Origin of the sequence: Sediminibacterium sp., assembly GCF_019264485.1 — a bacterium.
In the GTDB taxonomy this organism is placed as follows: Bacteria; Bacteroidota; Bacteroidia; order Chitinophagales; family Chitinophagaceae; genus Sediminibacterium.
In genome coordinates, this window is record NZ_JAHVAA010000002.1 from 1 (window position 1) to 57,671 (window position 57,671).

The 57,671-nt window shown below is 40.7% G+C and carries 41 protein-coding genes (1 of these 41 running past the window's edge); 16 read left to right on the forward strand and 25 right to left on the reverse strand.

Annotated features, from left to right (window positions below; translation table 11 throughout):
* The 6 genes from KXJ59_RS00310 to rpsL all read right to left on the reverse strand — a co-directional run.
* On the reverse strand, positions 1-3,566 hold a 3,566-nt coding region (locus KXJ59_RS00310), incomplete at its 3' end, for an S-layer family protein (protein WP_295199884.1).
* Between the two features lie 9 nt (positions 3,567-3,575).
* Positions 3,576-4,418 (reverse strand): hypothetical protein, encoded by an 843-nt coding sequence (locus KXJ59_RS00315; protein ID WP_295199886.1) that lies wholly within the window; start codon positions 4,416-4,418, stop codon positions 3,576-3,578.
* A gap of 213 nt (positions 4,419-4,631) precedes the next feature.
* Complete coding sequence (locus KXJ59_RS00320) at positions 4,632-5,114, reverse strand: T9SS type A sorting domain-containing protein (protein ID WP_295199887.1); 483 nt, start codon at positions 5,112-5,114, stop codon at positions 4,632-4,634.
* Positions 5,115-5,136: 22 nt separating this feature from the next.
* Positions 5,137-5,604, reverse strand: a complete 468-nt coding sequence (locus KXJ59_RS00325) for a hypothetical protein (protein WP_295199888.1) — start codon at positions 5,602-5,604, stop codon at positions 5,137-5,139.
* Positions 5,605-6,131: 527 nt separating this feature from the next.
* On the reverse strand, positions 6,132-6,599 hold the full coding sequence (gene rpsG, locus KXJ59_RS00330) for a 30S ribosomal protein S7 (protein ID WP_295199890.1): 468 nt from the start codon (positions 6,597-6,599) through the stop codon (positions 6,132-6,134).
* 36 nt (positions 6,600-6,635) lie between these two features.
* The gene (gene rpsL, locus KXJ59_RS00335; protein WP_026767866.1) at positions 6,636-7,016 is read right to left on the reverse strand and encodes a 30S ribosomal protein S12; all 381 of its coding nucleotides are present in this window, start codon (positions 7,014-7,016) and stop codon (positions 6,636-6,638) included.
* A 269-nt stretch (positions 7,017-7,285) separates the two neighbouring features.
* Here rpsL and KXJ59_RS00340 point away from each other — a divergent pair, with 269 nt between their 5' ends.
* The gene (locus tag KXJ59_RS00340) at positions 7,286-12,355 is read left to right on the forward strand and encodes a T9SS type A sorting domain-containing protein (protein WP_295199892.1); all 5,070 of its coding nucleotides are present in this window, start codon (positions 7,286-7,288) and stop codon (positions 12,353-12,355) included.
* 50 nt (positions 12,356-12,405) lie between these two features.
* Here KXJ59_RS00340 and KXJ59_RS00345 read toward each other — a convergent pair whose 3' ends face one another.
* Complete coding sequence (locus tag KXJ59_RS00345) at positions 12,406-13,470, reverse strand: branched-chain amino acid aminotransferase (RefSeq protein WP_295199893.1); 1,065 nt, start codon at positions 13,468-13,470, stop codon at positions 12,406-12,408.
* A gap of 66 nt (positions 13,471-13,536) precedes the next feature.
* On the opposite strand from KXJ59_RS00345, the gene KXJ59_RS00350 reads away from it, so the two are divergent.
* From KXJ59_RS00350 to KXJ59_RS00365, 4 genes are read left to right on the forward strand one after another with little or no spacing between them, the layout of a single operon-like run.
* On the forward strand, positions 13,537-14,067 hold the full coding sequence (locus KXJ59_RS00350; protein WP_295199895.1) for a hypothetical protein: 531 nt from the start codon (positions 13,537-13,539) through the stop codon (positions 14,065-14,067).
* Positions 14,064-14,663, forward strand: a complete 600-nt coding sequence (gene rdgB / locus KXJ59_RS00355) for an RdgB/HAM1 family non-canonical purine NTP pyrophosphatase (protein ID WP_295199897.1) — start codon at positions 14,064-14,066, stop codon at positions 14,661-14,663. Before KXJ59_RS00350 ends, rdgB begins: the two co-directional genes overlap by 4 nt.
* On the forward strand, positions 14,650-15,084 hold the full coding sequence (locus KXJ59_RS00360; RefSeq protein WP_295199899.1) for a thioesterase family protein: 435 nt from the start codon (positions 14,650-14,652) through the stop codon (positions 15,082-15,084). The genes rdgB and KXJ59_RS00360 overlap by 14 nt, the downstream gene beginning before the upstream one ends.
* A gap of 11 nt (positions 15,085-15,095) precedes the next feature.
* Positions 15,096-17,780: a glycoside hydrolase family 3 protein gene (locus KXJ59_RS00365; protein WP_295199901.1), complete on the forward strand. Its 2,685-nt coding sequence runs from the start codon at positions 15,096-15,098 to the stop codon at positions 17,778-17,780.
* 44 nt (positions 17,781-17,824) lie between these two features.
* Here KXJ59_RS00365 and aroE read toward each other — a convergent pair whose 3' ends face one another.
* The 3 genes from aroE to KXJ59_RS00380 form a co-directional block, all read right to left on the reverse strand.
* Positions 17,825-18,562 (reverse strand): shikimate dehydrogenase, encoded by a 738-nt coding sequence (gene aroE / locus KXJ59_RS00370; RefSeq protein WP_295199903.1) that lies wholly within the window; start codon positions 18,560-18,562, stop codon positions 17,825-17,827.
* 1 nt (position 18,563) lies between these two features.
* Complete coding sequence (locus tag KXJ59_RS00375) at positions 18,564-19,328, reverse strand: phosphosulfolactate synthase (protein ID WP_295199905.1); 765 nt, start codon at positions 19,326-19,328, stop codon at positions 18,564-18,566.
* Positions 19,329-19,415: 87 nt separating this feature from the next.
* Complete coding sequence (locus KXJ59_RS00380; RefSeq protein ID WP_295199907.1) at positions 19,416-20,837, reverse strand: tetratricopeptide repeat protein; 1,422 nt, start codon at positions 20,835-20,837, stop codon at positions 19,416-19,418.
* 134 nt (positions 20,838-20,971) lie between these two features.
* On the opposite strand from KXJ59_RS00380, the gene KXJ59_RS00385 reads away from it, so the two are divergent.
* The gene (locus KXJ59_RS00385; protein ID WP_295199909.1) at positions 20,972-21,328 is read left to right on the forward strand and encodes a hypothetical protein; all 357 of its coding nucleotides are present in this window, start codon (positions 20,972-20,974) and stop codon (positions 21,326-21,328) included.
* Between the two features lie 50 nt (positions 21,329-21,378).
* On the opposite strand, the gene KXJ59_RS00390 is transcribed toward KXJ59_RS00385, so the two are convergent.
* Both KXJ59_RS00390 and yidC read right to left on the reverse strand, forming a co-directional pair.
* On the reverse strand, positions 21,379-22,011 hold the full coding sequence (locus KXJ59_RS00390; protein WP_295199911.1) for a hypothetical protein: 633 nt from the start codon (positions 22,009-22,011) through the stop codon (positions 21,379-21,381).
* Positions 22,012-22,112: 101 nt separating this feature from the next.
* Complete coding sequence (gene yidC / locus KXJ59_RS00395) at positions 22,113-23,960, reverse strand: membrane protein insertase YidC (RefSeq protein ID WP_295199912.1); 1,848 nt, start codon at positions 23,958-23,960, stop codon at positions 22,113-22,115.
* Between the two features lie 196 nt (positions 23,961-24,156).
* On the opposite strand from yidC, the gene KXJ59_RS00400 reads away from it, so the two are divergent.
* Positions 24,157-25,356, forward strand: a complete 1,200-nt coding sequence (locus KXJ59_RS00400) for a DUF4407 domain-containing protein (protein WP_295199914.1) — start codon at positions 24,157-24,159, stop codon at positions 25,354-25,356.
* Positions 25,357-25,449: 93 nt separating this feature from the next.
* On the opposite strand, the gene KXJ59_RS00405 is transcribed toward KXJ59_RS00400, so the two are convergent.
* Positions 25,450-27,642 (reverse strand): DPP IV N-terminal domain-containing protein, encoded by a 2,193-nt coding sequence (locus KXJ59_RS00405; protein ID WP_295199916.1) that lies wholly within the window; start codon positions 27,640-27,642, stop codon positions 25,450-25,452.
* A gap of 106 nt (positions 27,643-27,748) precedes the next feature.
* Positions 27,749-29,395: a CTP synthase gene (locus KXJ59_RS00410; protein ID WP_295199918.1), complete on the reverse strand. Its 1,647-nt coding sequence runs from the start codon at positions 29,393-29,395 to the stop codon at positions 27,749-27,751.
* A 298-nt stretch (positions 29,396-29,693) separates the two neighbouring features.
* Between KXJ59_RS00410 and KXJ59_RS00415 the strand changes: the two genes are divergently transcribed.
* Positions 29,694-30,575 carry a dienelactone hydrolase family protein gene (locus KXJ59_RS00415; protein WP_295199919.1) on the forward strand — a complete coding sequence of 294 codons (882 nt, stop codon included), beginning with the start codon at positions 29,694-29,696 and terminating at the stop codon, positions 30,573-30,575.
* A 101-nt stretch (positions 30,576-30,676) separates the two neighbouring features.
* Here the strand turns inward: KXJ59_RS00415 and proC are convergent, their stop codons facing one another.
* The 5 genes from proC to KXJ59_RS00440 form a co-directional block, all read right to left on the reverse strand.
* Positions 30,677-31,477 carry a pyrroline-5-carboxylate reductase gene (proC, locus tag KXJ59_RS00420; protein ID WP_295199920.1) on the reverse strand — a complete coding sequence of 267 codons (801 nt, stop codon included), beginning with the start codon at positions 31,475-31,477 and terminating at the stop codon, positions 30,677-30,679.
* A 106-nt stretch (positions 31,478-31,583) separates the two neighbouring features.
* Complete coding sequence (gene rfaD / locus KXJ59_RS00425; RefSeq protein ID WP_295199921.1) at positions 31,584-32,603, reverse strand: ADP-glyceromanno-heptose 6-epimerase; 1,020 nt, start codon at positions 32,601-32,603, stop codon at positions 31,584-31,586.
* 4 nt (positions 32,604-32,607) lie between these two features.
* Positions 32,608-34,812, reverse strand: coding sequence for a phosphoribosylformylglycinamidine synthase subunit PurL (gene purL, locus KXJ59_RS00430; RefSeq protein WP_295199923.1), 2,205 nt, complete (start codon positions 34,810-34,812; stop codon positions 32,608-32,610).
* A 152-nt stretch (positions 34,813-34,964) separates the two neighbouring features.
* Positions 34,965-35,687 carry a head GIN domain-containing protein gene (locus tag KXJ59_RS00435; protein ID WP_295199924.1) on the reverse strand — a complete coding sequence of 241 codons (723 nt, stop codon included), beginning with the start codon at positions 35,685-35,687 and terminating at the stop codon, positions 34,965-34,967.
* A 94-nt stretch (positions 35,688-35,781) separates the two neighbouring features.
* A complete protein-coding gene (locus tag KXJ59_RS00440) occupies positions 35,782-36,303 on the reverse strand; it encodes a hypothetical protein (protein WP_295199925.1) in 522 nt (173 codons plus the stop codon).
* Positions 36,304-36,555: 252 nt separating this feature from the next.
* On the opposite strand from KXJ59_RS00440, the gene KXJ59_RS00445 reads away from it, so the two are divergent.
* Together KXJ59_RS00445 and KXJ59_RS00450 are read left to right on the forward strand one after the other, a co-directional pair.
* Complete coding sequence (locus tag KXJ59_RS00445; protein WP_295199927.1) at positions 36,556-38,739, forward strand: glutamine synthetase III; 2,184 nt, start codon at positions 36,556-36,558, stop codon at positions 38,737-38,739.
* 207 nt (positions 38,740-38,946) lie between these two features.
* Positions 38,947-39,339 (forward strand): hypothetical protein, encoded by a 393-nt coding sequence (locus KXJ59_RS00450; RefSeq protein WP_295199929.1) that lies wholly within the window; start codon positions 38,947-38,949, stop codon positions 39,337-39,339.
* Between the two features lie 143 nt (positions 39,340-39,482).
* Here KXJ59_RS00450 and KXJ59_RS00455 read toward each other — a convergent pair whose 3' ends face one another.
* The 5 genes from KXJ59_RS00455 to efp all read right to left on the reverse strand — a co-directional run bounded on the left by KXJ59_RS00455 (position 39,483) and on the right by efp (position 44,052).
* Positions 39,483-40,157 (reverse strand): hypothetical protein, encoded by a 675-nt coding sequence (locus KXJ59_RS00455; RefSeq protein ID WP_295199931.1) that lies wholly within the window; start codon positions 40,155-40,157, stop codon positions 39,483-39,485.
* A gap of 82 nt (positions 40,158-40,239) precedes the next feature.
* On the reverse strand, positions 40,240-41,193 hold the full coding sequence (locus KXJ59_RS00460; protein WP_295199933.1) for a hypothetical protein: 954 nt from the start codon (positions 41,191-41,193) through the stop codon (positions 40,240-40,242).
* Positions 41,194-41,323: 130 nt separating this feature from the next.
* On the reverse strand, positions 41,324-42,661 hold the full coding sequence (accC, locus tag KXJ59_RS00465) for an acetyl-CoA carboxylase biotin carboxylase subunit (RefSeq protein ID WP_295199935.1): 1,338 nt from the start codon (positions 42,659-42,661) through the stop codon (positions 41,324-41,326).
* A gap of 119 nt (positions 42,662-42,780) precedes the next feature.
* Complete coding sequence (gene accB / locus KXJ59_RS00470; protein ID WP_295199937.1) at positions 42,781-43,257, reverse strand: acetyl-CoA carboxylase biotin carboxyl carrier protein; 477 nt, start codon at positions 43,255-43,257, stop codon at positions 42,781-42,783.
* Positions 43,258-43,485: 228 nt separating this feature from the next.
* Positions 43,486-44,052: an elongation factor P gene (efp, locus tag KXJ59_RS00475; protein ID WP_295199939.1), complete on the reverse strand. Its 567-nt coding sequence runs from the start codon at positions 44,050-44,052 to the stop codon at positions 43,486-43,488.
* 316 nt (positions 44,053-44,368) lie between these two features.
* Here efp and KXJ59_RS00480 point away from each other — a divergent pair, with 316 nt between their 5' ends.
* The 6 genes from KXJ59_RS00480 (at position 44,369) to KXJ59_RS00505 (ending at position 56,928) form a co-directional block, all read left to right on the forward strand.
* A complete protein-coding gene (locus KXJ59_RS00480) occupies positions 44,369-46,618 on the forward strand; it encodes a PKD domain-containing protein (RefSeq protein WP_295199940.1) in 2,250 nt (749 codons plus the stop codon).
* Positions 46,619-46,747: 129 nt separating this feature from the next.
* The gene (locus KXJ59_RS00485) at positions 46,748-47,587 is read left to right on the forward strand and encodes a DUF4198 domain-containing protein (protein WP_295199942.1); all 840 of its coding nucleotides are present in this window, start codon (positions 46,748-46,750) and stop codon (positions 47,585-47,587) included.
* A 98-nt stretch (positions 47,588-47,685) separates the two neighbouring features.
* Positions 47,686-48,558, forward strand: a complete 873-nt coding sequence (gene sucD, locus KXJ59_RS00490) for a succinate--CoA ligase subunit alpha (RefSeq protein ID WP_295199944.1) — start codon at positions 47,686-47,688, stop codon at positions 48,556-48,558.
* Between the two features lie 364 nt (positions 48,559-48,922).
* Positions 48,923-55,303: an alpha-2-macroglobulin family protein gene (locus tag KXJ59_RS00495; RefSeq protein WP_295199946.1), complete on the forward strand. Its 6,381-nt coding sequence runs from the start codon at positions 48,923-48,925 to the stop codon at positions 55,301-55,303.
* A gap of 114 nt (positions 55,304-55,417) precedes the next feature.
* Positions 55,418-56,473: an FAD-dependent oxidoreductase gene (locus tag KXJ59_RS00500; RefSeq protein WP_295199947.1), complete on the forward strand. Its 1,056-nt coding sequence runs from the start codon at positions 55,418-55,420 to the stop codon at positions 56,471-56,473.
* A gap of 50 nt (positions 56,474-56,523) precedes the next feature.
* The gene (locus KXJ59_RS00505) at positions 56,524-56,928 is read left to right on the forward strand and encodes a hypothetical protein (RefSeq protein ID WP_295199949.1); all 405 of its coding nucleotides are present in this window, start codon (positions 56,524-56,526) and stop codon (positions 56,926-56,928) included.
* A gap of 648 nt (positions 56,929-57,576) precedes the next feature.
* Here KXJ59_RS00505 and KXJ59_RS00510 read toward each other — a convergent pair.
* Positions 57,577-57,671, reverse strand: partial view of a hypothetical protein gene (locus KXJ59_RS00510; RefSeq protein WP_295199952.1) — the end only. It continues 352 nt past the right edge of the window; only the last 95 of its 447 coding nucleotides appear in the window; its start codon lies beyond the right edge, outside the window; its stop codon occupies positions 57,577-57,579.

Sequence of the window (57,671 nt, forward strand, 5' to 3'; positions counted from 1 at the left end):
GCTGTAGTAATCGTGCCACTTGATGTGATGTTCTGGATATTAGCCAGATTCGTAATCGTGCCTTGTGTACCCGCATTCAGTGTTGCACTGATCGTACCGCCAATAATATTACCCGTCACCGTGATATTATCAAAGGTACCAGAGCCACTGTTTACACTTGTGGCGCTTACTGTGCCGATCTGTGCTGTACCAGTTACACTTAAGTTTGTCAGACCTGTTAAGTTCGTAATCGTTGCATTCGTTGCACTCACCGTTCCTGCCTGCACCGTTCCTGTCAGACTTAAATTAGTAAGACCTGTAAGGTTCGTAATATTTGCATTCGTCGCACTTAAGCTCGCTGTAGTAATCGTGCCACTCGATGTGATGTTCTGGATATTTGCCAGGTTCGTAATCGTGCCTTGTGTGCCGGCGTTCAGTGTTGCGCTGATCGTGCCGCCAATAATATTACCCGTTACAGTGATATTATCAAAAGTACCAGAACCACTGTTTACACTTGTGGCGCTTACAGTTCCGATCTGAGCTATGCCAGTTACACTTAAATTAGTTAAGCCCGTAAGGTTTGTAATATTCGCATTCGTCGCACTTAAGCTCGCTGTACTAATCGTACCACTCGATGTGATGTTCTGGATATTAGCCAGATTCGTAATTGTGCCTTGTGTGCCGGCGTTCAGTGTTGCGCTGATCGTACCGCCAATAATATTACCCGTCACCGTGATATTATCAAAGGTACCAGAACCACTGTTTACACTTGTGGCGCTTACAGTTCCGATCTGAGCTGTGCCAGTTACACTTAAATTAGTCAGGCCTGTAAGATTCGTAATCGTTGCATTAGTAGAACTTAAAGTACCGGCCTGTATAGTTCCTGTTGCACTTAAATTATTTAATCCCGTCAGGTTCGTAATATTCGCATTCGTCGCACTTAAGCTCGCTGTAGTAATCGTACCACTTGATGTGATGTTCTGGATATTTGCCAGGTTCGTGATCGTGCCTTGTGTGCCCGCATTCAGTGTTGCACTGATCGTACCACCAATAATATTACCCGTCACCGTGATATTATCAAAAGTACCAGAGCCACTGTTTACACTTGTCGCACTTACCGTTCCTATCTGAGCCGTGCCCGTTACACTTAAATTAGTCAGACCTGTCAGGTTCGTAATCGTTGCATTCGTTGCACTTAAAGTACCAGCCTGGATAGTTCCTGTTGCACTTAAATTATTTAATCCCGTCAGGTTCGTAATATTCGCATTCGTCGCACTTAAGCTCGCTGTAGTAATCGTACCACTTGATGTGATGTTCTGGATATTCGCCAGATTCGTAATCGTCCCTTGTGTGCCCGCATTCAGTGTTGCACTGATCGTGCCACCAATAATATTACCCGTCACAGTGATATTATCAAAGGTACCTGAGCCACTGTTTACACTTGTGGCACTTACCGTTCCTATCTGAGCCGTGCCCGTTACACTTAAATTAGTCAGACCTGTCAGGTTCGTAATCGTTGCATTAGTAGAACTTAAAGTACCGGCCTGAATAGTTCCTGTTGCACTTAAATTATTTAAGCCCGTAAGGTTCGTAATATTCGCATTCGTCGCACTTAAGCTCGCTGTACTAATCGTACCACTCGATGTGATGTTCTGGATATTAGCCAGATTCGTGATCGTGCCTTGTGTGCCGGCGTTGAGTGTTGCACTGATCGTGCCGCCAATAATATTACCCGTCACAGTGATATTATCAAAGGTACCAGAGCCACTGTTTACACTTGTGGCACTTACCGTTCCTATCTGAGCCGTGCCCGTTACACTTAAATTAGTCAGACCTGTTAAGTTCGTAATCGTTGCATTAGTAGAACTTAAAGTACCGGCCTGTATAGTTCCCGTTGCACTTAAATTATTTAATCCCGTAAGGTTCGTAATATTCGCATTCGTCGCACTTAAGCTCGCTGTAGTAATCGTACCACTTGATGTGATGTTCTGGATATTCGCCAGATTCGTAATCGTCCCTTGTGTGCCCGCATTCAGTGTTGCACTGATCGTGCCACCAATGATATTGCCCGTCACAGTGATATTATCAAATGTACCAGAGCCACTGTTTACACTTGTGGCACTTACGGTTCCAATCTGTGCTGTACCAGTTACACTTAAATTACTTAAGCCACTTAGGTTACTGATATTGGCATTGGTAGCACTTACTGTTCCTGCCTGAATAGTGTTGGTTACACTAAAATTATTTACACCAGTAAGATTTGAAATATTAGCTGTAGTAGCACTGATTACATTTGCTGCAATCGTTCCACTTGCTGTGATATTCTGTATGTTGGCAAGATTTGTAATCGTATTCTGGGTACCAGGGTTTAACGTCGCACTGATCGTACCACCGATGATATTACCCGTTACAGTGATATTATCAAATACACCACTTCCTCCCGTAATATTTGTTGCATTTACATTTCCAGCCTGCAAGGAACCTGTTACGCTTAAATTGGTCAGGCCTGTAAGATTCGTGATCGTTGCATTCGTCGAACTTAAAGTACCAGCTTGGATAGTACCCGTTGCACTAAGATTGGTAAGCCCTGTAAGGTTAGTGATATTGGCATTGGCAATTCTTGCATTGGTTGCAGTAATTGAATTAATATTCGCCAGATTGGTGATACTTGACTGTGCAGATGATGATAATGTTCCACTAAAAGTTCCACCTGTAATGGTTCCTGTTACAACAAGATTAGGCAATGTATCTACATTCACCTTTAATTGTGCCATACTGGCTCTAATGGCTGCAAGAGAATCTAAAAATCTATTCTCCCTTATATAACCGCTTAATAGAGCAGCCGTATCCTCTAAAAATAGTATACTCGATGATGGTATCTTTCGAAGCACACCTCCAAATGTGGTAACAATCGAATCAGTTTTTAATCCATTGAATGTTGGTGCGGTAAGTGTACCTACTGATCTTGGTTCCCAGGTATTAATACTTGAATTAAATACATAGACCTGACCATTGGAAGGCAACGTATTTGATATCAGTCTTGACATCAGCCTGTTGGCATTCCACAAAGGCGACAAATATTTGGCACCTACAACCCAGTCGTTCCCATTCACAGTAGTTACTGTAACACTGGTATCGCCTTTCATGTTAATAGCTCCTACATAATCGTTGAAACTTGCAACCCCTGAAGTACCACTTACACTACCAAAACTGGTCCATACACCTCTTTGGCGTACATAGAATTTTTCATCTGCCACACTGTACACCAACATACCATTAACTGCACTGTCCTGAGGAATGGCCAGAGTATCGGATATGCGTGGTAATAGCAATGCCTTATCCACTCCATCAATCTGCAAGGCAATATGTCTGTTGAAAATAACAGATGTACCAATGGCTAAACCTCTTGCGTTAAGAATAAGGTTATTACCCATACGCAAAGTATCCGTTGCAATATGGTTACCCAGGTTATCACCAAATGTCTGCGCATTAGTCTTCACTACCAGTGATAATAATATCACCGACAGGATAAGTAATCCTTTTGGAATTGATGCTATTCTCCTCACTATGCGCTGACTAATACTCACTAATACAAATTATTTTACAATTACTATTTTATACTGACTTCCTTTTACATTCACAGCCTTAGCCGTAAAGTTGCCGAACCGGATATTTACTATTCCATCTACTTTGCACCATGCACTATACACAGTCCAATCTATATAATCATCTAATGCTGTGATTAAAATAGGATCTCCGGCCTTTGCATTTGGAACAGCAAGTGTAATGACAGTACTGGTATTGGGTCTAATTTCAGCATCTGCACCAAGAGCAGATGCCAGGCTACTAGTTACATTGGTTACCTGTGTTACATTAACCTGTGCGGCCTGCGGTTGGGTCCAGTTTACATTACCCAAACTATCTGTTGTTAAAAAAGTATTAGGCGGGCCCGGATTAATACTTGTATTTACATTCGTTACACTCGCATTACCGGCATACAAGGCATACGGCACACTCATGATTTGAGATGTTCCTATATCAACAAAATTATTAGCCGCTATCCACCAGGGTGCTGGTATGGAAGGAGCTATGGCAATTTTTGTATTCACAAAATAAGGTCCATTGCCCCAGTCAATCTGATTCAAACTATCTTTTAAAGCAGGGTTGGTAGAACGGATCCCTCTGCCCATTATATAACCAAAAACACCATCATTATCTGATTGAACCTGTTGCGCTTCCTCATAAACAAGAACCCCTCCAACTGGTCTGGCCTGATAAATAGCAATACGCAGGTGGATGGTACGGTTACGCGCAGGGTTACCCTGGTTGTCTTTTGCAACACTTTGTAAAAACCAAAATGGCGGCGGCTGGGCAACCAGACTTTCTGTCAGAAAAACTAACAGCAACAGGATTCCCAGTTTGATCGTTGTGTTTTTCATACACGGTTAATTATATACGGTTAACAATTAAGTTCAGACTTAAAAGTTTTCCATAGGATACGGCTTTAAAAACCTTTTAGTTGTTCAGAGGACAAGACTTTTAAAAAATGGTCTTTCATAGGATAGGTCAATGTCGCTCTTTTATTTTTAAGGTATTGATTAAGTTATACTTATAACCCAACAAAAATACCTGATTTCCTCCCCTCAAGCCGATTATAATTTACTTAATTGTAAGCTATAACGCTTGTTCATAAACTCCACAATTACCACATAAACACCCGCTGCCCAGGCGTTTCCATTGATCATGTAACCCGCTTTTATCTTACTCATGGCTACATTCTGCCCCAATATCACTTTTCCATCCAGCGCCACCACTTTTACCTGACAAAACAGGTTCTGGTCAAAATCACCGGCTGCTTTCAGCATGGTTGAACCACGTGTTGGGTTTGGATACACATTTAACGACAAAGAAAAGCGTGTAGTATCTGCTACCGGTGGCTTTTCCTGGCAGGCGGCCTGAAACAGACCAGTACCGTTGTTTGCAATAGTCAAAGAGGTAGCTGAACCACCAATTGACAGACATTTAGCTGAACCACTGATATTTACAGAAGGGGTTGAAACAATACCACTGTTCGAACTCAGGAAACTAATACTCATCTGGGCCTTACCTGATGTACAGGCAAGCACCAAAACCATTATGATGAAATATGTTAGTTTCTTAATTGGCATAATACACTTCTCTCACAATCTGCGAAGGATACCCCGGAGGATTGGTAATCTCCATGTCCAGGGATTTTTCTTTTAATTCACGAATCACATAATCTCTTGTAAGAGCACCCAGCGGGCCATTGTTAACCACCTCTTTTATCTGGATAACACTTAGCAGGTAAGCATTTCCCCTGTTACCATCATCGTCCAAAAAAGTAGCGGTAAAAGCACTCTGGGTTCTGGTGTAGGTCTTGTAATACTTCTTCTGTGCGTCGGTCAGCGGTTGCAATACCCCATTTACATAAATGGCTTTAATGAACCATTTTTTGTTCCCCAATTCACTGGTCAGGTAATCGAAAAGCACTTCCTGCTCAGATTTTGGAACAATAGGATCTTTACTGCAACCGGTAAAAAAGAAAGCACCTGACGCCAATAAGGCTGTCAAAACAAATGCTTGCATTTTTTGAATCAGTTTCATCTTTTGTTTATTTCCGGATTAGTTTGCTTGGTTTATTTCAGAAATATTGCTTTCTGAAAAAGCAGTCTTACAGAGGATAACGGCTGTTTGTCTTCTGTGCGGGGCAGTTCATTGGAATGAACAGGCAAGACCGGACAGATCAAAAAGTCGTGGATGGATTGGACTGGTTTGGTTTCAAAGGATTGGACCTATTGCAAGTGCAAGACTTACATGATTCGGCGTTTTTAACAAACGCTGTCTTCAGAGAATAGGATTTAATATTTTGCGACTAATTGATTATCAATCGTTCGCATAGAAATAATCACAGCTTTTCAGGGACTGGATTAGGGATAGGGTTATGAGCGGATTAAACTCATAGTTGACATCAAGGGCGCGGATTAAAAGCTTGGTGCTTAGTAGGATTGGATATTGTGATGCAAATATAACACTATAAACGTGTAGTAATTTAACTACGAGCCTATTTTAAGCGAATTATAATACCCATAAAAAAAGCCCCGAAAGGGGCTTTTATATAAAAAATATATCAATTATACTTTGAAGTGAGAGAAGGCTTTATTTGCTTCTGCCATTCTGTGCGTATCTTCTTTCTTTTTGAAAGCGGCACCTTCACCTTTGCTCGCAGCAACAATCTCATTTGCCAGCTTGTCGGCCATGGTACGACCATTACGCTCACGGCTATAACGAATCAGCCATTTCATGCTCAGGGAAATCTTACGATCTGCACGTACTTCAGAAGGAATCTGGAAAGTAGCACCACCAATACGACGGCTCCTTACCTCAACAGCCGGAGTTACGTTGGCAATCGCCCTTTTCCAGGTCTCATAACCATCTTCACCAGTCATCTTGGTTACTTTGTCTACTGCATCATAGAAAATATTGATCGCAGTGCTTTTTTTACCCTGCCACATCAGGTTATTGATGAAACGGGTTACCAGTTTATCATTGAAACGACCATCTGGTGCTAAGGGTAATTTTTTGGCTTGTGCTTTACGCATGACGTATAGTAATTAGCTGATTAACAGATTAATAGGTTATTTTTTTGCCTTTTCTTTCTTGGTTCCGTATTTAGAACGGCTTTTCTTACGGTCTTTCACACCGGCAGTATCAAGACTACCACGAACAATGTGGTAACGTACACCCGGAAGATCTTTCACACGACCACCACGGATCAGTACGATTGAGTGTTCCTGTAAATTATGACCTTCACCCGGAATATATGCGATAACTTCTACCTTATTGGTCAGACGCACTTTCGCTACCTTACGCAGAGCTGAGTTCGGTTTCTTTGGAGTGGTAGTGTACACCCTGGTACACACGCCGCGACGCTGCGGACAAGCATCCAAAGCCCTTGACTTACTTTTGGCCCTGATAATTTCGCGACCTTTTCTAACTAATTGCTGTATTGTAGGCATTCTTTACCGTTTAAAATTTCGGACGGCAAAGGTAATGGCTGCATCTGAAACTTCAAAAAGTTTTCAAAAATTTTACGTCAGCCTGTGGATAATCTTGCCCTTTGAGGCATTTATTAGCTTGATTTAATGCCTTTACCACGAGGTTCCATCATTGCAATTTCGCAAAAACAGGTATAAATACACCGGTATAAGATGAATTAATACGTGAATCGGCTTTATCAGGCGAATTCACCCTTTTCCGGGCTTAGGTTTAGCTATAAGCCCTTCTTATGTCAAAATATGTACTCCCATTTATTTTATCGCTGCTGGCTGTCCACTACCTGCCTGCTCAATTATCGCCTCTTCCCTACCAGCAGCCTGGCAACTCCCTTCAACAGTCTTTTAATGGTTTGCCTGTCAGCGGAACTTTTAGTTTGACCGGTAAGGGCCCCCACCCACTCTACCAATTACCGGTACCAACCACTGGTTTACAGGGTTGGTATATTTTACAAATTGATGGAAGTCAACCAAATACAAATTTTTCTGTTAGTACCGGATCTGCAACCGGAAGTGGGGTGTACAGCTATGGGGCAAGTGGCAATGCGAACCGCTCGCTTGGGTCGCTCGCTTCTGGTACAGGGGTGTATGGTTTTGGACTCATACTCAAAAATGAAACGGGTTTAATCCTCAACCGTATCCAAATTCGTTTTCTGGCTACCCAATGGCGAAAAGGAGGGTCAGGCAATAAAAATACCTGGCGCTTCGGATACCAGCAGGGAGATACTGTTAGACCCGCAACCGATACTTCGATAAAAGACAGCCGCTTCGATTTCGGCTCCATTCATTCAAGTACGGGTGCGACTACTTTAAACGGCCATCAACCCGCCAATCAAGTCTGGATTGAAGATAGTATCAATACTATTTTCTGGCTGCCGGGACAGGAACTTTTGTTGCAATGGACTGATTTCGACGAAACAGGCAGTGACGACGCCATGGCTATTGATGATTTTAGCTTTAAAGCTTTTCAACAAGCCGGTTTACCCGTCATCAGCGAGGTCAAAACAGACAGTATCAGCGCGCGTAAAGTTGCTGTAAGTGCTTTGGTTAATGATCAATTGTCAAATACATCTGTTGACGTAGAGATAGATACCTCGTTCAATTTATTGACGGCCTCAACTCTGCAAAATATTATTCCCGGTTTAATCGCAGCTGGCTCCAGAAATGTAAAAGTCGGCACGCAGATTAATCAGTTATTACCTGCAAAAAAATACTACTACCGTTTTATAGCTCGAAACCAACAAGGCATAAGCTATGGATCTGTTGAATATTTTATTACAAAAGCAGAATTACCCGTTATCTCAACAGATTCTCTGGTAAAATTAAGTGATAACAGTTGTGCTGTATTTGGATCGATCAGATCAAATGGCGGCGACTCCATTCTGGAAAGAGGAATTTGCTGGGCGTTAGATTCATTTCCCGCTATCAATCAAAACAGTTTGCTGATTGCCGGTACTGATACAAATTTTCATGGAAGTATTTTTCAGCTTCCATCAGGAACAAAAATATTTTTCAGGACTTATTGCAAAAACTCGGCGGGTATTGCTTATGGCAATGTTGTTTCATGGTTCACACCAACATCCATAGTAAGTTTTAAAAGAAACGGCTCGCATATTTCTAATAAGGATACAATCGTATACCAGATTCAATTCAAAGAAAAAGTAGAAGGCATTGGCCCGGAGCACTTCCAGATTCTTACAAACTCTTTTTCTGATGCCCGTATAATTGAGCTAAGAGAAATTAATTTATCCTGGCAACTTACCATACACACGGGGAATAAAGATGGAAGTATCACTCCTGTCTTTCTGCATCACAACTTATACGAGCCACAGGTTATCAATACACCTTTCAGTGCAAATACTACAATAATTGACAAAACAGGTCCTCAGATACATACTGTTCAATTACAAAACCGTCCTTACAAACCGGGCGATACTGTTGTGGTATTTATTGATATAAAGCCAGAAAAAAATCCAATCAGAATGGTGAGTGGAAACTTGCAGGGCTATCCTTTGCAACAATTACATAAACTAAATGACAGCAATTGGAAAGCATTTTGTGTTATTAAAAACAGCGGACAGGAAATCAGTGCAGAAGAAGATATCGAAGCAACTATTGTATTATCAGATGAAGCCGGCAACCAAAATAATATCGTTTCATTCATAATAAAACAGAACAATGATGCCATTGATTTAACTAGACCAGCTATTGAGCGAATTTTTATTCCATCAAAATCCTTGCTGAAATCGGGCGACAGTTTATTATTACAGGTTCAATTTACCGAAGCTGTAATATTGGATAGTTTGTATGGAAGCCCTCTTTTATCAGTTACTATCGGCACAAGAATCAGGAATCCATTTTTATACCAGATCAGCCCAAAAAACGTTTTTACATTCTGTTACATCATTCAACCTGATGAATTGGATATGGATGGCATTCGTATTGCCAGCAGCATTACGCTCAATAACGCTATCATTACAGATAGAGCGGGCAATCTGCTCAATAATAATATCCCCAATGCAGGCGTATTTAGCAATTTTAGAGTGGATGCGGTTGCACCTGTTATTACAACTGTAACAACACCCATTGCCAGAACATATGGCATTGGTGATTCTCTTTATTTTAATGTATTTGTTTCAGAGCCGCCAGTCATTCACACAACAACTCAGTTTCCGAAGCTTGAAATAACAGTTGGCAATACCCTGTATCATCCAATATATTTATCAGGCAGCAATAATCCACTCAGGTTTTACTGGGTTGTACAAAAAGGGATATCAGATAAAAATGGACTCAGTATTTCAAATCTGCTGATAAACAGCGAAGGCATTACAGACAGCAGTGGAAACAAGATAGAACCTGTGTTAAAAAACATTGGCAGCTTAAGCAATGTTTTCATAGACGGCATCTTGCCTGTTTTTAAAGACAGTATTGCAATAGTCCAGGTTTGTATAAATGGCGAAACCTCCCTGAGTGATGCATTAAAAATTGACTCCGCCGAAGCAGGCGAAACATTAAGCTGGACAATACTTTCAGCCCCTTTAAACGGAAGCATACAAGGTCTGCCATTTAGCACTAAGTGGGTTAACGGTAACCAATTAACTGCAGTTATTTCTTATACGCCAACCCTTATAACAAGCGGTTTTGATGAATGTATCATTCAGGTATCTGATGGTGTGAATACGAACAACCAAAAAATAAAAATTCAGGTAAATCCACCTATCAGCAATAATACTATTACAGCTGATCAAATGATTTGCGCAGGTTTTTCTGCGCAACCATTACAGGGTAAAACAATAAATGGAGGGAATGGTATTTATGAATTTATCTGGGAATCAGGCAGTGATAATTCAACCTTTCAAAAAGCACCGGGGGTCTATAATAAAGAAACATATCACCCATTGAATATGCACAGCAGCAAAACATTCAGACGTATTGTATCATCGGGCGCCTGCAGCGACACTTCAGACAATGTACTTATTGAAGTACGCTCAAGTGGTTTATGGTTGGGGCAACAATCGAATAGCTGGAATATTGGCGGTAATTGGTGCGGCGGAACTATGCCTGACAGGCAGACAGATGTTTTTATTACTGAAGCTGATAGTAGAAACTTTATTGAGGTCAATGACAGTGCATTTTGTAAATCCTTATTTATCCACCCTTCACAACTGCTTCGCATCACTGGTTCACTTTTATTTACCGGCTCATTATCCGGCTCAGCTAATATTGATGTAAGTAAGGGAGTTATAATTTCTGGAGGAAAAGAGAAACAGTTATTGCACACAAGTATTTTCACCAATAAATCAGTTGCAGGTTTGATTGCTGCTGGCACTGAACTGGAACTTAGTGATACTTTATTTATTCAGGATTATTTCTCCATTCAAAAAGGAATACTGAATAGTAACGACCTGCTCTTTCTAAGCAATAAAGCAACCAATCATCCAAATGCACCGGGTACCATTTTAAAGGGGCGAGTTTCCACAACACGGAATATTGCCGGAAGGCAAAGAGAATTATTCATACACCATCCATTTAAAAATAATCTGTCTGTTCACCTCTCACCCGACAGTAATTTTTTACAGAACAAGGGTTTTGTATTTTTTACATCAGGCTTTTCAGCAAGTGACAGCATTTACATGATAAACAGCATACAACCCATAAACAAAAATGCTGTGTCATTTAAATGGCAATCCTTTGAAACAGGTAAAGATACTTTATGGCCAGCCGGCAGGGGAATTACATTATCAAATCCGGCTCAGCCATCCCTGAACAAAAATCCCATAACATTATTCTTTAATGGTACCGGTATAACGGGGGATACCGAAATTGAATTTCCGAATGGTGCAGACAGTAATTATTTGTTAACCGGCAATCCATACCTATCTCCCATCAATTCAAAATTTATTACAAAGAGTGATGGGATCGGAAATTATTACTGGGTATGGGATACAAGCCTTGCCACACATGGAGCCTATCGTACCAAAGCTTTTGCTGCGAATAATACGATTGTGAATTTTGAAGGTTTTATCATTAAAACAATATCAGACAGGCCATTATTTCTATCTTATTCAGAACAATCAAAACAAATTATACCCATACCCGATTCACTGGAAGACTGTATAGAAAATACTCATCAATTTGAAATAGAGTTGATAAAAGACAGCATACTTCATGATAAATTACTGATACTGGATGTTGATTCAGCCAGAACGAGATATGATGCAGCAGATGCAGAAAAAATCATGAACCCTGAATCGAATCTGTATACCTTAAGTGCAGACACTATTCCATTATCTGTTGATGCAAGATGGATGACCAACCGAACATATATTCCGTTAGGTATTCATACAAAAGTTGACGGACCATTTATATTCCGATTTTCACGGGTTTGGTTAAAGCCGGGTATTGAAATTGAACTATATGACTCCTATACAGGAAACAAAATAAAAATTGATACCAACAAAACTTATCATTTCACCATAACAAAAGACACTGAAAGTTTTGGCAGAAACAGATTCGTCATCCGCTCACCACAAAAGCCCGATCCACCGGAGGAAGTATTGGAGCTACAACTTTATCCGGTACCTGCCACACATATATTGAATATTACGTTACAAGCAAGAGAAAAAGCAAATACACGTATACTGATTAAAAATGTAACGGGGCAGCTAATCCTGAGTCAAAACATGGGAGAACAACAGACATTTACACAACAGATTCCTGTTAGCAGTTTATTAAAAGGTCATTATATAGCAGAAGTTCATTCAGGCAAATATGTAATAGCAAAAACATTTATCAAACTATAAAAAAAATGGCTCACAAAAAAGTGAGCCATTCATTATAAAATGATATCATGTTATACTTTAAACATCCAGCCGTGTGTATCAGCAGCCCTTCCTTCACGGATATCTGTAAGTCTGGTTTTTAATTCAGGCGCTATTTTCCATTGATCAGTATCGAAATGCATTACATAATCCTTGTAACGAAGTTCTTTGATCAGTGAAATTGTTGCAGCTGTTCCTGTTCCAAATACTTCATACAAAATTCCGGCACGGTGTGCATCCATCAGGTCTTCTATACTGATCTTTTTTTCAACTACCTCAAGGCCCATGTCTTTCAGCACTTCCATGGCGCTGTCTCTCGTAACACCTGCCAGAATAGTCCCTTCTTCGAGTGAAGGGGTTACAGCAGTATTTCCAATGATAAAGAACACATTCATGGTTCCAACTTCCTGCAGGTAGCGATGTTCAAATGCATCGGTCCAGAGAACCTGATCGTAACCAGCTTTCTTAGCCTCTGCTGTTGCCAACATACTTGCACCATAGTTACCTGCATTTTTAGAGAACCCTACTCCACCCGGAGCCGCACGTGTATACTTCTCTTCCACATAAATTTTCATGGGTGCAGTATAATATGGACCAGTGGGACTTAATATAATCATGAATTTATAAGTCTCAGAAGGTTTAACACCAATCACCGGATCTGATGAAAACATAAAAGGACGGATATACAACGAATGGTCTTTCATAGAAGGAACCCAGTTCTTATCTATCTCAATCAGCATACGCATACCTTCCATAAAAATTTCTTCCGGAACGGTTGGCATCTGCATACGTTCTGCAGAAATATTGAAACGTTTAAAATTATCCTGTGGGCGAAATATGGCCACATTGCCATCCTGATCCTTATATGCTTTAATGCCCTCAAAAATAGCCTGACCATAATGCAGTGCAGCAACAGAAGGTTCCATCAATAATGGCTGGTAAGGTTTGATTTCTACATTTTTCCACTCCCCATTTTCATAATCAGCCTCCAGCATATGATCTGTAAAATATTTTCCAAAAGGAATATTTTCCAATGTCATTTCGAGTAACTTACTGGTCTCAACTTTCGTGATGTTTATGTCTAGTGCTGCTGTCATAGTTCTATATTTGGCGCAAAGAAACGAAAAAAATAAAAACTAACAACTGTTAATATTTCACATTGTATGAACCCTCCCAACATTCAGCTGCCCGATTTTGTGCTCTCCGACCTTTACAAGTCGCAGTTGGTGGTAATTGGTGAATCAACAATTGAGAGCAATTTACCCAAAAAAAAGCAGTTGGAGACCCCTGTAAAACCAGAATTTCTGGGTGATAACAGGAAAAATATATGTATTCTGGTAAAAGAACCCGAGGCCGTGTATTTAAACGACAATTCTTTGCAATTTCTATCTGCAATACTTGCCGCCTGCAAGCTTAACCTGGGGGATGTGGCAATTGTTAATTTTTTAAATAACCCTTCTGATTTTTCCGCATTAAAGTCATGGCTACAGCCCAGGTTTATGATGGCATTTGATATTCCACCAGCTTCATTAGAGCTTCCGTTCGACTTACCCAATTACCAGGTACAGGCTTACGATCAATGCTCCTTCTTATTTGCACCATCACTTAACCTGATGACCGCTGATTCCAGAGAAGCCAAACTGGAGAAAAGCAAACTATGGCTTAGTCTTAAAAATATGTTCAATATATCATGAACAAACCAACCCTCATATTCGCAACCAATAACCAACATAAGGTTGATGAAATCAGCAGTGTTATCGGTAATCAGGTACAGGTGATTACTTTAAAGGATGCGGGTATTGATATTGATATACCAGAACCCCACCCGACACTGGAGGCCAATGCTTCTGAGAAATCTACTACCATTCATCGCCTTACCGGAAAAAATGTATTCAGTGAAGATACCGGGCTGGAAGTAATGGCATTGAATGGAGAGCCTGGCGTAAAAAGTGCGAGGTATGCAGGAGAACAAAAAGATTTTCAGGCCAATATCGATAAATTATTATCGCATTTACAAAATACACCTGACCGCTCAGCGCAATTCAGAACCGTTGTTTCGCTGATATGGAACGATAAAGAATACCAGTTTGAAGGCATTTGCAAAGGAACTATCACTACTACTGCATCTGGTAACAGTGGTTTTGGCTATGATCCGGTTTTTATACCTGATGGTGCTTCCATAAGCTTTGCAGCAATGACTATGGAAGAAAAAAACCAATACAGCCATCGCAAAAAAGCCATTGTACAACTGGTCGATTTTTTAAACCAACTGACAGATGAACCGAATTAAAATAAACCTTCCCGACAGTTTTCACTTTTCAACAGAACTGGTAATACGTATCACCGATCTGAACTATGGTGGCCATGTAGGCAATGACGTGTTTTTATCATTGATACACGAGGCACGTGAGCAATACCTGCTCTCTTTCGGATACAAAGAACTTTCTTTTGAAGGTGTGGGACTTATTATGGCTGATGTGGCGCTTGAATATAAAAAAGAACTATCCCACAGAGACCGGATACGTATTTCTGTAGCAGCCGCCGATCTTGATAAACTTGGCTTTGACCTTTTTTATAAAATAGAAATGGAAACAGCTGAAGGCTGGGTACTGGCCGCTAAAGCCAAAACGGGTATGATCTGTTTTGATTATACAAACCGAAAAAAAGTAAGTATCCCTGAAAAAGCAGCAGCAAAATTGACAAGTCAATAAGTAACCGGACCATGAAGCAACAAAACTGTTTTTCTTTTTTTCTTGTACTTGCAGCGTTCACCAGTTTTGGCATCAACAGTATTGCACAAGATTTACCTGCTTATAAAAATAAAAATCTCCCTATAGCAGAAAGGGTAAAAGATCTTTTATCGAGGATGACAGCGGAAGAAAAATTTTTTCAGTTGTTTATGATTCCCGGTGAGATTAAAAAAGGGGAAGAAGAAAAATACAGACATGGTTTATTTGGTTTTCAGGTAAGTGCCGGATCATTGAATGGTAATGCAGCACAACAAATACTGCAATACAATACCAGAGAAAATGCACTGAGTCTTGCCAGAAAGATTAATACCCTTCAACGGTATTTTGTAGAACAAACCAGACTGGGTATTCCAATCATACCTTTTGACGAAGCATTACATGGATTGGTTCGCGAAGGAGCCACCGTTTTCCCTCAGAGTATCGGACTGGCTGCTTCCTGGAACACGAATCTGATGGAACAGGTGTCGAATGCCATTGCGAAAGAAGCATCAGCGAGAGGTATCAGGCAGGTATTATCACCCGTTATCAATATTGCTTCAGATGTTCGTTGGGGGCGTACAGAAGAAACCTATGGAGAAGACCCCTTCCTCAGTGCTAAAATGGGTGTAGCATTCATCAAATCATTTGAACAGAAAAATATCATTACCACCCCCAAACATTTTATTGCCAATGTAGGCGATGGTGGCCGCGACAGTTACCCTGTATTTTTTAATGAAAGATTGTTCCAGGAAATTCACTACCCACCCTTTATTGAAGCCATTCAAAAAGCGGGTGCCAGATCAATCATGACTTCTTATAATGCAGTTGACGGAAGTCCGGCCACTGCTCATAAAAAACTGCTTACAGAAACACTGAAAAAACAATGGGGTTTTACAGGTTTTGTTATTTCTGATGCCAGTGCCGTAGGTGGCGCCAACGTTCTACATTATACTGCCAAAGATTATGCTGATGCGGGTAAACAATCTATCAGTAATGGTCTGGATGTAATTTTTCAGACACAGATTGATCATTATAAACTTTTTATTCCGCCATTTCTTGACGGCAGTATAGAACAGGAAAGAATAAATGATGCAGTTTCAAGGGTTTTAACTGCAAAATTTGAACTGGGTTTATTTGAACAGCCATATGTCGATGAAAAACTGGCTGCAGATAGGAGTTATAAAAATACCCACCAAGAACTGGCTAAACAGGCTGCATTGGAATCAATTGTATTATTACAAAATAGAAAGAATGCACTGCCTCTTTCAAAAAATATTCGTTCCATTACATTGGTAGGTGCAGATGCCAAAGAAGCAAGACTGGGTGGATACAGTGGCGCAGGCAATGAAAAAATAAATATTCTGGAAGGACTTCAATCATTACTACCTCAAACAAAAATCAGGTATACTGAGGGTGTTCCAAGACAAACAAAATCTTTTACCATAGTTCCGGAAAAAGTGTTTTCATATACGGAAGGCAATCAAAAAATTAATGGTTTGAAAGGATCGTACTATAAAAGTATTGACTTGTCTGGTACTCCGGTTTTACAACGCACCGATAAAACCATCGATTTTCACTGGACTTTATATGGTCCTGATGAAAAATTACCAAATGATTTCTACAGCATCCGATGGACAGGTATTCTGCATGCGCCGGAAAGTGGAAGCTTTAATATAGGATTAGAAGGGAATGATGGTTTTCGCTTTTATCTGAATGATCAGCTTATTATTGACCAGTGGGAAAAACAGAGTTATCATATAAGAACGGTCCCTGTTCAATTGCAAAAAGACAAAGACTATGCAATACGTATTGAGTTTAAAGAAACCAATGGCAATGCCCATGTTCAATTAATATGGGATCTGGGGGTAAAAGACGATCATAATGTCTCCATACAACAAGCTGTGGCAATGGCTAAAGAAACAGACGCCGTGATTGTTGTTGCTGGTATTGAAGAAGGCGAATTCAGAGACCGCGCCTCTTTACAGTTACCGGGCTTACAGGAACAACTCATACAGGAGTTGGCCAAAACCGGAAAGAAAATAATTGTTGTTTTAATTGGTGGTAGTGCAGTTACCATGACCAACTGGATTGATCAGGTTGATGCAATAATAGAAGCCTGGTACCCGGGAGAACAGGGTGGTCATGCTGTTGCCCGTGTATTAACGGGCGATTATAATCCATCGGGTAAATTACCCATCACCTTCCCGCTGTCTGAAGCACAGCTACCATTGGTTTATAACCACGCCCCTACAGGACGTGGGGATGATTATAATAACCTCACGGGTCTTCCCCTCTTTCCTTTTGGATTTGGGTTAAGCTATACCAGTTTTCAGTTCTCTGATCTTGTGATTGATAAGCCCGTTTTGAAAAAAGGAGACAGCACATTGATCAATCTTACTGTAACAAATACAGGTATAAGAGATGGGGATGAAGTAGTGCAGTTGTATATCAGGGATTTATTATCATCTGTTTCCCAACCCGTGATGCAGTTAAAAGGCTTTGAACGTATTCACCTGAAAGCAGGTGAAAGCAGGAAAATAAGTTTTAAAATATTACCTGAACATCTTTCTTTATTTGATACAGATATGAATAAAGTAATCGAACCGGGCGATTTCAGGTTGATGATTGGTTCATCATCAAGAGACATTAAACTCAAAGGAACCCTTATTATTCAATAATTAATATTCAACTTCGAAATTCAAAATTGGATATTCGATATTCATCATTCCCTTTCGTTCCAGATACGCCAGCTCTCTTCTGCCTGTATTACCAGCATTTCGGCCCCATTTTGTATGCTGGCACCAGTGGCTTTTGCTTTTTGCAGAAACAATGTTTCAGCTGGATTATAAATAAGGTCGAAACAGTGATGCTGCTCGTTGATCCATTGAAATGGAATAGGAGGATATTGATCAACTAAAGGCGACATACCCAATGGTGTGGTATTGATGACAAGTGTATGGTTTCTCATTAGGTCTTCATCGAGATCATCATAAGCTAATGATGTAGCCGACTTTGTTCTTGATACATACTGAAATGGAATTTCTCTTTGCCTGAATACATATGCCACTGCAGCAGCTGCTCCACCGGTTCCCAATACCAAGGCACGTTGATGATGTGCTTTCAGGTAAGGCAGCAAAGACTGTTCAAAGCCTACTACATCGGTATTATGCCCAACAAGTCTGCCATTTTCTATTTTCACACAATTACAGGCACCCATTTCCTCTACAACGGGAGAAGCTGATGACAAAAATGCCAATACCTCCTTTTTGTAAGGAATGGTTACATTGAAACCACATAGATCATGCTGTTGTTCGAGAATATTTTTTAACTGATCAATCTGCGCAATTGAATAATTCTCATATACCACACCCTCAATTGATTCTTTTGCAAATTTTTCTGTGAAATACCGTTGCGAAAAGGAATGACTGAGTGGATAACCGATGAGGCCGTAGCGTTTCATCTTATGGTTTATTAAGGTAAAGCTCAAAAGTATCACCACGCAAACCAATACGCATGGCTTCAAGAGCCAGTATCTCGTGCGGTGCAATATTTCCAAGGTTCACATTACAACCAATCAGTTCAAGGAAGTACAATTGTTGCGCTTTCTGCGGGGCTTCCCAGATAATTTTTTCTTCAGGTATCTGTGTCAGGATTTCCTGTACCAGTCCTTCGCGTACTTCACCACTTCCGCGATAGATACCCACATTACCTGCTTCACGGGCTTCGGCAATAACATAGGATGAACCTGCTTCCAGTTCAGCCCGCATCAGTTCAATCCATTTATAGGGAGGAATAATATGTGCAGCATCTTTACTACCCACTTCACTTAATACTGTACCATGCTTGGTCAGTTTCTCAATATATCCGCATTTTTCAGCATGGGGTATGCTGATTGAGCCATCACTCACTTCCATATAATTGATGCCATAGTCTTTACACACATTGATATAATCTTCGAACTGGTTACGAATGAGGAAGGCTTCAAATAAAGTTCCACCAAAATAAATAGGAACATTGTATGACTGGTATGCTTCAATTTTCTGACGCAGGTTAGGCGTAACAAATGAGGTACCAAAACCAAATTTTACAATATCTACATGGGGGCCACCCACACTCATGAAATTATGGACTTCATTAATGCTGAGTCCTTTGTCCATTATCATTGTTAATCCGGAAGTACGAGGCTGTTGAGTTCTGTCGGGAATCTGAGAAAGGTTAAAATTCATGTAGGTTGTTTTACGCACGCAAAAATAAGTTAATCAGCGCATTTTGCGGGCTGCCTTTTCATGAATATGGGTAAAGGATGGATTTGTTTATATTTTTTTCCCTTTTTTGTAACGAGCCACAATATCTACTACCTGGTTATTCTGGAGAATAGAAGGGTTGATTTCAATAAATTTTTTTACCAGTCTTGGTGCTTTTTCCATGGCTTCTTCCAGCTTCAGTAATGCCTCCTTTGATTTTCCCATTACAAAAAGCATGGCACTCTGGTAAAACAGAAATACAGGTTTGCCGTCTGTTGCTTTTAATGCTGCCAGACATTGTTCAACTGCTTCTTCATGAAATCCGGCTTTAATCAGGCAGCGTATTAAAGCCTCCCAGCCCGCCACGTTCCTGGTTTTATGCCGCACAACCGTTCCAAAATACTGAATAGCATCTTTATACTGGTGAAGGTTCATTTTGCATTCACCCATGGCCAGGTTATATTCCGGTATGGAACGATGAATGCGCATGGCATTGTCCAGTTGCTTTACCGCACTGGCCCACTGCTCTTCGAGCATATAGGTAACTGCTATCTTGTAATGAAGTTTACTGTCGTCGGGATTCAGGTGCACCGCTTTTTTATAATGAAAACGTGCCTGTGCATAATTACCCATGCGGTGATAGCAATGACCAATGGCTTCATAAATCACATCTTCGGGTCGGGTGAGTTCAAGTACTTTCTCCAGCACTTCAATGGCTTCTTTGTATTTACGCAACCGCAGGTAGGCATCACCCATATTGCGGTAAGCATAATCAAATTTTTCATCGATGGCTACAGCATACTGATAGGCATCAATGGCTTTTTCATAGAGTTTAAGCCCCTGATAAGCTGCTGCCAGGTTAAACCAGGCCAACTCGCTGAATGGCTGGTCTTCAATGATCTGCTGGTGCAAACGGATACTTTCCTCATTACGACCCGTAAAATCAGTCCAGAAACATATTTTATACAAAGCCTCCTCGTTGGAAGAATCTTCCTCGAGAATCAGCTTCAGGCAATCAAATACTTTATCAAACTCCTCGTAATCATCATATACATCCGCCAGTTCAAAGAGTAAATCAAGCCTTTCCTCCCCCTCAAACATACCAAGCGCTGCTTCCAGAAGCGCTACTGCTTTCGGTTGCTGGTCGAGTGCCAAATATGCATCTGTTTTTAATATGTATAGGTTGATATCGCTACTATCGAACAATTCGGCATTTTCAAGCACGTCCAGGGCCTCCTTGTATTTACGGGATGCCAGTAACAGATCAGCCTTCTTGATCATTAATTGTGAAGAGTAAGGATACTGTTCAAGACCCGTTTCTGCCGCTTCAAGTGCTTCATTGATATCATCTTTTTCATCGTAATAATCTATAATACGTTCAAAAGCATCTTCTTCAATAAAACTGTGCTGGCGACCTTGTTTCAGATTTTGATACTGTTGGAGGAGTTCTTTGAGGGCTTCTCTGTCTTCGCGGTACGGATTGTCTCTCATCTTTCAATGGGTTTACCTAAAATAGGCTGAAAAAACCTTTTTTCCAAGTTTCCCGTAACTTTTTTTACAACTAAACGTTAAGTTAATATTGTGCGAATTGTTTTTTTATTAAATAAATATTTACCTTTGTCCAAATGACGGTCCGTAAACACATACGAAAACTAACTGTAGCTACCCTATTTGTATTGGGTGCTCAATTGGCTTTTGCTGCGTTTACGTTTACCGGTATCACGGAGAAAAAAGCAAAAGAAAGCACTTACAGCCTGAAAAACATGCATCATCTTTCAGCCAAAGCGGTTTCTTATTCTTCGCTGAAATACTCACTGCACCTGAAAAATGGTTCTCAAACCGTAACCCAGCAGTCTACTAAAAATGGTATGGAGGTAACTTCTTTACTTCGCTACAATAACGGAAATACTTCTTATGTATATCCTTATAAGTTCAAAGTAAAAGTTCCCAAGTTTAAAACGCCTGCTCCCGCACAGCGTTAATTTCACCTTTCTTGTTTTCTTGTACCTTGAATCTCTTCTTCCTTGTATCCTTAATTAAGTATTCTGTATCCGCTTGTGGGTATATCAAATCTTGAAGCTGCTACCGGATTAAAATTAATCTGTGCGGCCGTATATTTTATTTTTCGCCCCTCCGTTTCTGTTGCCTCATATTCCAATACAAACCCCGGCACATCTTTAAACTGGTATTCAAACTCTTTTACTGATGGCGCTATATTGGCGGCATAGAATACGTTAAGCGTAGTACCATCTGTAAGTTCAAGCACCAGTTTTTTACACTCATAACCCAATATAGTTTTTGTTTCATCGCTTTTTATCAGTTTCATATTTGAATAACGGGCATGCTCCGATATCCATTTAGACTGATCCAGCTTCGTCATAAACTTATTGGCTCCGATACTACGGAGAATAGTGGCCGTAGCAGTGTTCTTATTATAAATGACAGACTGCGAAAAAGAAGGACTGGTAAGATCTGTCCTGCTGTTTACCCCTTTTATATATACTGTTTTGGTAGTAGCTTTCAATGTAGCGGCAGTACCTGCGTCTACACTATTATCATCGAGTGTAATGTTATAGGCAACAGTACATTCAGCCACCACCCTTTGCTGTGCAAAAACCGATATAAAGAACAGCATCAGTGTGGTGAGTATCATTAACTTTTTCATACAACCTGTTTAGGTAAACTAATACAATTCCGTGCCAATGTTAGTAAAAAAGCCCCGCAACAGGTGCGGGGCTTGAATAAAATTATCATTTAACAAAGCAATTACTTATTACGCTTCTGGTTTTTATCCTTCAGGTCCTGTAATTTTTTCTGACTTTCCATCATTTGTTCATAACGCTCCTGCCATTTGCTTTTCTTTTTCGGTGCTTTTCTTTTCTCATCAATTTTAGCCAGAATCTGGTCGTGATTGATGATATAATTCTGAATTACGAACTGCAGTCCTAAAGTCACAAGATTCGATACAGTATAATACCAGGTTAACGCCGATGGGAGCCTGTTGAAGATAAACAATAACATGAATGGGAAGATATAAGGCATATACTTCAACATAGGGTTATCCTGTGTTGGGGTCATGCTCATATTATAGATAGAGATCAGGAAACTGGTTACCACAGCGGTGATGGTAAACAAGCTGATATGATCTCCAAAACCCAATGGAATGGAGAATGGTAACGTTGCAATTACATCATAAGACGACAAGTCATCGCTCCATAAGAACGACTGGCCACGCAAGGAGATATTGGCATTAAAGAAACTATACAATGCAAAGAAGATAGGGATCTGTAATAATGCCGGTATACAACCACCCAATGGGTTCACACCTGCTTCGCGGAACAATTTCATCTGCTCCATGGCAAAACCCTGTTTATCGTCGCCAAATTTTCCTTTTAGAATATCCAGTTCAGGTCTTAATGCTTTCATTTTAGCACCACTCAAATAACTGCTATAGGTAAGTGGAGATGTAACGAGACGGATAAATAATGTCAGTAATAAAACCACCCATCCGAAATTGGTTACAAAACCGGCAAAGAAATCGAATACCGGCATGATAATGTATTTGTTGATGGGGCGCACAAAAGAATACATATCCCTTCCCAGGTTCACAATACGATCCATTTCGGGCGCCTGCTTTTTCAGTATTTCATAATCGCTCGGACCATAATACAATTGAAATGGAGCCGTTACAGATGCTGCAACCGGCAATTTCATCTGCAAATTGGTTTCTGTTGTTGCCAGTGAATTGGTTGAGTCTGTCTTACGCTGCCAGTTTACCTGACCAGTGGTAAAACCGTTCTTTGCAATAACGGTGCTGTTAAAAAACTGCTGTACCACACTTACCCACTGAACAGACTCTTCAAATTTCTTTTCGTTATTGGCAGAAATATAATCGAATTCATTGTTTTCTGAGAAGCAGATATTCGACATCTGACGCTCATATTCAGCAGAACGTTCCAGTTGAGAAGTTTCAATATTCCACTTCATATTCAGCAAACCCTGGCTCAGCAATTTATCTGCACCTGTTAACGATACATTCCAGTCGATCATATATGCTTCCGGAAGAATAGTATACTGATGCACCACCTGCTGTCCGTTACTTGCTGATAATGTAAAAATAACCACTTGCGATCCATCTGCTTTCTTTACTGGCTCAGCGGCAGTAAAGAATAAATCTGTTGTATTAGCCGACTGGTTAGCACCAGTATTAATCGTATATCCCAGGTTTGCCTTATCAGAAAGTAATACGGCACTGCTATCTGGTTTCGTATAGTTTTTCAGTTCCACTGATTTTACCTGACCACCTTTATTGGTGAAAGTAACTTTCATCAGTTTATTCTCTACACTCACCAACGATTCTGCACCAATAGCTGCAGTAGTAAAATCACCGGCCAATGCCGCTCTGCTTGCAGAATCTCTTTTCAACGAATCCAACTGCATAGTGGCACTATCTACTACCGGGCGTTTTGCGGCATTCACAAGGGCGAGTGAATCTTCCTGCTTTTTCTTGATCTCCAGAATAGCAGATTGCTGCTTATTACTGTACCAGAAATACAAAAAGAACAAAACACCCAGTAAAACAAAGCCAATGACCGTATTCTTGTCCGTCTTCATACTAATTTTTATTGAGGGGCAAAGGTAATATTTGCGGGGAAGATTAGTGCGCTAAGTTTCCCCGCGTTAAAATAGACACAAAAAGGCCCAAAATATTACAAAAACGACAAAATGGTCGTTTCTTTATAACCTCTCTCAACTCAACCACAAACAGGGATTCCCGACTTCTACTCATTTTACGATTCAAACCCTTTGTATGCTGGAAAAAACACAAACCCTTTCCGAGAGTGATACCAATGCCCCTACCCGATGGCAGGAGTTTTTTTGGTGGCTGGCTACAGCTGAAAAAGAGCTGCTTAAAACCTGTGTAATCGACCGGAACCGTTATGCTATCGTTGGCATGACCGTAATGGGCACCTGGCTCTTTGCCACACTGGCCTGGACCTATTTTTTTTCTACTGTTACCGGCTCCCTTATAGCGGCTATTCTCCTGGGTATTTTTATGGGAGGAATTATACTATCCATAGACAGGGCCCTGATTAAAGGCATTTCAAGGAGCAATAAAAAGAAATTTATTCCTCTTTTGTTTCGTACCATACTGGCATTAACCATTGGTTTGTTTATGGCTCAGCCTGCATTGTTATATCTTTTTGATAAGGAAATAAAAGTGCAGGTGTCTATAGACAATGAACAGCGAAAGAAAGAAAAAAGAGTCAGTCAGGATTCGGTATATGCATCTGCTAAAAAAGAGCTGACAGACCAAAAAACTGCACTACAGCTACAACTCAATAACAGATATACCGAAGTAAGCGCTGCCCGCGACGGATTTATCAGTGAAACAGATGGTACAGGCGGGAGCAGAAAAATTGGGCTGAAAGATATTGCTGCAGCCAAACAAAGAGAATACCAGCAACTGGATGCGAACTACAAAACCCTTGAAAGCCAGTCGCAGCCACAGATCAACCGGATAGACAGCCAACTGGTAGCCCTGGAAAAAAATATACAACTGGAGCAGGCAAATTTTGAAGCATTACTCAACAATGGTTTTATTACCCGCATTGAAGCATTGAATAACCTGGTAAGTAATAATACTTCTGTTGCTTTCAGGTATTATTTACTGGTGGCTATTTTAATGCTGATTGAATTAATGCCGGTAATTGCTAAAACATTACTTCCCGATGGTAGCTACGACGAAAAAGTACGATTACGTGAAGCACTTGAAAAAGAACTCACCCTAAAAAATCATGAACGGGAACTGGCATTAAAAGAATTACACAACCAGTCTGCCTTTGAACAGGATAGCCAATTCATCAAAGATGCTTTGACCGAAGCAGATGCAGCACGCAAACAAAATATGAAAGAAGCAGTGGCAGAATGGAAAAATGAACGGGCCAGTTCACTCGATCAAACATGGAAAGATATGAAAAGAGATATGCTGGTGAAACAGGAAGAATAGGGAATGATGAACAGAGGAACAGAGAAATGTCCAATGTCGAAGGAGAGAATTCATTTCGACATTGGACATTTCTCTGTTCCTCTGTTTCTCTGTTTACCTACCTCCCGGAGGACAATACTGCCTGAGGAAATTCGTATAGAGGCGTGATAGGTGTTGCGTGGTTCCTTTTCCTTCTGAAATACCGTGTGAACGGTTGGGGTAGCTCATCAACTGAAATTGTTTTCCATGTGCCACCAGTTCATTGATCAGCATTTCAGCATTATTGTAATGCACATTATCGTCACCTGTTCCATGAATATACAAAAGGTTGCCCTTCAGATTTTTAGCGTAGGTAATGGGTGAACCATCCACAAAGTCTTTCATATTTTCCTGAGGAAGTCCCATGTATCTCTCCTGATAAATATTATCGTAGGTAAGCTGGTTCGCTACTGCAGCAATAGAAATACCTGTTTTATAAATTTCCGGATACTGGAACAACAGGTTCAGCGTAGCAGAACCTCCTCCACTCCAACCCCAAACAGCTACACGACTCGTATCGATATAACCCCATTTGAATATTTCCTTCGCAGCCATTGCCTGGTCGCGGATATTTACCAATCCTACTTTGCGATAAACACTTTTTCGCCACTGCTTTCCTTTGGGTACAGGAGTTCCTCTATTGTCCACAGTAATATAGATATAACCATCATCGGCCATATTACCTGCATAAAGCCTGTTGCTACCAGATCCGTATTGATCTTTTGCATTGGCACCGGCTGGTTCTGTGTACACAAAAAATACAACAGGGTATTTTTTTGTGGGATCGAATTGTTTCGGTTTTACCATCCAGCCGTCCATCTCTACACCATCTACTGTAGTGACTTTAAAAAATTCCAGGTTTGATGTGCTTTTATTTGATTTAGACAGCGCTTCATTTACTTTGTTGCCATCAATCGGCTTATGGCCGTCTAATGCTACCCATTCCCTTACACTGGGTGTATAGTAATTGGAGAAACTATGCTGCGCATAAGCACCTGTTGGTGATACAATATAATTATGTGTACCGGGCTGATTAGCGGGTGTTAGCCTTTCCGCAATACCTGAGCCATCCAGTTTAGTTCGATATAAATATTTTTGGGTAGCGTTTTCAGGTGATGCAGCAAAATATACATACCCTGTTTTTTCATCAATAGCATGCAGGTCTATCACATCATAATTTCCTTTGGTAATCAGCGTTTCGGTTTTCGCATCAACAGATACCCTGTATAAATGACGCCAACCATCTTTTTCTGAAGCCCATAAAAATGCTGAGCCATTGTTCAGCCAGTCCCAACCCCCATAATCATAATCATTATCCCACTCACCAACGGTGCTGATCCATGCTTCATCTGATTCCCGATAAATGGATTTTGATGTGCCGGTTACAATATCACACAACATCAGATCGGTCTGGTTTTGTTTGCGATTCATGTGTTGAATAATGAGCTCTTTATGATTGCTCCATTCCATTCTGGGAACATAAGACTGCAATACCGGATCTGTAGGAATACTCATCCATTTTTGCTGGCGGCTGTCTACATTTACTACACCGATTTTATAGGGCGATGGCGATTCTCCGGCAGAAGGGTATTCAACCGGAATAGCAAATGAATAGATAGAATCGGTAGTATTAATCATCAGGTAATCCTTAGTGGCTTTGGCATCAATTTGCCAGAAAGCAATATGCTTACTATCAGGGCTCCACCTGAAACCATCTCTGCATCCAAACTCTTCTTCATACACCCAATCAAAAGTGCCATTGATGAGTTTACGGTTACCGTTTTTGGTGAGTGCGGTTACCACACCTGTTTTTACATCTTCTGCATATACATTGTATTCACTTACGTACGCTACTTTTTTCCCATCAGGAGAAAATTTGGCAAACATGAGTGATGAAGCGGTACGTCCTTTACCTAGCTGCTTAAGTTGCTTACTATTCAAATCGAGCAACCAGTAATCTCCCCGCGTATCATAACGCCATACTTTTTTGGTGTTGGTATAAATCATTACTTGCTGGTTGTCGGGAGAGAAGAAAAAATTCCGTACCGACAATGGCGCTGCTGCTCCCGCTGGCGTAAGTTGATTTTTGGCAACAATAGTGGTTTTGGTAAAACCAGGTAATTGTGTCAATACGATATTACCATCTTCTACTGCAAAATAGCCAGTACCATCTTTTGACCAATGAATACCACTTGGCGGCTGGGCTGTTAGGTTGTTGGCAAAGATGAAAAACAAAAGGAATACTATTGCTGAGGACAATGTTCTCATGTTTGTAATCAGTTTATTGGTTACTGAAAAATACAGGTTTCAATTGAGGCATACAAAAAGACCCGGTAAAACCGGGTCCTGAATAGCTGTATAATGTTATGGTACTTTATTTCTCGCCCTGCAAACTGGTTTTCTTTATGGCACTTCTTTGTTCATTGTATTTTTTTGCTGCTCCAATAAAATGTACAAAAAGCGGTGCGGGTTTTTCTACTGTACTTTTTAATTCCGGGTGATACTGAACACCAATAAAGAAGGGGTGCACAGGTATTTCCATAATTTCCACCAAACCTGTTTCGGGGTTACGTCCACTGGCAATCATACCATTGGATTCAAACTGGTCGAAATAATCGTTATTAAATTCATAACGATGGCGGTGACGTTCTGTAATATTTGTTTCCCCATATATTTTTTGAGCCAGGCTGCCGGGTTTTATCTCACATGGATACGCACCCAAACGCATGGTACCACCCATCATCTTAATTTTTTTCTGTTCTTCCATCATATTGATGACAGCATTAGAGGTTGATGTATCCATTTCTGTAGAATGTGCATCACTCAACCCGAGAATATTTCTCGCAAACTCAATCACGGCCATCTGCATACCCAGACAAATACCAAAGAAAGGCAAGCCTTTTTCACGAGCATATTGTACTGCTACAATTTTACCTTCAATACCTCTATGACCAAAACCAGGTGCTACCAGTAAACCATCGAGTCCTTCCAGTTTTTCTGCAACATTTTCCGGTGTAATGTATTCGCTGTGTACGTTTACCACCTGCACTTTTACTTCGTTCATTGCACCTGCATGTACAAAGCTTTCCAGGATAGATTTATAAGCATCCTGTAATTCAATATACTTTCCAATCAGTCCAACGGTTACTTTGCTTTTGGGATATTTCAGTTTATCGAGAAATCCTTTCCATTTATCAAGATTGGGTTCACTGAACTGCGTGATATTGAGTTTTTTCAGACAGATCAGGTCGAGTTTTTCACGCAGCATCAGCAAAGGCACTTCGTAGATGGTTGAAGCATCCATCGCTTCAATTACTGCTTCGGTCTTTACATTACAGAACAATGCAATTTTGCGTTTGATATCATCATTCAGGGGTTCTTCCGTTCTGCACACAATAATATCAGGATGCACACCTGTTTCACTAAGCATTTTTACACTGTGTTGTGTAGGCTTTGTTTTCAGTTCTTTGGCGGCACGCAGGTAAGGAATAAGTGTAAGGTGAACGACCATTACATCTTCATCTGGCAGCTCCCATTGCAACTGGCGCACTGCTTCTATAAAGGGTAAACTTTCAATGTCGCCAACTGTTCCTCCAATTTCGGTGATGATGATATCGAATTTATTGTCTTCCCCCAGTAATAACATTCTTCGCTTGATTTCATCGGTAATATGTGGTACCACCTGTACAGTTTTACCCAGGAAATCGCCAGCTCTTTCTTTATTGATAACCGTCTGATAAATACGTCCGGTTGTAACATTATTGGCCTGTGAAGTATAAATATTGAGAAAACGCTCATAGTGACCTAGGTCAAGATCTGTTTCTGCTCCATCCTCTGTTACATAACACTCACCATGTTCATAGGGGTTAAGCGTACCGGGGTCGACATTAATATAAGGATCAAATTTCTGGATAGTCGCCGTCAGCCCCCTTGCCTGTAATAATTTTGCAAGTGAAGCTGCTATAATCCCTTTTCCTAAACTACTCGTTACACCTCCGGTAACAAAAATGTACTTGGCCATGATATGCTATTGTTTATACGTTTATCGCCTGTCTGCTCATTTTATATCCCTATTGTACCTATTGAAAACAGTTCACCGAAGCATAGGTATAACAATAAAATGCCGATACCTATTGTATTGATATACAACCAGATAACGGAAAAATAAATTGACCTTGTAAATGAGCAGTGAAAAAATTCAGAGGTCATACAAAGGTACAGCAAAAAAACTGATCTAAAAAAACGACAGCCTGCATTTGAACGATTCCGAAGCGAATGTGTTAACTTGACGTGAACATCTTTATCCTCAAAAATTTGTTATGAAAAAAATAGTCATTCTTGCCATCGCGGCATTTTGTACCGCAGCCTTCCTGGGTTATAGTTATAAAACCCCCGCTCCTGAACCATTAACACCTGCCTGTTACGTAAGTTGTTTTACCACTGAAATCATGGACCAGTTTAAGGCTGAGGCAGCAACAACATCTTTTGCGATGATGCATGACAATCCCCTCGCCTATACACTTGCCGATGCAGCAGGTAAACCTGTTACATTTAAAGCCGCCGATGGCAGTACCGCAATGGGTTATGAAATACGCAGTAAGAAAAAATCGAATAAATGGTTGTTCGTGATACAGGAATGGTGGGGACTGAATGATTACATTAAAAGAGAAAGCGAAACTTTTTTTGCCGACCTCGGTGAAGATGTAAATGTAATTGCCCTTGATTTGTATGATGGTAAAATTGCGGCTACTGCAGACAGTGCCATGAAATTGATACAGTCTGCCAAAACCGAACGCCTCGAAAGTATTATCAAAGGTGCTGTAGCTTATGCGGGTGGCGATGCAAAGATATTTACCGTAGGCTGGTGTTTTGGTGGAATGTGGAGTTTACAAAGCAGTTTACTGGCTGGTAAACAGGCAGCAGGTTGTGTAATGTATTATGGCCGTCCTGAAAACAATATTGAAAAATTAAAAACACTCAATTGCGATGTCATAGGTTTCTTTGGCAATAAAGACCGCAGTCCTTCTCCTGAAATGGTGAATAAATTTGAAGCAGACATGCAGGCAGCCGGTAAAAAACTCACTACACATAAATATGATGCAGGCCACGGATTCGCTAATCCCAGCAACCCCGTATTTAATAAAGACGCAGCTGCAGATGCGCATAGTAAGGCGGTGGCATTTTTGAAAGAAAGGCTTTGAGAACAGAAGAATATTCAACAGAGAAACAGAGAAATGTTCAAATAAAACACACTTGGACATTTCTCTGTTCCTCTGTTTCTCTGTTCCTCTGTTTCTATGTTTTACATATCGTTTACAATCTTCTTATAACTTGTTACCACTCCACGTATCAGCGATGAACTAAAACCCTGGTGTTCCATTTCATTGAGGCCGGCAATGGTACAACCTTTGGGAGTGGTTACTTTATCTATTTCCTGTTCGGGGTGTGTATTTTTCTGAAGTAACAATTCCGCTGCTCCCTTTACTGTCTGCGCGGCAATAAGTGATGCTGTTGCTGCACTAAAACCTATTTCAATACCGCCCTGGATATTGGCGCGTATATAGCGCATGGCAAATGCTGTTCCACAGGCGCCTAATACTGTTGCGGCATCCATCAGTTTCTCTTCAATAAAAACAGTTTTACCTAATTGATTGAACAATGATGTAACATATGTTACCTGTTCTTCATTTGCACCCGATGCATAAATACAGGTCATACTTTCCTGAATAGCGATTGCAGTATTGGGCATGGCACGAAACACAGCTATCTCATTACCTGTTACTTCCCTGATATCTTTTACCCAGGCACCTGTAACCACACTCACCATTACATGTTTTCCGGGAATGAGATAAGGTTGAATCTGCATAAGCACTTCCTTTAGCTGAAAAGGTTTAATGGCCAGGAGAACCCAGTCGGCATATTGTACCGCTTCAATATTATTATTACTAACCAGCGCACCCTGCTGCTCCAGGTGTTTGAGTGTTTCAATATTTCTTTTGGTAATGATCAGATGGGCCGGACTGATAAATCCGCTCTTGATCAAACCTTCGGCCATAGCGGTACCCAGGTTACCGCCACCGATGATGGCTAATTTCTTGTTCATGTCGATTGCTTTGTGAGTGATGGTTGATAGTTAATAGTCGATGGTCAATAGCAGAACATTAATACCATGGACTATTGACCATCGACTATTAACTACCTCACCAAATTTACCCTAAAGTTCTCAGATAATTTCTGACGTAATCGTCAACACCGGCTTCCAGTGAAGTAAATGGAGCCTTGTATCCAATACTGCGGAGTTTTTGCATATTGGCTTCGGTAAAATATTGGTATTTATCACGAATATCATCCGGCATATCGATGTATTGTATTTCAGGCTTCATATCAAGCCCGGAAAATGAGGCTTTTACAAGATCAATAAATGTTCGTGCTTCGCCTGTACCTAAATTGTAGAGACCGTTATAGCCTATGGACCATGGACCATGGACCTCCGAAGGGAGTCCTTTGGACATGGCTTGCCGCATCCATTCAATCACATTCACCACATCTTTCACGTAAACAAAATCTCGCAGTTGTTCTCCGTCTTTAAAATCAGGACGATGACTTTTAAAAAGTTTTACATAGCCCACATTTTTAATCTGGTTAAACGCATGCCGGATTACACTCGCCATTCTTCCTTTGTGGTATTCATTGGGGCCATATACATTGAAGAATTTAAGTCCGGCCCAGCAGGGAGGTGTATTCGTTTGTTGGAGTGCCCATTTATCAAACTCATTTTTACTGATACCATATGGATTTAATGGCTGGAGTTTTTCAACAACTCCGTGATCGTCATTATACCCCAATTCTCCTGCTCCATATGTTGCAGCAGATGAAGCATAAATAAGTGGTACCTGTTTTTCGGTGCAGTATTTCCAGACCGATTTCGAATATTCAACATTCAGTTCTTCATGAATCGAATAATCAAATTCTGTGGTATCTGTTCTGGCACCTAAATGAATGATGCATTCTATTGTTGGCTCGTGTAGCGATAACCAGTCGAATAAATTGTATCGTTCAACCAGATGTGCATACCCTTTCTGTTCCCAGTTCTTTCTTTTTGCTTCCACACCAAAATCATCCACCAGTACCAGATTACGATACTCCAGTGTGTTCAGGTGTTCCACCATACAGGAGCCAATAAATCCGGCTGCCCCTGTAACAATAATATAGGAAGCATTTTCAGGCATGCAACTAGTTGATCAGTTTTTCGATTGCAGTATCATAGAGGTTTTTCCAGCTATCGATGGTTCCCCATGATTCACCATTTACCTGAATAGTTCCATTGGTTACTGTACCGAGGATGGTTGCTGAAATACCGGCAGCTTTTGCTGCTTCTGTAACAGCCGTGGCTTTGTCTTTTGAACAGGAAACAACTACCCTGCTTTGAGCCTCTCCAAACCAGAAAGCATCTTTGCGTAAATCTGTAGCAGCATCAACAGTAAAACCTAAATCACGGTTAAATCCGCTTTCGAGCAGGTTAACGGCAAGTCCGCCTTCGCTGATATCATGCGCACTTAACACCTGTTTATTTTTTATCAATGAAGCAATCAGTTGCTGAACATTATATTCTTCATCAATATTAAAATGAGGCGCGGGAGAGAACTCCACTTTTTTTAGTTTGTGCAGGTATTCCGAGGAAGCAATATCATTTTGTGGGGTACCAATAAGTATGATTATATCTCCTTCGTTTTTAAAATCGAGTGTCATACGTGCATCTACATCCTCTACAATACCTACCATGCCAATGGTGGGTGTTGGATATACAGGTCCGTCTGGATTCTGGTTATAGAAACTCACATTACCACCAGTAACAGGTGTATTGAATTTTCTACAGGCATCACCCATTCCTGTTACCGCTTTTACAAACTGGTAATAAACTTCTGGATCGTATGGATTACCAAAATTGAGACAGTTGGTTACACCTATGGGTTCACCACCGCTGCAAACAATATTTCTGGCTGCTTCAGCAACTGCTATCATACCACCTGTATACGGATCGGCGAAAACATATTTACTGTTACAGTCTACCGTTACGGCCAATCCTTTTCCTGTTCCTTTAGCTAATACAACCGTTGCATCACTTGGCGCATTGGTGGAAGTGTTCGCCGCGCCTACCATACTGTCGTACTGTGTATATACCCAACGTTTTGATGCAATATTCGGAATCTGAACCAGTTGCTCTGCCACAGATTTAAGATCAGTTACATCTTCAATGTTATTGGCATCAAAAGCTTTTATCTTTTCAAAATACTTTGGTTCACGGTATTCGCGTGTATACTGCGGCGCACCGCCACCTAATACCAGTTCATAAGCAGGTATTTCGGCTTCGAGTTCGCCATGCATGTAAAATTTGAGCAGTCCATCACCTGTTACTTCACCGATATTACTGGCAGAGAGATCCCATTTTTCAAACACTTTCAATACTGCTTCTTCTTTTCCTTTCTCTACTACAATCAGCATTCTTTCCTGGCTCTCACTCAAGAGCAGTTCCCAAGCTTTCATATTTTGTTGACGGGTTGGTACTTTTTCAAGATCAATACGCATACCCACACCACCTTTGGCGCTCATTTCTGCTGTGGAGCAGATGATGCCTGCAGCTCCCATATCCTGCATACCTATAACGGCACCTGTATTAATGAGTTCAAGACAGGCTTCGAGTAATTTCTTTTCCTGGAAAGGATCACCTACCTGAACAGCTGGTAGTTCTTCCGCACTTTCAGCCGTAATATCAGCCGATGCAAAAGAAGCTCCGCCAATTCCATCTTTTCCTGTGGCACTTCCTACAAAAAATACCGGATTGCCTATACCGGCGGCCGTTGCGCTGATCATATCGCCCGCTTTCATAATACCTACACTCATGGCATTTACCAGCGGATTGGTATGGTAACAGTCTTCGAAATAAACTTCACCACCAACAGTTGGTACACCAAAGCAGTTGCCATAATGACCAATACCATGTACCACACCACTTAAGAGGCGTTGTGTTTTTTTATCTTTCAGGTTACCAAAACGTAAACTGTTGAGTGAAGCAATGGGGCGGGCGCCCATGGTAAAAATATCACGCTGTATACCCCCTACACCTGTTGCCGCTCCCTGAAAGGGTTCGATGGCACTGGGGTGGTTATGACTTTCAATTTTAAATACTACACCAAATCCATTACCCATATCCATCAGACCTGCATTCTCCTCACCTGCAGCCACCAGCATTCTGCCACCATCTCGTGGAAGTGTTTTTAGCCATTTGATGGAGTTTTTATAACTGCAATGCTCACTCCACATACCACTGAAAGCACATAGCTCAGTAAAGTTGGGGGTTCTGCCTAATTTCTGTTTGATGAGTTCGAATTCTTCTGCTGTAAGACGCAGTTTCTCGGCGGTTTGAACAGTAATTTCCATGATGCTGCGAAGGTAAGAAACAGAGCCGTGAAAAACGGAAGGGAGAATGTAAAAGTTTGTAACATTCAATTCATGAAACATGAATGGTCAATGCTGAATGATTTATTCGATTCCTCACTCACCATTGACCATTCACCATTCACGTTTCTCCCCTACCCCTTCACAATCCTGCCACTACCCGCTTTATGGGTACGTACATTTTTGGCAGCACCGGTATAATATACATTACCACTTCCTGCTATACGGGCATCGATAGAGGTATTGGCCTGTACACGTATATTTCCGCTACCGCTGATACTGGCCGTAACATCATCGCTAACCACTTCCTTACAATTAATATTGCCACTACCACTGATCCGGGCATCCACTTCATTGGATGTGCCTTTCAGGGTAATGCCTCCACTACCAGACACAGAGGCGTCGATACGCTCTATACGATCAAAGTCAACTTTAATATTACCAGATCCTGAAACCGCCACATTGGTGGTTCCGGAATTAGAGAATTTACCCTTTCCAATGATATCGCCACTGCCAGACAAATACAATCCTTTTACCTGACTGATAGATACATATACCACAATCTTGTTTTTGGACCTGATATTACCATTTTTACGGGCCCTGATATGAAGTTTGCCGTTTTCTACTTTGGTTTCAATGTATTCCAGCAGGTTTGCGTCGCCTTCAATTTCAATGGAATTGCTGTTGCCGTAGGCCAGCATTACATCCCATGAACCTGAAGAAGCCACACCCGAAAAACTGCCTACTTCCCGGGTTTCTTTTTTATGTACCCCGTTTCCCTCCACTTTAAACCAGTTTAACTGGGCCATACTGCCAAACGATGTCAGCATACTTATAATCACTAATAATTTTTTCATGCTTTTTGGTTTTTGAGTGAAACGGGGGCGAGAAAAAAATGTTACAAAAAAAAGCAGCCTTACAGCTGCTTTCCTGATTAATTCAATACTGTCTTTACTCGGCAATAACCAGTGAATTGAAATACTGATCTTTTATCTCTTTCTTTTCACCAGAACCGCCCGATTGATAGGTAAGCGTTAACGCATACTGTTTATAAAAAACCATGCGGGTAGTATTGTGAAATTTCCTGCCGTTCTTACTGATTTCCAGGTCGAACTGATAATAGGTATGCTTATCCTTGTATTTTCCTTCAGCTTCAGCTTTAACCTCCCCGCCACTTTGGGTAATACCCATTTTAATTTGCTCCTTAAACTCTTCAGTATCCTTTAGCGCATCCAGTTCTTCCTGGGGAACACCCAGTTTGGTAAAGTCCAAAACAATCAGTCCCAGTTCGGTTGAATCGGCCATTACAGACTTCTTTATTAACTGCGGCCCACCCTGAGCATCAACAATAACCGGTTCGGTTGGCATACTGATTTTTACCTTTTCAATGATATCCACCGTTTTCCAGTCTGTCAGTACGGGCATAAATGCTGAACCTACCACTGCCAGGACAATTACAAGTATTTTTTTCATTTTCGCTTTTATTAATTGGTTGCGAAACTGCGCTTTTGATTACAGAAATCAAAAAATAAAGACAAAAATCGATTCAACTATTTATTTATCAAATATTTAGATCGAAAATACGGGGTTATTCATTACGAATTATAAAAAGTTACATATTTATATTTTTCCACAAAATGGCCACTTTTTACTAGTAAAATGATACTGAAAGTGTATTTATGCTGACTAAACCCTTATTTTTACGCAGTCAAAAAAACTTACCCTATGTCTTTACGCTTTAATGCGATCAGCAGCATCAACAACAATGAGACAAATATTCCGGCCAGTACCAAGATAACCGGTATTTTCGGAACCAATGTTTTTACCCTGAAAACAGCCCGTGAATTCCTGAGCGACGAAGCTTATAAAAGCCTGGTTACCAGTATCCGTGGTGGTAAAAAAATCGACCGTAGCGTGGCCAACCAGATTGCCAATGGCATCCGTGCCTGGGCAGAAAGTAAAGGTGTTACCCACTACACACACTGGTTTCAGCCCCTCACCGGTACTACTGCTGAAAAACATGATTCTTTCTTTACCCTGAAAGGCGACGGAACTGCTATCGAAGAATTTGATGGTGCGGCCCTGATTCAACAGGAACCCGATGCTTCTTCTTTCCCCAGTGGTGGTTTACGTGCCACTTTTGAAGCACGCGGTTACACTGCCTGGGATCCTTCCTCTCCCGCTTTTATCATTGAAATTGGTCAGGGCAAAACCTTATGTATCCCTACCATTTTTGTTTCTTATACAGGTGAATCTCTCGACTATAAGGCGCCTTTGCTGAAAGCACTGGAAGCATTAAATAAATCTGCTGTTGAAGTATGTAATTTCTTCGACAAGAACGTAACCAAAGTAACCCCTACCCTTGGTTGGGAACAGGAATATTTTGTGATCGATGAAGCACTGGCCACTGCCCGTCCCGATCTGGTACAATGCGGTCGTACCGTGTTCGGCGCCTCTCCAGCAAAAGGTCAGCAACTGGAAGACCATTATTTTGGTTCTATTCCCGAGCGTGTATATGCATTCATGAGAGATTATGAGCAGGAGTCTTATAAGCTGGGTATTCCTTTACGTACACGTCATAATGAAGTAGCTCCGGCTCAGTTTGAGTGTGCGCCTATTTTTGAAGAAGTAAATATTGCCGTTGACCACAATACCTTATTAATGGATGTGATGAGCCGTGTGGCCAAACGTCATAAACTGGTGGTATTGTTACATGAGAAACCATTTGCCGGCATCAATGGTAGCGGCAAACACAATAACTGGAGTATGGCTACCGACACAGGTGTAAACCTGCTGGCTCCCGGTAAAACGCCCAAGACCAATCTCATGTTCCTGACCTTCTTTGTAAACACCATCAAAGCGGTTCATGATTATGCTGATATTATGCGTGCGGCCATCGCTTCTGCTCCCAACGATCATCGTTTGGGTGCCAACGAAGCACCTCCTGCCATCATTTCAGTATTCGTAGGTCAGTATCTGGCTAAAGTATTGTCTGATATTGAAACAAGGGTAAGCACCAAATTCGATGAGCAGGACGAAGCCATTCTTAAACTCGATCTGCACCGCAGCATTCCTGAACTGATGCTCGATAATACAGACCGTAACCGTACTTCTCCTTTTGCCTTTACCGGTAATAAGTTTGAATTCCGTGCGGTAGGTTCTTCTGCCAACTGTGCCATTTCCATGACCGTACTGAATACCATCATGGCCGATACCCTGAAGAAATTCAAGGCAGATGTTGATGCACTGATTGAGAAAGGCGACAAGAAAGAAATCGCCATCATGCAGGTTATCCAGAAATATATTGTAGAGAGCAAGAATGTATTGTTTGAAGGTGATGGTTATAGCGAAGAATGGCATAAAGAAGCTGAACGTCGCGGCCTGCCCAACCTCAAAACAACTCCTGTTGCGCTGGATGCAATGGTAACTGATAAAGCCAAAAAACTGTTTGAAAGCAATGGTGTTTACAGTCATACCGAACTGGAAGCACGTCATGAAATTGAGCTGGAGAAATACATTAAGAAAGTACAGATCGAAGCCCGTATCATGGGCGACCTGGCCATCAACCATATATTGCCTGCAGCCATCGCTTACCAGAACGACCTGCTGAGCAATGTAAACGGATTAAAAGCTGCCGGTTTAGGTGAAACTGCTTATAAGAGCCAGTTGACTATACTGAAAGAAGTAAGCGAGCATATCCAGGTAATTCATGATAAAGTAAACCTGATGGTAGAAGCCCGTAAAGTGGCCAATAATATCGCCGATACCCGTGAGAAAGCCATTTCTTATGAGTCTATCAAATCAACCTATTTCGACGAAATCCGCTACCATGTTGATAAACTGGAGCACCTGGTTGACGACGAAAAATGGACACTTCCCAAATACCGTGAGATGTTGTTTTTAAGATAATCGTTCTTTTTGACTTGAGCAATGATAGCCCTGTGCCGTTCCCGGTGCGGGGCTTTTTTAGTCAATAGTGAGTAGTGAGTACAGAAATCCTCTCACTCACTACTGACTACTCACTGCTCACTCCCCTCAATCGCCCATTCACCGATATTCATTTTTAAGAAATAAACCAATACCTTAACTTCCTGTCTATAAACTAAACTTAAAAACATGAAAAAAGTAATTGCCCTTTTAACTATTGCTTTTTGCTGTACCCTGACGGTAGCGATGGCTCAACCAGGTGGTGGCCAGCAAATGGATCCTGCTCAAATGCTGGAAATGATGAAACAGCGCATCAAACCAGGATTGATTGAAAAAACCAAATTGACTGATGCCCAGGCAGATAAGGTACTGGAAATTCAGCTTTGGGCGCAAACACAGAATCGCGGATTACGCGACCTGAGTGAAGAAGAGCGCACCAAGAAAATGAAAGAAACCAATGACGAAAAAGAAAAGAGATTTAAAGCGATTCCTCTGACTGATGATCAGATTAAAGCGGTGAATGAATTTTATGCAGAAATGAGAAGAAATCGTCCAGGTGGCGGTGGTGGCGGTGGAAAATAAATAATACTGAAACGATGTGAAAGCTGTACCTATTGGTGCAGCTTTTTTATTGCTATTATTTTAAAGTTTTTATTCCATTGATTTCTACATTTGAAATAGTATTCAGTTTTATCCCCTTTAAAAAAAAGATTAACCTTCTTCAATTATTGGTCCCAAATCAAAAAATCGATTAGACCATACTTTATCCTGTCCTTATCAGGAATATTACCCTGAAAAGTTCCCCGCCATTGAATTTTACTCTCATAAAGACTTTTTTCATCTCGCATAGCAATATAAATCTGCTCTAAAGTATTTTTAAAATGCTCCGAAAGTGTGATATACAAAAAGTCGATTTTTTTATTTATCGACTCAATGTTTGCTTTATTTGATACAGGGTTTAGATGCAGATGAATTTCATTTAATAAGATGGCATAAATATCAGGATAAATCCTAAAATGTTCGAAGGCTAAAAGAGATAGAATATTGCTCTTCGGAGAAACATATTTCATGTTTCGGTTCATGTCTTTATTAATCTCCCAGAGTTTGTGCTTTAGAGTACTGTCGTAAATTCTGCGAAGTTCAATGATTCCTGTTTTAATATTCGGAGGAATACTTAATTCTCTACGTTGCTTCCTAAACTTAGGGAGAATGGTTGTTTTAATAAAAGTAAAATGGTCAATAGCTTGGTTTATCATAGATGCATATAAAGAATCCTCCATACACTTTTGATAAGTTTCCTTTCCCATAAAACTGGTATCGCAGCCATTTTGAAGCAACTGCTGTGCATTACATTTATGAGCAACGAAAGCGAAAATAAGTATGATGAATTTCTTTCTCATGGTTAACCTTTCAACTAACTAGTCAATTATTGATGTTGCAGTTTTGAAAAAACAAGTAAGTTTTCTATACAGTTTTATTTTTTCATCTGCTTAATACCCACAAATCATTACTATAAATAAATTCTGTCTGATCTGGCGTTCCCCCATATTTTCCACCTGTCATGAATATTTTATCATGATAAACCGTTGCAGCAATACCACCTCTGGGTGACCATGGTGCATTCATACCCTCCCATTTTTTCCCATCGCTGCTTGCTAATACCTGACTGGAAAATTGTCCATTTCTGTTACAACCCAGTAACCATATTTTTTCATCGTAGACCAACGCTGCATAGCCAAATAGCTGTTCTCCTTGTACAATAGCATCGGTTTCTTTTTGCCAATTGAGTCCATCTGAAGAACTCCACACATCATTATTCAACAGGTATAATTTATCCTTTAACTCCACGACAATACTTCCACTCCTTTTTCCGAAAGGCAGTTTATCTTTTTGCTGAACCCAGTGAATACCATCTTTACTGTTCCAGATATCAGCATACTGTTGGTTTTTATCTTCCCCACCAATGATCCATATTTTATCCTGAAAAATAAAAGGATGATAAAAAAATCGTTGCGGAAGATTAGATTGTGCTGACAATAGCTCCCATGTCCTCATATTATCTGAACGATAGATTTGTGGCTTGAAGGTATGCGCCTCAATATTGCCATCTAAATATCCTAACCCAAATACTGCATTTTTGAAAATAATATAATCAAGAAATGCATGGTTATTAATCACGTTAGACAAAGTTGATTTTACCCAGTGTTGACCTTCATCAATTGAATACCAGTTGGCATCGGGATGAAAAGTCCATAAAGTATCTCTCAGACTAAAGAGTTGAAAATTGTAGTTTTTCTTCCAGTCGGCACTGTCCAGTACTTTTTGCCAGACATAGACAGAACTATCGGCAGTAACAGGTGGTTGATGGGTTGTTTTTGCAGGGGAAGAAGAGCAACTGATACACAAGACCAGCCAGCCAATCAGATGGGATCTCATATCATAGGGTTTAATTAATACAATATAATCGTAAGATTCGACACTTCGAAAACTCCATAACAAATCTTACTAAAAAAGTAAAGCCCCGACAAAATTTGTCAGGGCTTTCACAATTGATTATGTCAATCAGTTATTTCATTTTAAAACTCTCCAGAAACTTAGTAGTAAAATTACCTTTCCTGAAATCTTCATTCTGCATGAGTTGCAGATGGAATGGAATGGTAGTTTTTACACCTTCAATTACATACTCACTCAGCGCACGATACATTGTATCAATAGCTTCTTCACGTGTTTGTGCGATGGTGATCAGTTTACCAATCATTGAATCGTAATAAGGAGGTATCACATAACCTGCATACACATGACTGTCTACACGAACCCCGTGTCCACCGGGTGTATGCAATACAGTAATTTTACCGGGTGAGGGTCTGAAATCATTATATGGATCTTCCGCATTAATACGGCATTCAATGGCATGCATTTCGGGTTCGTAATTACGGCCACTGATTTTCTCCCCCATCGCAATTTTAATCTGTTCTTTGATCAGATCAAAATTGATCACTTCTTCGGTTACACAATGTTCTACCTGGATACGGGTATTCATTTCCATGAAGTAGAAATTGCGGTGTTTATCTACCAGAAACTCAATGGTACCCACGCTTTCATAATTAATGGCTGCTGCTGCTTTACAGGCGGCTTCACCCATTTTCTTACGCAGTTCAGGTGTCATAAACGGAGAAGGAGACTCTTCTACCAGTTTCTGGTGACGGCGCTGAATAGAACAATCACGTTCACTCATATGGCAAACAGTACCATACTGATCTCCGGCTACCTGAATTTCAATATGTCGTGGTTCTTCCACGAATTTTTCCATATACACACCGTCATTCTTAAAGGCGGCTGCAGCTTCGGTACGTGCAGTGGTATACGCTTTTTCTATTTCACTCTCTTCAAATACCACACGCATCCCTTTACCACCACCACCTGCAGTAGCTTTTAGGATGACAGGGTAACCAATTTCTTTGGCCAGTTTCTTGGCTTCGTCCACACTATCGAGTAATCCCTGACCACCGGGTACCACAGGAACACCTGCTTTGATCATGGTGTCTTTTGCGGTGATTTTATCACCCATCTTATTGATCATCTCAGGTGTAGGACCAATGAATTTAATACCATGATCGGCACAGATTTGTGAAAACCTCGCATTCTCAGCGAGGAAACCATAACCCGGGTGAATGGCATCTGCATTCGTAATTTCTGCAGCGGCCATGATATGTGGAATATTCAGGTAAGAATCTATACTCTGCGGTTTACCGATACATACGGCTTCATCTGCAAATTTTACATGCAGACTATCCTTATCTGCAGTTGAATACACTGCAACGGTTTTAATGCCCATCTCACGACAGGTACGAATCACACGTAAAGCGATCTCACCCCTGTTGGCTATCAGTATTTTCTTGAACATCAGATTAATTTGAAAATTTGGAAATTTGAAAATTTGAAAATGATGCGTGTTAATTGATTGGATAACTCAGATAATGGGACCTGCCCATTTCCAAATTTCCAAATCAACTCATTTCCAAATTATTTTGGTTCTACCAAAAACAATGGCTGATCGTATTCAACTGGGCTGGCATCATCTACCAGCACCTTAACGATCGTACCGCTTATTTCACTTTCAATTTCATTGAACAATTTCATGGCTTCGATGATACATACCACTTTGCCGGGTGCTATTTCAGTACCTACATCTGCCAGCATTGGTTTATCGGGAGAGGGTCTGCGGTAGAAAGTACCAATCATCGGACTTTTTATGGTAATCAGGTTATCTGCTTTAGGGGCTGGGGCAGCGGGTGCTGCGGGTGCTGCAGGTGCAGCGGCTGGTTGAGCGGCCTGGGCCGGAGCGGTATGGAAAACCTGGGGAGCCGGAGCGGCTACGGTTACTACAGGTTCCTCTTTTTGCTTGATGGTAACCTTACCGTCTTTGTCTTCGATACTGATTTCACCAATATTACTCTTATTGATGATCTTAATCAATTCGTGAATTTGCTTTAAATCCATAATGGCAATTTTTGGGGTAAAACTGGTTAGTTTCGGTCAAATTGGGGGGCAAAATAGCCTTTTTTTGATAAAAACAGGGGATTTTTTGGTTTTTTCGGCCGAGGGCCAGGGTGTGAATGGCGAATGGTCAATGGTGAATAAGAAGCTACCCGAATTCACGATTGACCATTCACTATTGACCAAAAAAGGCATCCGAAGATGCCCTTTTCCTATCTGGAAATAAAACCATTACTCTTTTACACGCTCCACATAATCACCGCTTTTGGTGTTTATGCGGATCAGTTCGCCATCTTCTACAAAGAGGGGAACCATTACAGTTGCACCTGTTTCTACGGTAGCAGCTTTAAGGGCACGGGTAGCGGTATCGCCACGTAAACCCGGCTCACAATAAGTAATCTTCACCACAATTTTCTCAGGTAACTCGGCGCCGATAGGCTGTTCGGTTTCTGTATTGATGAATACAAATACCTCAGATCCGTCTTTCAGGAACTGTGGCGCATCAATCATTTCTTCCGCCAGGGCAATCTGTTCAAAGGTTTCATTGTTCATCAGGTTATACCCGCTTTCGTCTTTGTACAGGAACTGAAAGGCTTTCTTCTCCACACGTACAGGAAAAATTGATTCTCCGCTGTTCCAGGTTTTTTCGATAGAACGCTTATTGTCCACCCCTTTTAGCTTGGCCCAAACTTTTGCCGCAGCTCTTGCGGTTTTGTTCTCTCCAAACTCTACCACTGAATATAAACTGCCGTCGAGCTTTAAAATCATGCCACGGCTGATGTCTGATGTAGTTGCCATATAAACTTTATTTCTGGCGCAAAAGTAGGGAATTGGGACGATTTGGGGATGGTAGATGGCAGATAGCAGGTTTTTATCCAATCTGCCTCAAAAAACTTACGACTAAATAAACGACTCCGCGTAAACTCCGTTTCCTCACGTTCTCTGCGGTGAATAAGTATGATGGTTCACCGCAGGGAACATGAGGAAACGGAGTTTACGCAGAGGCATTTATAATTTTTTGAACGCAACTAGTGCAGTTGTGAAAAAAAAATATAAGGTCTGGACTGCGGTAAATAAAAACCGAGTATCTGTTAAATGAGTAAAAACTAAACCTATGGATAATTTTACACGACTTGTTTGCCGTATGCTATTGCTTCTACTCCCAATGGGCAGCTTTGCGAATACCATTATTGTAAAAGGTACCGTGAAATATAGTAATGGACAACCCGTAGCAAATAAAGTAGTAACCATTACGCTTGACAGCACTACCAGCACTGCATGTTATCAATATAAAACAGTGAAAACAAATCCGAATGGATATTATATTGATACCATTAGTTGTAACTATACTATCACTAAAATAAAAGTGAGTGTTGAGAATTGCGATGGGAAAATACTGATCAATTATCCAAACATCAATAACAGCAGCAATTATGCAGAGAGCAATTTTATACTCTGTACACCCGGCACTTCTCCAACCATATGCAAAGCTGAATTATCATATGAAAAACTGCAGGGAAGAACATTCCGCTTTACTTCAAAAAACAGTATTCCTGCAACTGGTGACAGTATTGTACTTCGCAAATGGATTTTTGGCGACGGCAGTATGCTCGAGGGCAAAGAAATCAGTCCGCTAAAAGAATTTAAAGATACGGGGGTATATAATGTTTGTCTGCTTATTAAAACCAAAAAAGGTTGTGAAAGTAAAACCTGTATTACTGTTACTGTGCGCGATTCTCTTGTTCAACCTATTGCCTGCAAAGCAGTGCTCTCTTACGAAAAACTACAGGGAAAGACTTTCCGTTTTACTTCAAAAAACAGTATTCCTGCAACTGGTGATAGTATTGTACTTCGCAAATGGATTTTTGGCGACGGCAGTATGCTCGAAGGCAAAGAAATCAGTCCGCTAAAAGAATTTAAAGATACGGGGGTATATAATGTTTGTCTGCTCGTTAAAACCAAAAAGGGTTGTGAAAGCAAAGCCTGTATTACTGTTGTCGTAAGAGACTCAGGCAGTATTCAACCGGTACAATGTCAGTCTAAATTCACGGCACGTATTGAAGGACTTAAAACTGTATTTATCAGCAGCAGTACTGTAATAAACACTGACAGTATTGTAAAATACAGTTGGGTATTGGGTGATGGAAAAGTAGTAGATACAAAAGTGAAGGAGCTGCATTATCAGTACCAGCGGGCTGGTAAATACCAGGTATGTCTCTATACCAAAACTGCCAAGGGTTGTGAAAGTAAATACTGTACTACTATTGAAGTTACCGAACCACTGAATTGTACCGCTGTGTATTCTTTTGAAAGAACAGGCACCCGCAGTTTTCGCTTCAATAGCAGTAAAAGTATTGCTACCAATGGCGACAGTATTAAACAGCGCATCTGGATTTTTGGCGACGGCAGTTCAATCGATGGCAATGAGATCAGTCCTTTAAAAACTTTTAAAGACACGGGTACTTATACTGTGTGTCTCAAAATAAAATCTGCCAAAGGTTGTGAAGCCATGTATTGCAGCAGGATCGTGGTAAAGGATTCACTGAATACAACTCCTCCGTTATACTGTAAAGCCATATTCAGTTTTACAAGAAAAGAGCAGACCATACAATTTAACAGTCTGGCTTCTGTGGTTCCACAGGGCGACAGCATCATCAGCCGTACCTGGTATTTTGGAGATAGCAGTGCTCCATTAACGGGCAACAGAAAAGATCCATACTATCAATACAGGAAAGCAGGTGTATACAATGTTTGTCTGGTGATTAAAACAAGCAAGGGTTGTGAAAGTAAGTATTGTGCAACGGTTCAGTTCCAGCCAGGCAATAATCAGTGTATGGCCCGTTTTACTGATGAGCGGATTACACAAAAGAAAATCAGGTTTAACAGCAACACATCACTGGCCATTCCGGGTGATAGTATTATAGAACGCAAATGGAAATTTGGTGATGGTACAGAACTGAACGGCAATGTGGTGGCTCCTGAAAAAGAATATCGCCAGAAAGGAATTTATACGGTTTGTCTGCAAATAAAAACGGCTGCGGGTTGTAAAAGCGAAATCTGCAAAGTGTTTGAGATCAAAGACAGCACGGCCAATGAAAACATCAGCCAGCGCATTAAAATCACACAAATCAATCCAAATCCGGTGGTATCGCGTTTTGTAACTACTGTCTGGACCAAAATGGGGATTGAAGTAGAGATTGGTATTTATGATATTTATGGTACCCTCAAATGGAAAAGCAAAAAAGGATTACTCTCTGGTAATAATTTCATTGAAATTCCGGCTGTTGAGTTGAAAACAGGTCCTTATTTCCTGCGGGTTACAAGTGCCATTGGTAATGACAGCAGGTTGTTTTACAAACTATAGACAAGCTATTGTCATAAAATTATGTTAGCCACAGATTCACAGATTAGCGAATAATAATCTGTGAATCTGTGGCTAACATAATTTTATGACAATAGCTATATTCTGGCTTCATTTCGGTAATTTCCAATAATGAAAAAGTGGCTACTTGTTTTCCTGTTTCTTGTATCCTCAACTTTCCTTACTGCCCATGAGTTCTGGCTGGCGCCTGATAAATATTTCTTTAATATCCGCGATATTGCACTGATCCGGTTTCATGTGGGTGAAAATTTTACCGGTGAGAACTGGAGTGGTAACAAAGAAAAAATCAAACAACTCTCCCATTATCTCCCCAATGGCAATTTGGTTGACCTGTCGGAAAGATTATCGATGAATAAAGGCGACTCTCTCCGGCTGCCTTTACAGGCTGAAGGAACGCATATGATAGTTTTCAACAGTACCAATTCACATATTGAACTTGACGGCAATAAGTTTACTGAATATTTAAAGGAAGACGGACTTGAAAAAGCTATTCAGTACCGGCAAAAAAACGGGGAAACGGAGAAGGTTGGAAAGGAGTATTACCAGCGGTCGGTAAAAACCATCATACAGGCCGGCAATGAGAGAACCGATGCCTGTATTGAACCTACCGGGCTGCCTTTGGATATCGTTCCATTAGAAAACCCTTACAGTTCACCGGGTATGGCACCCAAAGAAAACTTACCCACTGTAAAATTCAGGGTTTTGTTTAAGGGTAAGTCTATGGCCAATCTCCTGGTAAAAACTTGGTACAGGGATGAAAATGGGAAAAAGAGCATGAGTGAATACCGTACCAATAACCGGGGGATTATCAGTGTAAAAAGGTATTCCGGACCATTTATGGTAAGCGCTGTTTATATGGAACGGTTAGAGGGCGATGTTAAAGCCGACTGGCAGAGCTATTGGGCCAGTCTCAATTTTGAATACTCCTCTTTTTTCCGTTCCGGCCGCTGATATTCCGGGCAGGATTCAACAATCTTTGAATATTAGCCTGTATCCGTTCATTTTCTCCTATTTTTGCGCCAAATTTCAACATACAAGAATCCATTACCATGGCAGTATTAGTGAATAAAAATTCGAAGATCATTGTTCAGGGTTTTACCGGAACAGAAGGCACATTCCACGCAACACAGATGATTGAATATGGCACCAATGTGGTTGGTGGCGTTACACCCGGTAAAGGTGGCAGCACACACCTCGACCGTCCTGTATTTAATACTGTTGCAGATGCAGTTAAAACAGCAGGTGCTAATGTGAGTATCATATTCGTTCCTCCTGCTTTTGCGGCCGACGCTATTATGGAAGCAACAGATGCAGGTATTGGCCTCATCGTATGTATCACCGAAGGTATTCCTGTACAGGATATGGTGAAAGTAAAGAACTATATGCTGGGTAAACCAACCCGCCTCATAGGGCCTAACTGCCCCGGTGTTATCACTGCAGGAGAAGCTAAAGTGGGTATCATGCCCGGATTTATCTTTAAAACCGGACGTATCGGTATCGTTTCGAAAAGTGGTACCCTCACTTATGAAGCGGCTGACCAGGTAGTAAAAGCCGGTCTGGGTATCAGTACCGCAATAGGTATTGGTGGCGACCCCATTATCGGAACACCAACCAAAGAAGCCGTAGAATTACTGATGAATGATCCTGAAACCGATGGTATCATCATGATTGGTGAAATCGGCGGAAGCATGGAAGCCGAAGCTGCCCATTGGATCAAAGACAATAAAACAAAACCGGTAGTAGGCTTTATTGCCGGACAAACAGCACCTCCCGGTCGCCGTATGGGTCATGCAGGAGCCATTATTGGTGGTGCCGATGATACCGCTGAAGCCAAAATGAAAATTATGGCAGCATGTGGTATCGAAGTAGTAGCCAGCCCTGCCGATATCGGCAAAACCATGGCTGCCGCCCTCAAAAAATAAAATAACACGATATACCATCAAAGCCTGCATCTAACCCATGCAGGTTTTTTTTATTACATCCCCTTGTTTCTTGTTTCTTGCTTCTTTTTATTCCATATTATCAAATTATTACCTCCCTAAAATACCCAATTCAGGGTATAAACTATATGCTCATAAGAACGCAACTTGCATATTGTTAGAGAAACTCAAAGGAGTATTCAAACAACTACAAATTGGGGGTAAAGCTTGTGGCGAAAGCCGCAAGCTTTCGTTTTTAATATGGTTGGCTACTAAACTTTTGTTAATCCGGTTATAAGCGTGTGAATATGAAAGATGTTTGCATCCCAATTAAATAGAACGTATTTTTCTACTTAAATTTTGATGCATGCGATTCAGCCTTCTTTGCTTTCTTCTGATCACCTTTTTTTCCGCTACTGCCAATGCCCAACAACCTGATACAAGTTTTCTGAAAGAATGGTTTACCATTGATATCCTGATACTCGAACGGGGACTCGATAAAACGGCATTGGTGAAAGTAAATGAGTTGTACCAGAAAGCTGAACAGAGAAACCTCCCTGCACAGAAGATCAAAAGCCTTATTTATCGTTATTCCATTGAGAATAATATTACAGAAAAAGGGAAAAAGGAAATTATTGCCGGGCTACGAACTGAAATTAATGCCACAAATGAACCTGTGGTTAAACAGTTACTGCAGTTATTACTGGCAAAAAAAATAATTGCCTATTTCAATGATTACCGCTGGCAGTTTTATAACAGGAAAACTTCAACTGCTCAATCCGGAAAAGAGATAGATACTTGGTCGATGGATGATTTTTATAAAGAACTTTCGGCTTTATACCTGAACACTATCAGCAATGAAAAACTATTGCAAGCTGTTAATATAGAGCAGTTTGATGCTGTACTGTTAAGAGGTAGTAAAAGATATCCCAATACCAGCCTTTACGATCTCGCCATCCGGGAAGCCCTAGATTTTTTTAAATCGGGACATTCTTATATAAGTAAACCAGTAGAAGCCTATTCATTGAAAGATGAAAAATCACTGGCTCCTGTGTCGGATTTTATCAAAACAGATTTTCCAACTTCAGACAGTACTTCACCCATATGGCACTGTTTGAATTTGTATAAAAAAATATTAACACATCACAGTGCTGATAAAGATAAAAACCTTCTGCTCTTTCTTGACCTGGAAAGAATCAACTGGGTGTATGCACAGGCCTCTTTTCAGTATAAAGAAAAAAAATACGAAACAGCACTTCAGCAGTTAACAGAACAATACCCGGCCTACTCACTTACGGCAGAGATCTGGTCGCAACTGGCTGAGTTATATATCAGCAGGGCATCTACTTATAGTCCATTTGGCGACACCACAAATCGTTATGCATATGTAGAAGCAAAGAAAATAATTGAAAGGGGGCTGACTGGTTTTAACAGCGATGTATATGGTGTCAAGAAAATGAAGAACCAGTTACAGCAAATCGAATTTACCCAAATGATGTTGAAGACAGAGCAGGTAAATTCGGTTAATCAGCCATTCCGCGCAAAGCTGGATTTCAGAAATATGGATAGTATTTATATCCGCATACTACGCATTGATGAACAGACATCCAATACCGATCAGTTCTGGGAAAAGAGTTTCTGGAAAAAAATAGCCAAACAAAAAGCGGTGAAATTTCTTTCACTGGCACTCCCGAAAACAAATGATCACCAGATGCATGCCACAGAAATTGCATTACCAGCCTTACCTGCAGGAACTTATGCATTACTGTGCTCGAATGACCCGATTTTTAATGACAGTCTTAGTAAGCTAAGGTACCTGCCATTTATGGTATCGAATATCAGTTATATAAAAAACGCGAGTGACTTTTTTGTGGTTCACCGTGAAACTGGCAAACCCCTGTCCAATGTAAATGTCACCATCCAGTATCAGATTTATAATAATGGAACGCGTAAGGCCGAGTACCAAACCATCACTAAACTGATAACCAATAAAAACGGCCATTTCAGCTTTGCCGAAAAAAATAAAACCGGTTATTTCAGGTATCATTTTGAAACCAACAACGACCAGTTGAAGTTCACAACTGGCGATTATGAATATTATAATTCAGTCTCCAACGAAGAAATAACAGAACCCGTTGAGGAAGAAAGGATCATATTTGAAAAAAGCAGAAGCCAGGTTTTTTTCTTTACAGACAGGTCTATTTACAGACCGGGGCAAACGGTTTATTTTAAAGGTATTGGTATTACCCGTGAGTATCGAACACAAACAAGCAAGCTCCTTACCAATGATTCAGGCTGGGTAATTTTGCAGGATGTAAACAGAAAGAAAATTGATTCAGTTCGTTATGCGCTGAATGATTATGGCTCATTTAGCGGTAAGTTTCAATTACCTGCAAAAGTACTAACGGGTAGTTTCAGCCTGTATACAACCGGAATAAAAGCAGGCAGTACATTTTTCTCCGTTGAAGAATACAAACGTCCCACTTATTCCGTTTCCTTCGAAAAACCCAAAGGCAGTTATCGTCTTAACGACAGCATCCGTCTTACCGGAAATGCAAAAGCTTTTGCAGGTAATCATATAGATGGAGCCAAAGTAGTTTACACTATTACCCGTTATAAACGCAGCTATTACCCATGGTATCGCAGAGGTCCGTCAAGAACAGATAATAACAGAGAAATTGGCAATGGCAATCTTACTACTGATGCATCGGGCAATTTCAATATTTCTTTTAAAGCAAATGCTGACGATATCAGTAAGGATGAAAATGCCAATACCATTTTTATTTTCACCATCAATGCCACTGTTACGGATGCCAATGGTGAAACAAGAACAGCCAGTACAGATATTAGCATTGGCTACCAGTCGCTGCAACTTAGTGTAGCAAGCCCACAGCTAACAGATAGTAAAGACCTGAAGGAAATAAGCATAAAAACCACCAACCTCAGTAACGAGCCTGAGCCGGCTACAGTAAGCATTAAAGTATATGCATTGCAGACGCCTCTAAGGCTTATCCGTAAGAGACTGTGGGAAAAACCAGATCAGTTCCTGCTGAGCGAAAAAGAATTTACCGCATTGTTTCCGTATGATGAATATGCTTCAGAATCAGAGATGACTGAATGGCCGGTTCAAAAACTGGTACAGGAAGGATTCGTCAATACACAAACAGCATCGGCGTTGTTATTAAATCAGCCACTTGCTGCCGGGCAATATAAAATAGAAGCCAGTGCCAAAGATAAAGATGGAAATGAAGTGAATAGCATACAATATACTACTGTATTTAATAGTCAGTTGCAGCAAATGCCTTATGCGGCTTATCAATTTCACCATAAGCTCAAATCTGTTATTGAACCCGGTGATACTGCTGTTTATATCAGTGGAACAAATGCAAAAGAATTATTTGTAATTCAAAAAACAGAAAGAAAAAATAAGAAACCAGTCATTGAATACCAAAACAGAAAAACGGGTATTACTGAAAGTCGTTTTATAGCAGAAGAGGCAGACAGAGGTGGCGTTACTATTGCAGAAGCCTATGTATTACATAACAGGCTGTATAGTTCTCAAACAAGAATAGAAGTTCCGTGGACCAATAAACAGCTAACCGTTCAATATAGCAGTTACAGAAATAAAACGGAACCCGGCAGTAAAGAAACATGGACGGTTCAGGTAAAAGGGCAAAAAAATGAACAGGTAGCGGCAGAATTATTAACCACTATGTACGATGCATCACTTGATCAGTTTAAAGCACACCAACTGAGTGTACCCGGACTTTGGCCAGTCAATTACCTGACCAACAATTTTACATCGGGCAGAAACTTCACTATTTCCAATGCATACGAAAACATTGTTCCTGGATGGGATTACCTTCCGGAATCAAATGAAACACTTGATCAGCTGGTAGAAAGTCATTATGATTTTTATGAAAGAAATATACGGAACTGGATTACTTATGCAGGTCCAAACATTTCAGATAAACTAAGAAAGCATGTTGAAAAAATACTGGAAAATGTAGAAGTATATAATATCAAAGGAGAGCAAGAGGCTGCTTACGCAGGATCGAAATCAGAAAGTGGAGACGCCAGAAAAATGAGGGCAGTTACAAGTGCAAATCTAACGGTTGCTTTACCAGCTCCACAGACCATTACAAGTTTATCTAACACAAATGAAACTGCTATAACTGTTCGTGGTTCCAATAGCATTGGCTCTTCTACTATCTTATATGTGGTGAACGGCAAAATCGTTACTGGTGTACCACAAATTGCCGAAGATAAAATTTTATTGATGTCAACCTTAACACCTCAGGAAGCCATTGCCAAATATGGATCTGCTGGTGCAAATGGCGCTATTATTATTACAACAACAGGTGATACCCCTCCTGTTACCATCCGTAAAAATTTCAACGAAACTGCTTTCTTCTTGCCGCATTTGTATGCAGATACAGCAGGTAACTATAGTTTCAGTTTCACTATGCCGGATGCATTAACCAAATGGAAATGGATGAGCCTGGCACATTCAAAAGACCTTGCTTTTGGTGCCAACACTACCCATATGGTTACACAGAAAACCTTAATGGTGCAGGCCAATGCCCCCCGTTTTATCAGAGAAGGTGATAAACTGGAATTCAGCGCTAAAATTTCAAACCTTAGTGAGAAAGAATTATCCGGACAGGCCACATTTGAACTGGTAGATGCAGCAACAGGTAATTCAGTAGACGGCTGGTTCCAGAATGTATTTCCTGTACAATATTTTACAGCCGCCGCCGGACAAAGCACTGCTATTAAATTCCCTGTACAGGTTCCATTCAGTTTCAATAAAACACTTACATGGCGTATTACAGCCAAAGCAGATAATTACAGTGATGGAGAGGAAAATATGTTACCGGTGCTTACCAATCGTCAGTTGGTAACGGAAAGTTTGCCGGTACTCATTACTAAAGACACCACCCAATCTTTCCGTTTTGAAAAACTCATACAGGCAAACAGTCCGAGTTTAACACATGAAGCCATCACTATCAACTATACTACCAATCCCATCTGGGAAGCCATTCGTGCACTTCCCTATCTAATGGAATATCCTTATGAATGTGTGGAGCAAACATTCAATCGTTTTTATGCCAATGCATTGGGCAGTTATATCGTGAACAGGGATCCGAAAATTAAAAAAGTATTTGATTCCTGGTTAAAAGATACTGCCAGCGCAAAAAGCAAATTACAGTTGAACGAATCGCTGAAACAAATCATGCTGGAAGAAACCCCCTGGGTATTTGCAGCACAAAGCCAGGAAGAACAGCAGAAAAATATTGCCCTGCTCTTCGATATGTTCCGCCTCAGTCAACAGGCAGATCAAATAATACAGAAACTTAGTGATATGCAACTGCCTGATGGTAGTTTCAGTTGGTTCAAAGGTGGTTATGGCGACCGTTATATGACCAATTACGTCATCACCGGTCTTGGTAAATTAAAAAGAATCGGTGCACTCACACCCGATATTGCCATTCGTCTTAAACCCATGATCGAAAAAGCAGTTGCATTCATGGATGAAGAAACAAACAAAGAATACCAGTACTGGAAGAAATCGAAACTGGATACCACCCGCACCCTTATTTCAGGTTCGCATATACAGTATCTCTATATGCGTAGTTTTTACAGAGATATTGCTTTACCTAAATATGGAGAAGCCTATAACTTTTTTTACAACCGTGGTAAGTTGCAGATTCAACGACAGTCTATATACCATCGTGCATTACTCGGACTGGTTTACTACCGCAATAATGAAATTCGTTATGTAAATGTAAATCTACGCAGTGCCATTCTGGAGAATGCGGTAAGAGACAGTTCAAAAGCATCGCTGTACTGGAAAGACAGACAAACTTATTCATGGTATCATACGCCTATCGAACACCAGGCTACCATGATTCAGTTCTTACAGGAACTGCAACAGGGGCAACCCATGTTTGAGGGTAACAAATCGATTGATGAAGCCAGAAACTGGTTATTACTCAACAAACAGAGCAACAACTGGAAAACAACAGTGGCCACTGCCGAAGCCTGTTATGCATTACTCATGACCGGTACCGATCTGTTGCACACAGAAAAAAATATCAGCATTCAACTCGGCAATAGCAGCTACAGTAACCAGGATCGCAGAACAGAAGCAGGAACAGGTTATTTTCAGCAAAGAATAGAAGGCAGATTTATAAAACCAGAAATGGGGAATATTAAAGTTACTGTACAAACAAAAGGAACAGAGAAAATACAAAGTCCATCCTGGGGCAGTATTTACTGGCAGTATTTTGAAGACATGGATAAAATAACTCCATCTGCCACACCATTATCCATCACCAAACAATTATTCATTGAACGCAACAGCAATACAGGTAAAATACTCGAACCCGTAAATGAAAATGCAGTACTCAAACCAGGTGATAAAGTGGTGATCCGCTTGCTACTTAAAAGCGATCGTGAAATGGAATACCTGCATCTCAAAGACACACGCGCATCTGCCATGGAGCCTGTGAATGTACTGAGTGGTTATAAATGGCAGGATGGACTTGGTTATTATGAAAGCACCAAAGATGCCAGTACCAATTTCTTTATCAGTCAGCTCAGAAAAGGTACTTATGTATTCGACTACCCTGTATTCATTACCCATACCGGTGTATTCTCTACAGGTAATGCCAGCATACAATGTATGTACGCTCCTGAGTTTACAGCCAATTCGGGAGGAATGAAGATAAGGGTTGAGGAATAATATAGGATGTAAGATCGCAGATGTCAGATGTAGGATTTGAGGAAAGTCATAACTTGCAAATCCAAAAATGTCTGACATCTGACATCTGACATCTGACATCTGACATCTGACATCATGAATCTCGACTATCTCATCATCGGCCAGGGCATCTGCGGTACCATGTTAAGCTGGAACCTGATGCGTGCCGGGAAGACTGTAATGGTGGTGGATGACTCAAAACCTTATACAGCATCGAAAGTAGCAAGTGGGGTAATTAATCCTGTTACGGGTAGAAGAATTGTGCGTACCTGGGAAATTGATACCATTATGCCCTTTGCCGTGAAGGCTTATCAGCAACTTGAAACAGAGCTGGATGTTTCGCTGATCCGTCAATCTAATATCCTCGACTTCCACCCTACCCCGCAAATGATGCTGGCTTTTCAGGAACGCTTGATCGAAGAAAAAGAATACCTGCGGGTACCCGAACATACTGAGCCGCTAAAACAATATTTCAATTTCAATTTTGGTGTGGGAGAAATAAATCCCTGCTGGCTTATCGATCTGCATACTTTGTTGGATTGCTGGCGGGCTCGTTTAAAAACTGCGAACGCCTTGCTTGAACAACACTTCGATTGGAAAGATTGCAGGATTGGTGAAGATGGAATCAGTTATGGTGATCTTCATGCATCAGCCATTATATGTTGCGAGGGTGCGGCCGGTTTTCAGAATCCTTATTTCCAACTGCTCCCATATGCTCCCAATAAAGGCCAGGCTATTATTGCAGAAATAAAAGACCTGCCAACAACAAATATTTATAAACAGGGTATCAACCTTGTTCCCTGGAAAAATAATCAATGGTGGATTGGTTCCACTTATGAATGGAACTTTACAGATACCCATCCTTCTCGCGATTTCAGACAAAAAATAGATACTTACTTACAACACTGGTTAAAACTGCCCTATACCATTCTTGATCATATTGCCGCAGAAAGACCAGCTAATATGGAAAGACGACCATTCGTGGGAATGCATCCGGTGCATTCAACCATTGGCCTATTTAATGGTATGGGTACCAAAGGTTGTTCGCTTGCACCTTATTTTGCCCAGCAGTTTACTGCAGCACTGGTAAACAATGAAGCCATAATGCCCGCCGCAGATGTTCGGCGTTTCAGCAGAATTTTAAGTCGCTGATAAACGAAAAAAATTAATATTGCAGACATTACTACTAACTAACTGCACAGATGTCTACTCCCCCAAAACAACACTATACCATTCCGTTGAAGTACCGGAAGATGGAAAACATGCATATTGTTTTCTGGCTTTTTAAAGATGTTGCCTGGTGTCTGGGTTTGAAAGTACTCGGAATAACGATGATAGTACCCACATTAACCATTGCACTGATTATCAGTTGGCGAACAAGAAACATGATGTCGGAACTTTGCCACAATATTGCTATTGCCGTATGGATCAGTGCGAATTCTTACTGGATGATCAGTGAATTCTTAGGGTTTGCTGACAGAATTGTGTGGGAAGGATTCACTTTTAAACAGCTGGCTTTAATCCCTTTTGGAATGGGTGTGTTGATACTTGCATTCTATTATATTATCTGGCGGCCAAAGCATAAGGAAGAAAATGAAACGATGTAGCAAATATGCCGCTGAACAAGCTATTTTGCCGCCGACGCACTTATATTACCATTCATCACAGGTACTTTACCGCTTGTAGTGGCGCAAGTCCCGCTTGTCCCTGTTTTCATATGCTGATGTTTCCGCCCCCTATATCTTTATGTCTTCAAAGTAAATGGAGCCTCGCTCCCATGTAATATGAACCACCACACTGAATTTCTGTTTGCCCGTTTCCGTCAGCGCGTGAAACCACCAGAAGTTCATACGAACTAAATTTCTTCCCGTTCACCATTTCCGGAAAAGAACATTGATGAATGTGATGTAAGTTTTTTAGCTGCAGCTGAAAACTTATACCTCAATATCAGTACCCAATGGTGCCGTCAGCGACGGTAAGGGAAGTCGTATACAATTTTCTTCACACCATCATTCTATAAACATGAAACCATTCGCAGTGGCGATTGCCGGCGCGGCAGTATTGTTACTCTGTCTCGGCAACCCCAAACAACCAAAACGACAACCATTATCACTCAAAAAAAATGTTGTGTCGTTTTCGCTAAACAACCTTGTGAGAAAATAACCAACGTAATTAAAAAATGAAAACCATTCCTCCTTAGTAAATACAATCTTTGAATCTGTGGCAAATGATAAGCCACAGATTCAAAGATTATTCTATAGTCTTCTGAATGTGTAACGTGTTATATAGTTACCGTTGTAATTGGTAGCTACGATACGGTTATTATACACAGCAATATCATCAAAATACA

Coding starts and splice junctions, on each gene's coding strand:
- KXJ59_RS00315 (WP_295199886.1), bottom strand. CDS start 4,418: ATGAAAAACACAACGATCAAACTGGGAATCCTGTTGCTGTTAGTTTTT.
- KXJ59_RS00320 (WP_295199887.1), bottom strand. CDS start 5,114: ATGGTTTTGGTGCTTGCCTGTACATCAGGTAAGGCCCAGATGAGTATT.
- KXJ59_RS00325 (WP_295199888.1), bottom strand. CDS start 5,604: ATGAAACTGATTCAAAAAATGCAAGCATTTGTTTTGACAGCCTTATTG.
- rpsG (WP_295199890.1), bottom strand. CDS start 6,599: ATGCGTAAAGCACAAGCCAAAAAATTACCCTTAGCACCAGATGGTCGT.
- rpsL (WP_026767866.1), bottom strand. CDS start 7,016: ATGCCTACAATACAGCAATTAGTTAGAAAAGGTCGCGAAATTATCAGG.
- KXJ59_RS00340 (WP_295199892.1), top strand. CDS start 7,286: ATGTCAAAATATGTACTCCCATTTATTTTATCGCTGCTGGCTGTCCAC.
- KXJ59_RS00345 (WP_295199893.1), bottom strand. CDS start 13,470: ATGACAGCAGCACTAGACATAAACATCACGAAAGTTGAGACCAGTAAG.
- KXJ59_RS00350 (WP_295199895.1), top strand. CDS start 13,537: ATGAACCCTCCCAACATTCAGCTGCCCGATTTTGTGCTCTCCGACCTT.
- rdgB (WP_295199897.1), top strand. CDS start 14,064: ATGAACAAACCAACCCTCATATTCGCAACCAATAACCAACATAAGGTT.
- KXJ59_RS00360 (WP_295199899.1), top strand. CDS start 14,650: ATGAACCGAATTAAAATAAACCTTCCCGACAGTTTTCACTTTTCAACA.
- KXJ59_RS00365 (WP_295199901.1), top strand. CDS start 15,096: ATGAAGCAACAAAACTGTTTTTCTTTTTTTCTTGTACTTGCAGCGTTC.
- aroE (WP_295199903.1), bottom strand. CDS start 18,562: ATGAAACGCTACGGCCTCATCGGTTATCCACTCAGTCATTCCTTTTCG.
- KXJ59_RS00375 (WP_295199905.1), bottom strand. CDS start 19,328: ATGAATTTTAACCTTTCTCAGATTCCCGACAGAACTCAACAGCCTCGT.
- KXJ59_RS00380 (WP_295199907.1), bottom strand. CDS start 20,837: ATGAGAGACAATCCGTACCGCGAAGACAGAGAAGCCCTCAAAGAACTC.
- KXJ59_RS00385 (WP_295199909.1), top strand. CDS start 20,972: ATGACGGTCCGTAAACACATACGAAAACTAACTGTAGCTACCCTATTT.
- KXJ59_RS00390 (WP_295199911.1), bottom strand. CDS start 22,011: ATGAAAAAGTTAATGATACTCACCACACTGATGCTGTTCTTTATATCG.
- yidC (WP_295199912.1), bottom strand. CDS start 23,960: ATGAAGACGGACAAGAATACGGTCATTGGCTTTGTTTTACTGGGTGTT.
- KXJ59_RS00400 (WP_295199914.1), top strand. CDS start 24,157: ATGCTGGAAAAAACACAAACCCTTTCCGAGAGTGATACCAATGCCCCT.
- KXJ59_RS00405 (WP_295199916.1), bottom strand. CDS start 27,642: ATGAGAACATTGTCCTCAGCAATAGTATTCCTTTTGTTTTTCATCTTT.
- KXJ59_RS00410 (WP_295199918.1), bottom strand. CDS start 29,395: ATGGCCAAGTACATTTTTGTTACCGGAGGTGTAACGAGTAGTTTAGGA.
- KXJ59_RS00415 (WP_295199919.1), top strand. CDS start 29,694: ATGAAAAAAATAGTCATTCTTGCCATCGCGGCATTTTGTACCGCAGCC.
- proC (WP_295199920.1), bottom strand. CDS start 31,477: ATGAACAAGAAATTAGCCATCATCGGTGGCGGTAACCTGGGTACCGCT.
- rfaD (WP_295199921.1), bottom strand. CDS start 32,603: ATGCCTGAAAATGCTTCCTATATTATTGTTACAGGGGCAGCCGGATTT.
- purL (WP_295199923.1), bottom strand. CDS start 34,812: ATGGAAATTACTGTTCAAACCGCCGAGAAACTGCGTCTTACAGCAGAA.
- KXJ59_RS00435 (WP_295199924.1), bottom strand. CDS start 35,687: ATGAAAAAATTATTAGTGATTATAAGTATGCTGACATCGTTTGGCAGT.
- KXJ59_RS00440 (WP_295199925.1), bottom strand. CDS start 36,303: ATGAAAAAAATACTTGTAATTGTCCTGGCAGTGGTAGGTTCAGCATTT.
- KXJ59_RS00445 (WP_295199927.1), top strand. CDS start 36,556: ATGTCTTTACGCTTTAATGCGATCAGCAGCATCAACAACAATGAGACA.
- KXJ59_RS00450 (WP_295199929.1), top strand. CDS start 38,947: ATGAAAAAAGTAATTGCCCTTTTAACTATTGCTTTTTGCTGTACCCTG.
- KXJ59_RS00455 (WP_295199931.1), bottom strand. CDS start 40,157: ATGAGAAAGAAATTCATCATACTTATTTTCGCTTTCGTTGCTCATAAA.
- KXJ59_RS00460 (WP_295199933.1), bottom strand. CDS start 41,193: ATGAGATCCCATCTGATTGGCTGGCTGGTCTTGTGTATCAGTTGCTCT.
- accC (WP_295199935.1), bottom strand. CDS start 42,661: ATGTTCAAGAAAATACTGATAGCCAACAGGGGTGAGATCGCTTTACGT.
- accB (WP_295199937.1), bottom strand. CDS start 43,257: ATGGATTTAAAGCAAATTCACGAATTGATTAAGATCATCAATAAGAGT.
- efp (WP_295199939.1), bottom strand. CDS start 44,052: ATGGCAACTACATCAGACATCAGCCGTGGCATGATTTTAAAGCTCGAC.
- KXJ59_RS00480 (WP_295199940.1), top strand. CDS start 44,369: ATGGATAATTTTACACGACTTGTTTGCCGTATGCTATTGCTTCTACTC.
- KXJ59_RS00485 (WP_295199942.1), top strand. CDS start 46,748: ATGAAAAAGTGGCTACTTGTTTTCCTGTTTCTTGTATCCTCAACTTTC.
- sucD (WP_295199944.1), top strand. CDS start 47,686: ATGGCAGTATTAGTGAATAAAAATTCGAAGATCATTGTTCAGGGTTTT.
- KXJ59_RS00495 (WP_295199946.1), top strand. CDS start 48,923: ATGCGATTCAGCCTTCTTTGCTTTCTTCTGATCACCTTTTTTTCCGCT.
- KXJ59_RS00500 (WP_295199947.1), top strand. CDS start 55,418: ATGAATCTCGACTATCTCATCATCGGCCAGGGCATCTGCGGTACCATG.
- KXJ59_RS00505 (WP_295199949.1), top strand. CDS start 56,524: ATGTCTACTCCCCCAAAACAACACTATACCATTCCGTTGAAGTACCGG.